This window comes from cf. Phormidesmis sp. LEGE 11477 (assembly GCF_015207105.1).
Lineage (GTDB): Bacteria > Cyanobacteriota > Cyanobacteriia > Phormidesmidales > Phormidesmidaceae > Phormidesmis.
Genome location: NZ_JADEXO010000002.1, coordinates 1 through 57,479 on the forward strand (window position 1 = coordinate 1; position 57,479 = coordinate 57,479).

Consider the following 57,479-nt stretch of genomic DNA (forward strand, 5'->3'; position numbering starts at 1 on the left):
ACATCAGATTTCGCTAGCCTGTCAGCGGCCCTACTAGCGGCATCATGCAATCGGAACCGCCACTTCATTTTTTCTAACCTGCTAAGAAATCTTCAGCGCTAATTTTGAATCACTCAATTTATCTGGTGCTCTGCATCTGGTGCTCTGTCAAAGTTACTTTCTAGGTTAAGACGATTCCCCATTCCCCATCCCCTATTCAGCCGCTCCAACCGCGCCACTACGCCGAGGATCACCAGCCCCCTCTAAACCCAGATCCATCAACCCTACCGTATGGACACCGCCGAAGAACATATTGGCCTGCTGCCACTGCACTAGCTGCTCAGTTCCAGGCACAGCCGACGCGATTAGCTGCGTATCTAGCCCTGGCTCTAGATGAAACACGCCGCCTTCCCAATGGATGCGAGGAGCACAGACAGCTTCCGCCATCGGCATACCGAAGTCCAACGCATTGCAAATCACTTGCAAGATAGCGGAACGAATTCTATTAGAGCCTCCCGAACCTAGCACTAGCTGAGGTCTTCCCTCTTTTAGAATCATAGTGGGTGCCATCATCGATGACATTCGCTGATCCAATGGCCAGCTGTTAAAACCGTGAGGATTGAGATCTTCTTCGCCCAGCATGTTGTTCAACATGATTTGAGTACCAGGCACAACATAAGAAGCCCCTTCACCATTAGAAGTAGTGACGCTGGCCGCATTACCCTCGTCGTCCATAACGCTGATATGAGTAGTGCTGCCCCATCGGTTCAGCCCCTGATTCATCAGGTCTTTTAGCGGTTCGGCATACTTACTAGTCAGACCCGAGGATAGAAACTTATCGGCAATTTCTGGATCGAAAAGGGATCTGTTTAGATGCGATCGCCTCGCCTCATTCGTCCATCGCATCGCTTGAGAAAGCAAAGTCAAATGCTCTATTGATCCAAAGGCGATCGCGCTCAAGTCAAACTGATTTAACAGCTCCAGGCAAAAGGCAATCAGCGCTCCCCCAGCGCTCGGCGGCGGGTTAGTCAGCATTTGCACCCCGCGATAGTTAATTTTGAGCGGGGCGCGTTCGATCACTTGATAATCGCGCAAGTCAGCCAGCGTTAGATAGCCGCCCTGTTCAGCGCAATCTTGGACAATCTGCTGGGCAATCTCACCCTCGTAAAAAGCCCTTCTAGCCTTTCCATCTCCCAAACCAGCCAGGTACTCCAGCGTATCGGCAAACTCAGTCATCTGGAGCTGTTCACCTGCTCGCAACCGCCGACCATTTGGCGCATATATTTGCCTGGACGCTGGCGTTGCCATCAAAATTGAGTCCAATAGCTGGTAGCAGTAGCCCTGAAAATCAGTGACGCTCACGCCTTTTCTAGCCAGTGCGATCGCCGGTTCTGTCACCACCGTCAGCGGCAGTCGTCCCAGCTTCTTATGAACGGCGAGCACGCCTGCTAGCACCCCCGGCACCGCCATTGACGCGAGTCCAACATGAAACTCTTGAACCGAATCACCGAAATTCGCCTCAACCGGATAGAAATCAGGCTCCACCCCAGCCGATCGCACCTTGGGCGTCTGCGTAAAGAAGTCGAACAGGGTATCTGTATGACTCTCTGCCTGATGCGCTAGCAAAAAGCCACCACCGCCCAGCGAAGTTAGCGTCGGCTCCACCACACAGGCCGCCAGCAGCGAGGCGATCGCCCCATCAAAAGCATTGCCACCCGCCGATAAAACGTCCTTCCCAGCCTCTGCCGTCAGCTCGTGCCCCGCCGCGACTACACCTGCCATCTCACGTCCTCATCCACATCAATCGGCCATCCAAACTAGGCAGCCGACTAGACCATCAAACCCGATAAACAGCAGCGAGGAAAGTAGGACAAATGTATTACTTTTACTTGTGAAACCGTTATTCTCGGTGGTAATAATTTAGAGTAAAAGGTAAGCAAAGAAAGGACACTCGCCGTCAATGGCCATTATTGCGCTCAAAGCCTGGTATCTCAGCGACTATGAACCTATTCGCGATCTAGAACAGCGGCCTCACGATCTGCGGCTAGCCAAAAATAGTCTATTAAAATCAGCGCTGCGAGCCGACTTTCTAGAAGACATCGAAGAAGTCAAGCAGGCCGACTGGTTTCAGCGCTATCTAGAAGGCGACCAGGTTGAATTTTATATTGAAGGCAGCGGGATCTACGCGATCGCCAACATCGATCTAATCAGCCACGAAATCTACTTTGCCAAGCAAGACTCCCTCTCCAACCTCGATCCCACCATCTTCTTTAGCTATCAAACCGAATATACCGACTCCAGCGATCTGCTACGAGACGCCCTCGAAGCCTTTCTTAAAAAGTTCAACAACAAATCTCGTCTACCCATCAGCCTGGTTGAATCCAACCGACTCAGTCAAGGCGCAGTCAAAATCAACAGCACTCTGATGCGACAGATAAGGCGATCGCTACTCTTCATCGCCGACGGCACCCCCATCCACAGCATTGACGGCACCCCTCCCCAGCTAGTCCCTAGCCCCAAAGTCTGCGTCGAAATGGGCTACGCCCTCCAGAGCAAACGCCCCGAGCAGATAATCCTGGCCCAAATGGAGCGCAAAGACATGCCTGGGCAGTTTCCCTTTGATACACCCACCCGCAATCGTCTCAGCTTCGAGAAAAAGTCTGAGCTGACCAAAGCACTACCAGAGCTGCTACAAGAAAGGCTACAGCGATTCAATTTAGCTAGCTAGCTACAGGTAATTAAGAGAGATAGCTAAAGATCTCTACCATGATTAAGTAAAAGCAGCTCTTCAAAAAGAAGGTTGGTTGATCACGCATGACCCGTACGAAATTAGGGTCGGTGGCGTGGAGATGTATATCGATTTGGGTGCCGAACAGATGATTGCTGCTCAACGCGGCACTACAAAGATCGCAGTTGAGATTAAAAGCTTTATTAACCCGTCGACTATCTCGGATTTCCACCTAGCTCATGGTCAATTTCTGGACTATCGCTACGCCCTAGAATCAGAAGAACCTGAGCGCGTTCTTTATCTAGCCGTCCCTGTAAGGGTTTACCAAACCTTCTTTACCTTAAAATTTATCCAAGATGTGAGGGAGCGTAGCCAGATCAAGCTTCTAGTCTATGATTCGGCGCAGGCCGCTATAGTGCAGTGGATCGAGTAATCGCAATGGATCGAGCAGAAACTTATCGGACATATATTCAGCAGCTATTGGCAGAGCGGGCAGAGCGCTCTAGGCAGTCACCTAGTCAAGTAGAAGCTCAGACAGTTTTTGACACAGAGCGAGACCATTATCAGCTTGTATACGTTGGATGGAAGCGAAATGGTCTTAGAGACTATGGTTGTCTACTGCATCTAGATATTAAAGATGACAAAATCTGGATTCAATACGATGGTACAGAAGGAGGCATTGCGAACAAGCTAGTCGAGCTAGGCGTCCCAAAGCATGATATCGTCCTTGGCTTCCACCCGCTAGAAGTCAGACCACACACAGAATTTGCCGTCAGCTAAGAGGTATAGCAATGGGCGGATGCATACTCAAAGAGAAGGCTACGCCTACGTGCAATTGTCTTGGTAGGCATTCCCTAGCGCCGCAAGGCGACGCGGGGTCCTACCGCTGCTATGCACGCTGCGTTGTATGACAGGGCTGTAGCCTTTCGTGGTGTAGCAAGCAAAGTGCGGAAAGCTATACGAGAAGCTAAACTTTTATGCGCTCAACCATAGCCTATGGCGTCTGCTGTAGCTCTGGCTTTTCTTCTGGCAAAATCGCGCCTTCTACCGGGCACACCTGCAGGCAAATGCCGCAGTCAATGCAGGTGTCAAAGTCAATCCAGTACCAGTCAGTGCCCTTTTTGTTCTTGCCTGGGCCGTCGTGGATGCAGGCTACCGGACAAGCATCGACGCAATCGGCAACGCCTTCACAAACGTTGGTCACAATAGTGTGGGCCACGATCTTCTCTCAATCAATAAAGGTCACGCGAGCCGATAGCAAAATCACTACCGCCCCGATATTAAGCTTAGTTAACAATCTCAATATCGGGCAAGCCTCGATCTGAAATCCAAGCAATTCGATTAATTTTGCGTTTGCGCGCGATCGCCCGTACCTCATCTGGTGACTGGCTCAAGTCCAAGCTCATCTCCACGCGCACGACGTTGGCCGACTGTCTGGCTTTTTGCGCGTAGCTCAGCGCTGCTGCTGCCGCCGTTTCAGTCTTTGGCACGATCAGCCAGTCACTAGGCGGGGTCTCTTTTGGCATCTGGGTAGACGTCTGACTAGCTGGCAGTAGCGCCCTGTGTAGCTGTTCGATATTGAGCACAAAGCCGATTCCTGGGAAACCCCCACTGTTTGGCATCGGGTCATAGACCGACAGCAAATCGTCGTAGCGTCCGCCCTGACCTACTCGCTGAGCGCTGTTGATGACTTCAAACACAACGCCCGTGTAGTAGTCGAAAGGACGAATCAAGCTGAGATCGAGAATGACGGACGGGACTTTCACACCTTGCTCTCGCTGCTTATTGAGCAAGTCGATTAGTGATTTTAGCTGAGATGCGATCGCCCGCTGCTCTTCGTTGAGATCAAACGCCGCTAGCTTCGCAAACACCTCACTAGGCGCACCGCGTAAATCCATTAGGCGCAGCGATAAGTCCTGCAAATCGGCTGGCAAATCCAGACTGCTCAGCGTCACGCAATCTAGCTTAGCGATTGACTGCCGAACCGCCTCGCGCTGCCCTTCAGGAAAAGGAGAAAGCAAAGAATAGGTCAAAGCAGCCTCGCCTAATACGAGGTAGGTATCAGATAGATCGAGCGCACTCAGACAATCAGCCACCAGCAGCAGTACCTCGACATCGGCCATCATGCTGCTGCTACCCAACAGCTCAATGCCCGCTTGGTGATATTCTTGCTGTCCGCCTTGGGTGCCCGTTGCCGAACGCCGAAAAACGTTGGCATTGTAATAAAGCCGCTGGGGATAGGTCACCGAAGCCAGCCGAGTCACCGCCGCTCTGGCAATCGAAGCCGTCAGCTCGGGGCGCAAACCGAGCCGCTGCCCGCCGAGCTGATTCATTTGCAGCTCGATTACCTCAATCCGCTCAATCGCACCGCCGGCCATCAGCGTATCCATCGTTTCTACCGTGGAGGTAATAATGCGGTGATAGCCCCATCGATGAAAAACTTCCTCTAAGCGATCCTCTATCCAGCGTTTTTGAACAACGTCTAGCGGCAGCAGGTCGCGGCCACCCGTCGGGGGCTGGTATGTTTTTCCTTCTGGGTTCCCTTCGGGCATTTATTTTTTCTTTCCACCAAACAATCCGCTCAAAAGACCGCCTCCCTGCTTTCCCTTCTTTGTACCCTTAGCTGGCGCTTTCTGGGCATTAGCGCCACTTCTAGAAGCGGTCTGCTTGCGACCTGCCGGATTCTCACCAGCGCTGAGTTCGGCCTGCACCGTTTGGGCGGTTTGATTCTCAGGGTCGAGAGCAAGCGCTTGTTTCATGTGTATCTTAGCCATCGTTGTCTGCCCAGACCTGAGATACAGGCTAGATAGATACGCATGGCAAGGGGCGCTTTTAGGATGGGAGTCAATCGCTTCTCGCAGTTCTAAAATACCGCGAGAGTAGTCCCGCTGCGCTTCAAATTCTTTGGCCCGGCGAATGTAGCTATCTAAAATAGAAGAGCTGCGGCGCGGACGCACACTTCCAGATCGAGCGCTGTTCTGTGAGGTCGGTGAGCCAGTGGTTTTAGAGGCTGTATCAGCCGGCTTCGAAGCGGCGGGCACAGACTTTAGCTTCGCCATTTTGATCAAATAGGCGGCATTGAGCTGGCTAAGTTCATTCACCGCAGAATCCACCTGGTTGAGATCCTCAAACTGCTGGCTAGCAATCTGTTGGATGGCGGCTTCATACTCGGCTTCTACCGTATTACTGTTCAATAGCTTTTGGGCGCGATCGCTCGTAAAAGCAACCAAATTGGGCGAGCCTGCTAGCTGCTGCTGCTTCATTTTTAGTAGAATTTCATGTTCTCTGGCCGATTTATCTTGGCTGAGCACCTCATAAGCAGGATTTACCCGTTTGGAAAGGAGCTGACTAGCTAGCTGCCGCTGCTCTTCAGAAGCTCCTCGCAGACTGTCGGGGTGAAGCTGGCGCGCTACCTTTAAATATCGTTTTCTCGCCTGCTTGGCATCTGCTGCTAGAGAAAAACCAAGTACCGCATGATGATCGATCATGTCGAGCTGAAAGAGCCCTGATTGCATAGTCATAGCCTGGTTGTGGATCGAGGATAATGACTTCAGGATGCCCGTGATCTTTGGTTGCTATAGTCTTCTTTAGCTGTAGATTAGCTACAGGATGACGCTGGTTTGCAGACGGTTGTGTTGTTCATAGATTTTTGTCGTGGCCAATCTAGATAATCTAGAGCGTGTGGAGGTAGATATTCGTCAGGACTGGCGCAGTTGGCTCAGCAAAAATCAGTCTCGCCCTGAGAGCATTTGGCTAGTCACCTACAAAAAACATATGGGCGATCGCTACTTATCTTATGACGCCATTGTTGAAGAAGCGCTGTGCTTTGGCTGGATCGATAGTCTGCCTCGCAAGCTAGATGCAGACCGCAGTATGCTGCTGATTTCACCGCGCCAGCCCAAAAGCGTCTGGTCAAAACTGAACAAAGAGCGCGTAGAAAGGCTCATTCGCGAGGGCTTGATGACGCCAGCGGGCATGAAAAAAGTCGAAAGGGCGAAGGCCAACGGATCCTGGACATTTCTAGACGATGTGGAGGCTTTGCTGATTCCAGAGGACTTGTCCGTCGAGCTAGAGGCCAACCCTGTCGCTAAGCAAAACTTTGAGAAGTTTAGTCCCTCCAGCAAAAAAGGAATTTTGCAGTGGATCAAGATGGCAAAGCGATCGCAAACCCGGCGGCAAAGAATCGAAAAGACAGTGGCGCAAGCTGCACTCAATCAGAAAGCAATCTAAAAGCTGGCAGTTCAGGCAAATCAATTTGTTTAATCAATTTGTTTAAGGGGTAAGAGTGACAGAGGTGTTTACGCCAGTCGAGACCAAAGACGGCTCGAATACGTTTTATTCAGACGAATTTGGTGAATGGTTTCACAGCCGCGAGGGTGCTCGTCATGAAGCCCAAAGAACCTACATTGAAGCGGCAAATATCTCTGATAGAGCCCAGCAAGACAAGGTGTCTATCTTAGACGTGTGCTACGGACTGGGCTACAACACAGCCGCCGCGATGGAGACGATTCTGTCGGCAAATCCACAGTGCTTTCTAGATTTGAGAGCATTAGAAATCGATGTGGAAGTAGCTAGGAGTGCGATCGCGCACAACCTAACCCAGCACTATTCCCCCACAGTAGAGCAAGCGCTAAAAGACCTAGCCAATCACTACGAGGCAAAAAGCGAAACGATCCTAGCGCAGCTACTTTTAGGCGACGCCCGCCAGCAAATTCAAATCCTGATTGATCAAGCTTGGCAAGCCGACGTGATCTTTCTCGATCCATTCTCCCCGCCGCATTGCCCCCAGCTATGGACGCTAGAATTTCTAGGTCTAGTTGCCAAATGTCTCAATCCAAACGGCGGTGTCCTTGTTACCTATTCCTGCGCGGCGGCTGTACGCTCAGCGCTAAAGCTCGTTGGCCTATCAATCGGATCTACTGCCGCAGGCGGTCGCCAATGGCCAGGCACCATTGCCGGCTTTTCGCTTGAGACCTTGGCATCCCCATCCCAAAAACTCTCTCAACAAGAACAAGAACACCTAAAGACCAAAGCCGCTGTCCCCTATCGCGATCCCACTTTGAGCTCAACCGCCACTGAAATACTCGAAAGGCGATCTAGAGAGCAATTGGCCTCTGATCTCATACCAACAGGCCCTTGGCGAAAAGAGTGGCAGAAACGTTGGCAAAAACGAGAACAAAGACGGCTGAGCGATCGCGAGCAATAATAAACCTAATAAACTCGCTAGCGGCTAATGGCTATGAAAAAGTCCGCCTATCTCGTTGACGTTCACTGGCTATTTGAACATCTAGAAGACCCTAACTGTGTCATCATCGACACTCGCTTTTCTCTCTCACAGCCGCAACAAGGCTACGAACAGTATCAAACAGGCCATATTCCAGGCGCTTACTATCTAGATCTCAACCAAGACCTTTCTAGCAGCGTAGAAGCCCACGGCGGTCGCCATCCGCTTCCCAACTGGAATGCGTTTGTAGATAAACTCAACCAGCTTGGTATTCATTCAAAAAACCCGCCTGGGCCGACCCAAATCGTCATTTATGATGATTCACGCTTTGCATTTTCAGCTCGCCTGTGGTGGATGCTGAGGTATCTAGGACATGAGCAAGTCGCCATTCTAGACGGCGGCATCCAAGCCTGGAAATCAGCAGGATTCGCCCTGAGTAAAGACATTCCCAAGCCGAAAACGGGGCCAGAAAAGGGAAACTTTGTAGCGCGCCCTCAGCCTGACTGGGTCGTAGATATTGAAACCGTGCGGCAGCAGAAGGACAGACCGGATGCTGTCGTCATCGACTCTAGATCGCCTGAACGCTGGCGTGGAGAAATCGAACCGATCGATCCAATTGCGGGCAGCATTCCTGGCTCAGTTAATTCATTTTGGCAAGACATCAGCACAGAAGAGGGACGGCTTAAGAGTGCAGATAAGTTAGCCACTCACTGGAGCCGTTTTGATCTCCAGCCAGAAACTATTGTCTACTGTGGTTCAGGGGTTACAGCCTGCGTCAATCTTTTCTCATTAGCAGCAGCAGGCCACCAGATGTACAAACTCTATCCTGGTGGTTGGAGTGACTGGTGCTCATATCTTACAGAAAACGCACCCGAGACAAACTGAGGTACCTTCATCCGATCTGTTAGCGATCGCGCTTTTTTCAATCAGCACCACACTGCTGTAATCCGTGCGAGAATGAAGCCTTGATTTCTGCTACGACTCCACCCAATTTCAGAGTCTTATCGTACCGCTCTCAGGTCTCAGGCAAAGGGCTTCTCAAATAACGAAAATAATGCCAGCGAAGACAAAAATAGACTCCGACCAGACAGAAGGCTCACTAGCAGGCCCACTAGAAAACTCAACGGTACAAACTCGTCTGCCCACAGGCGTTCCAGGGCTAGATGATGTTCTCAAAGGCGGATTGATTCCAGGCCAAGCATACCTGCTGCGCGGCGGTACGGGCGCAGGTAAAACGACCCTAGGGCTACACTTTCTGACTCAGGCAAACCAGTCGGAGCCAGCGCTATTTATCACGTTAGGCGAAGTAGAATCTAAAATCCGCCGCAATGCCGCCAACCTAGGTTTTGACTTAGCGCATATTCACTTTCTCGACTTGAGCCCTGCTGCCGACTTTTTTACAGAAGACAAATCATACGATATCTTTTCTTCTGCGGATGTAGAGCGCGAATCCGTGACCCAGCAGATTATCACCAGCGTTCAAGACATCCAGCCAAATCGTATATTTGTGGATTCAATCACTCAATTTCGCTACCTCTCTAGCGACCACTATCAGTTCCACCAGCAGGTTCTCTCTTTTATCCGCTATCTCACTGACGAAGGTGCAACGACGATTTTCACCTCGGAGAGCAGTGACTATATCCGCGATGACGATCTGAAGTTCTTAAGTGATGGCGTCATCTCACTGCAGGCAACTGCCGAGGATAGAACCGTGGAGGTTGAAAAGTTTAGGGGCTCCGACTTCATAGAAGGGAAGCATTCCTTGAAGATCAAGTCTGCTGGCATTCAGGTCTTCCCGCAGCTAAAGCCAGATACGTTTGGCCGTGGTGCGCTCATGAAGCAGGTGTCTTCAGGTGTTCCCGAGATTGATCAGCTTCTGCATGGTGGTATCGAGAGCGGTACGGTAACGATTGTATCAGGGCCAACTGGCGTGGGTAAAACGTCTTTTGGGACTCAGTTTATGAAAGAAGCGGCTGGTAGGGGAGTGCGCTCTGTTCTCTATTCCTTTGAAGAATCGGTCGATATGATTTTGCATCGCTGTGAAGGTATCAACATGCCTGCCAAAGCGATGGTTGATAACGGCACGCTACTGGTTGAGTCAGTTGAGGCCATGTCAATGAGCCCCGATGAATTCGCTCAAAAGGTCCGCCGTGAGGTGGAGATAGCGGGTGCGAAGATTATCATGATCGATGGTCTAGCAGGCTATCGGCTATCGATGTGGGGCACAAACGCCAATTCTCACATCCACGCGCTGTGTCGCTACTTGCGAAACATGAGCGTCACCACACTGCTGATTGACGAAGTAGGCACGGTGACAGGCGAATTCAAAGCAACCGGACAACCGCTAAGCTACCTGGCTGATACGCTCATCTTCTTACGATATCTAGAGGTTGAAGGCGAGCTGCGTAAGGCAATTGGCGTCTTGAAAAAGCGACTGTCCAGCTTTGAAACGACGCTGCGAGAGTTTGAGATTACGCGCTACGGCCTAAAAGTGGGCGATCCGCTCGTCAATCTGCGCGGCATTCTGCGCGGCATTCCTGAAGGGACGACGCCCGAATCAGCCTTTAGAACAGACAGCTAACTATCTCTGCTACGACCGAGGCCGCATATGGCAATGGAAAATTTAATTCTTTGCGTGGGACGCAATTGTCGTAACCAGGAACTGCTAAGTCAGGTTCTAGAAAAGGCGGGCTATTCTGTGAGGACAGCGTTGAACTGCGAAACGCTAACTCAGATGGTTGACCAGAGTTCTATTTCGCTTGTGCTGCTAGACGTTGCTGGCTTTGATCGGCAGATTTGGCAGCATTGTCGAATGCTTAAGTCGCACCGCATTCCCTATTTTCTGATTACGCCGTCTGGTGGCGCTCATCTAAGCGCTTCATACAGACAGCAATACTTCAACGCCCAAGAAGACGATACGCCTTTGCTCGTCAAACCCCTTTCTATTCGACTCTTGTTGGCTCTAATCTCTTATACTCTCTAGTCTCACACCATGGGTCGTGATCGCCTGCTTCTACTGCTCAGCCGCAACGAAAACCGACGCATCCTCATCGAACGCCTTTCTTCCGCCTTCGAGATTGTGTTGCCCAAAGGTGATACGCCGCAGACAACTACGCCAACGCTAGAAGATTTCGATCTAATTATCTGTGATCTAGTGAAGCTAGGCGAATGGAAAACGCCAATTAGAGAATGGCGAGAAATGGCGGAACCCTTGATTTTGCCAGTGCTAACGCTGATGTCTAGAAATATCGTTGGTACGCTGCCTGCGGATGTACGCTATCAGATCGACGAGTTAGTCACCATTCCTATCGACCCAAGCGAGCTAGAAATAAGAATTGCGATTTTGCTGCGATCGCGCCGTCTTTCTGCAGAGCTCAGTCAAAAAAATCAAACGCTGCAAGAACTCGACGCCCTCAGAACTCGCTTCGTTTCAGTTGTTTCGCATGAGCTTCGCAGTCCGCTTTCTGTCATCACAGGCGTTGCTCAAATACTTCAGCTCAAGGAGAAAAAGTACAGCGCCGAGAAAAAGAAAGCGCTGCTTCAGCGAATTTTGAAGGTGATCGATCGACTAACCGTTTTGCTAGATGACTTGCTTCTCCTAACGCGAAACACTTCATCACAAGCGACGCTCAAGCCTCAGGCCATCAATCTAGAACAGCACTGCCAGCGGATTATAGACAACTTCAAGCTCAGCACTTCAGAAACCCGCACCATCCACTTTCAAAGTGAAGGAAATCTTTCTGATATCGGCGTAGATACTAACCTGATAGAGACTATCCTTAGCAATCTACTTTCCAACGCGCTTAAGTACTCGCCAATAGAGGCTAGCGTGAGCCTCCATATTTACAGACAAGGCGAAGAAGTTGTGCTGACAGTCAGCGATCACGGTCAAGGCATTCCCCTAGTAGACCAACCTAATCTATTCGAGCCGTTTTTCCGCGCTCGAAACGTTGGTACTATTCCTGGAACCGGACTGGGCCTCAACATTCTCAAGCAGTGCGTCGATCTCCACAGAGGTCAAATCAGCGTAGAAAGTGAGCTAGATCGAGGGACAACCTTCACCGTTGTTCTTCCTGTGTTTGAGACGACTTCCGGGTCTGAGACGACAGGTATTAGCAGCCATGCTTGAGGTCGTAGAAAAATAGATGTCAGTCCGAATCTATGGCAACCGCGAAATCAAGACGCTAGCGGGCGAGGCAACCAGACCAACTTCCGCGCGAGTTAGAGAAGCAGTATTTAATATCTGGCAGGGGCGAGTCCTGGGCTGTCGCTGGTTAGATCTATGTACGGGTAGCGGCGCGATGGGAGCAGAAGCACTCTGTCGGGGCGCAGCAGCGGTCGTCGGGATTGAGAAATCTGGGGCAGCTTGCCGAGTGGTCGCGCAAAACTGGCAGAAGGTAGCAAAGCCTGAGCAAAAACATCGAATTATTAAAGGGGATGTCGTCCGCCAGCTTAAAGGGTTAAAGGGTAAGTTCGATTTGGTTTACTTTGATCCGCCTTACGCGGCTAGCCTGTATCAGCCAGTGCTTTCGATAGTCTCAGAGCTGTTATTGCCTGCAGGTGAGATGGCAGTAGAGTATGGCATTAGCAAATGGCAGCCGGCGCAGATCCCTGAACATCTAGAGATCGTTAAAGAAAAAGGATACGGCAGCACTCACGTGGTCTTTCTACGCCCTGCGAGCAAACAAGAGACCTGATTTGAATTCATCACTTTTAGTTGGTTCAATAAGTATTTATTACCAGTTAGGGCTGCACAGATTGACATTTTACGGCACAATATGAATTAAGCAACACAGATGTTGCTAAAGTCGCTGAAGAGGAAATCCAAGATGGTTGCTACTGCTGTTGATGTGAAAGGGCCTGCTCAAAAGCGCCTGTCTATGCAGGTTGCAGACATTGCCGAAGAGACGACTACGCTGCGATCGCAAGACTGGGATCGCGACCGGTTCGATATTGAATTCGGCCTGCAAAACGGCACCACTTACAATTCCTTCATCATTCGCGGCGAAAAAACAGCGCTAGTCGACACCTCTCACGCCAAGTTTCGAGAGCAGTACATCGCCGCGCTCAAAGGCGAAATCGATCCGGCCACGATTGACTACATCGTTGTTAGCCATACAGAACCCGACCACAGCGGTCTAATTCGCGATGTCCTAAAGCTTGCGCCAAACGCGGTAGTCGTCGGCGCTAAGGTTGCGATCGCCTTTCTAGAAGATCTCATTCACCAGCCCTTCGAGCGCCAGGTAGTAAAAAGCGGTGAAACCCTAGATCTAGGCAACGGCCACCTACTCGAATTTATCAATGCGCCAAATCTGCATTGGCCCGACACCATTTTCACCTTCGATCACAAAACTGGCATTCTCTACACCTGCGACGCTTTCGGCGCGCACTACTGCGACGAGGATATCTTTGACGAAGACCTAGAGGCACTCTCTCCAGACTTCCGCTTCTATTACGAATGTCTGATGGGGCCAAATGCCCGCTCAGTCGTCTCGGCGATGAAGCGGATGGACAAACTAGACGGTGAAATTGCAACGATTGCAACAGGTCACGGTCCGCTATTGCGTCACCATTTAGATGAGCTAACCGGACGCTATCGAGAATGGAGCCAGCAAAAGAACAACGCCGAGACTCAGATTGCCGTCTTCTATGTATCTGACTATGGGTTTAGCGATCGCATTGCCCAGTCCATCGCCAAAGGCATCGACAAAACCGGCGTCGGCGTCGAGATGATTGATCTGCGCTCAGCCGATGCCCAAGACGTCAACGAGGTCGTCAGCCGCTCTACTGGCATCATCATCGGCATGCCACCCTCAACTGGCAAAGGCTCAGAAGAAACCCGCGCCGCGCTCGGCACCGTCCTAGCCGGCGTCAACGGCAAGAAAACCTTTGGTCTATTTGAGTCTTACGGCGGTGATGACGAACCGATTGACCCTTTGCACACCAAGCTTCAAGACCTAGATCTAAAGGTTGCCTTCGATCCGATCAGGATCAAAGACACGCCTAGCGAGGCACTGTATCAGCTTTGCGAAGAGACTGGCACCGACTTAGGCCAAGATCTAGCACAGTCTAAGAAAATCAAGAAAATTAAGGCGCTAGACGCCGACCTGCAAAAAGCGCTAGGCCGCATCAGCAGTGGATTGTATATTATCACCGCGACCAAAGGGGATGTGCAATCGGCAATGCTCGCTTCTTGGATTACCCAAGCCAGCTTTGAGCCGCTAGGCTTCACAGTCGCGGTCGCCAAAGACAGGGCCATTGAATCTCTGATGCAAGTCGGTGATACTTTCGTACTCAATGTTTTAGAAGAAGGCAACCACCTACCGCTGATGAAGCACTTTCTAAAGCGGTTTCCGCCTGGCGCAGATAGATTTGCTGGCATCCGAACTAGGCCAGCAAACAACAACTCTCCTATTTTGGCAGATGCGCTGGCATATCTAGAATGTGAAGTCTCTAGCCGAATGGAATTAAGCGATCACTGGCTAGTGTATTGCGTCGTAGATGATGGCAAGGTCTCCAAAGAAGAAGCCATCACCGCAGTTCACCATCGCCGAATCGGGAACTACTACTAATCACTACTAGATAGCTGCTGGTAGCTGCTTGTTTCCCCTTACGGTCATTTCTCACATTTGGGTAGGGGTCTAGACAAACAGCCCTCAGGCGCACACCTCGAACCCAAGCTCGAACCCAAGCACAGAAGAGAGATTGTTATGACTGCTCAGACACCGACTGTTGAATCGACAGACAAAAAACCTGTAGAAGCTGGATCTTCTAATTCGAGCTCAACTCGTCGCGATGTGCAAGTGTTGCCAATTGCAGCCGATACTTTTGTCTTGCGATCGCGCTCTTGGGGTCGTCTGCGCTTCGAGATTGAATATGCCCTAGAGAAAGGAACCACTGCCAACACCTATCTTGTAAAAGGTAATCTGGTCGCATTGATCGATCCACCCGGCGAATCTTTCTCTGAAATATTTATAGAAGCGCTAAAAGCAGAAATCGATCCGCATGCAATCGACTACATCGTTCTAGGTCACACCAATCCAAACCGAATAAAGACCCTGCAAACGCTTTTAGAACTCACACCGCAGGCCACGATTGTTTGTTCTTTGCCAGCGGCACTAACGCTCGAATCAGCTGGCATAGATCACAAAATCCAGCCCATAAAAGGCGGAGCAGAAAACGACATAGACCTGGGTCAAGGTCATCACCTGGAATTTATTCCAACCCCAACCCCGCGCTGGCCAGACAGTCTCTGCACCTACGACAGCTACAGTGAAGTCCTTTTTAGCGACAAGTTCTTCGGCGCACACGTCTGCAGCGAAGAAGCCTACGACCTCAACCGCGAGCTGCTGCTAGAAGATCAGCAGTATTACTTTGACTGCCTGATGGCACCAAACGTGCGGCAAGTAGAAACAGCGCTAGAAAGATTGACGGCCTATGCACCCCGGCTATATGCAGTCGATCACGGGCCGCTGATTCGCTACGGCGTTACTGAGCTAACGCAGCGCTATCACCAGTGGGCCGCTGAACAAAAGAAGCGATCGCTCTCTGTAGCACTAATCTACGCATCAGCCTATGGCAACACTGCCACCATCGCTCAGGCGATCGCCCGTGGCATCACCAAAGCAGGCGTTTCCGTCAACTCCATCAACGCGGAACAAGCCACTACCGCCGAAATTCAGGCCGCCGCCGAAAATTCCGCTGGCTTCATTATGGGCTCACCGACCCTGGGCGGACACGCCCCAACTCAAATTCAAACCGCCTTGGGCGTCGTGCTTGCCGCTGCCAGTAAAACCAAGCTAGCGGGCGTTTTTGGATCCTTCGGCTGGAGCGGTGAGGCCATTGATCTACTAGAAGGCAAGTTCAAAGATGCGGGCTACAGCTTTGGCTTCGATCCCATTCGAGTCAAATTCACGCCAGAGGCTAGCACGCTGCAGTACTGCGAAGAAGCTGGCACAGACTTCGCCCAGCAGTTAAAAAAATCTAAGAAAAAAGCTGCTCCGCGAATATCGGCCTCCTCTGTAGAAAGAGCCATTGGCCGCATTGTCGGATCGATGTGTATCGTCACTGCCAAGCACGGCGATATCAGCAGTGCCATGCTCGCGTCCTGGGTTGCCCAGGCCACCTTCACGCCCCCCGGCTTTACAGTAGCGGTCGCCAAAGAACGCGCTATCGAGAACCTGATGCACACAGGCGATAGCTTTGTGCTCAATATTCTGGCAGAAGGCAAGCATCTAGGGCCGATGAAGCATTTTCTAAGGCCGTTTAGTCCAGGCGAAAATCGATTTGAAGGCGTTGAAACTCGTGAGACTGAAGACGGACAGTTGGTTTTAGAAAATGCGATCGCCTATCTAGAATGTCAGGTCGCCAATCGCATGGACTGCGGCGACCACTGGGTAATCTACGCCACCGTCAGCGGCGGCGAAGTCATTGACAGCGACGCCAAAACCGCCGTCCACCACCGCACAACAGGCACACATTACTAACGGAGCTCTCACAACCCGACCACTCGTTACATCAAAAGCGAAATACTGTTGCTGAAGCTATAGCCTCAGAGCTGGACTATAGCGTTTCTCGCTTGGCCGATTTTCCCCAAGCTCGGATAACGCAGATATGATTTGCACCGCTTAAGATAAACGTATCGCTCATGCACTTACCCCTATGGCATCTCCCTTTCCGGGTATGGACCCCTACTTAGAGCAGTCGGCTTTCTGGTCTTCTTTTCACACGCGGTTAATGGTTGCGATCGCCGATGCCCTAGCTGCCGACTTGCGACCCACGTACTACAGAGTTATGACCCTCTAACCTTGCTTAAAGGGTCATAATTCATTTGGCTGTAGCGAAACGACTCGTGAGACAGTGCGCGATAGCAAGATGACGAAGGCATTGTGTATCCTTAGAAATAAGTTGGCTCAGGTATCTGGCTAACAAAACGTATTTACTGAGCTTACTGGGATGAAGACAAAAGAGCTGATTTTGCAGGAAATGGAAGCTGTCCCGGAGCCTATTTTGGCTGTAGTCCTCGATTTCTTACAGTTTTTGAAGGCTAAACGCACGTCATCAAAAAAGCAAGTGACCGTGGTATCAAAAACAAAAGAAGTCTCAATTCCCTTAGCCTTACTAGCCACACAAGAGCCTGAAATTGCTAATCAGCTCATGGTTGAGCCCATGCCCATTAGGCAAATGTGTGATGAGCTAAAGCAGGCATTAACTCAGAGTGGATACACATCGCGAGAGAACATTGTTGAGCTCGTACAAGATGTAAAACGAGAGAGGCTTTCCGAGAAGGAAAATCAGTCAAAGACAACTCATGCTTAACCGCATCTTCTTAGACACAAATGTCTACATTGTGGGTGTTGCTGATACAGAAAGTATTGAGTGGGAAATCCTCACCTGGTTAGGGTTTGACGGTAGCCAGTCGGCTAGAGCTGAGGTGATCGTATCCGCAGAGCTAATTGAACAAATCCTACGCGTTGCCAAACGGTTAAAGAGTAAAGACTGGGCAGGCAGTATTGTCAGTCGAATGTGGCAAAATCTTAAGCTGCGATATGTGCTGGTTGATACCCAGGAATCCTCAAAGCTAGCTTCATTAGGCTGGTTACCTAGAGAAGATATCGGTATCTATCTAGCAGCTAAGCAGGGAAGAGCGGACTGTTTCATCTCCTCTAACCGCGAATTGGTTAGAGCAGTGGTGACCGAGACAAAGGATTTTGAGTGCTTCACCCCCAAGAACTTTGTCAATCGATACCTGAACTGAGCTGTGTAGGAAGTTCAGCCCTCCTCACAGTCAGCTATTCCTACAATCAAGGCGGCACCCAGATTCGAACTGGGGATAAAGGATTTGCAATCCTCTGCCTTACCACTTGGCCATGCCGCCGCTGAAGCACTAATATATCAAACTTTCGAGACCGCTTGAGCAAAGATTGACGAATGCACTATAGCGTTTGTCGCTTGGCTGAGGTACAGTTCACAGGCTGAAAGCCTTAGGTAGCAACGAGCCAAGTGAATAGCTGGTACCGAATGCATCCGGTACCAGCTATAAACGCAGCTCTGGTCTAGAAGATTTAAGAGCCTAGAGAGTCAAGGCAGGAGCTGATTGATCATGCTGTTCGCCTGACTTTCGTAGCTGCCGCCGAAGAGATTGAAGTGGTTGAGAATGTGGTACAGGTTGTAGAGCACTTGGCGCTGACGGTAGCCGTCATCGATAGGCAGGACTGAATCGTACGCCTGATAGAACTCGTTGGGGAAGCGGCCAAAGAGTTCGGTCATCGCTAGATCCGCTTCAGGGTCGCCGTAGTAGGTGGCAGGGTCTAGAATGACGGGCTCGCCCTCTGCGGTGATAGCAGCGTTGCCGGACCAGAGATCGCCATGTAGAAGAGAAGCTGTCGGAGTATGTCCTCTTAGCAATTTAGGAATGGCATTCATCAGTTCATCTCGGCGGGAAAAGTGGCCGCCTTTGGCATGGGCTAGCGAGAATTGGGGGCCGAGTCTGCGATCGCGCCAAAATTCCACCCAGTCCTCACACCACTGGTTCTGCTGCGGCGTTGATCCGATCGTATTATCCCGATGCCAACCGTATCCGTGATCGCTCGTCGCTCTGTGCATGGCAGCGAGCTGCTCGCCCATCTGTCGCCAAGCGCTGCCGCTGCGCCCACCCCCTAGATCGAGCCATTCCATCACAATGTAGCTGAGCGTACCAGCCACCCCGCAGCACAGTGGCTGTGGAACGCGAATCGAGCGGCTATCGTACATTTCTTGCAAACCATCCCGCTCAGCCTCGAACATAGCGAGCTGATCTACGTGGTTAGTCTTGATAAAGAAAGTCCGATTTCGCCCAGAGACTTTAGCGGCCTGGTTGATGCATCCGCCACCGACAGACCGCTGAGCTGCTATTTGAAAAGGCGAGCCTGTGACTTCGCTGATATGCTCTGCAATTCGATCGGCTACAGATCCGCCAAGTGTTGCCATAACTTCTACTCCATGTCCTCCAAGGATCAATATCTCTGTTCTTAGGAGCTGTGTTCTTATGAGCTGTGTTTTTAGGAGCTCTGTGCAGATTCACTCTTTATATAGACTTGGTATACAGAACTTCAGGGATCTAGGCAGGTTTGAAGCTAACTACGCCATAGGCATCAATTGGCAGATAGCGCCGAACGGCAGCTTGAACGGCTTCAGCGCTGACATCGCGGATACACTGCGGATAGCCCAGCGCATGGTTAATATCCCCTGTGATCGAATGGTAATAGCCATAGAGCCCGGCGCGATCGCTCGGCGTCTCATTGCCAAAAATGAAGCGGTTAGCTACCTGGGTTTGCACTCGGCTGAGCTCAGCCACCGTAACCGGCTCGTCGTGAAGCCTTTGCAGGTGCTCAATAATGGCAGCTTCGGCGGCGGCTAGCTGTTCGACTGGCATACGCGCCGAAATTGAAAAGATGCCCTGGTTGCAAAAGGTCATATTGCTCGCTGAAATGCTGTTGACCAACTGGCGCTGTTCTCTCAGGTCGTCGATCAATCTAGCGGTGCGACCCTGTCCCAGAATAGAAGCCACGACATCTAGCGGATAGGTTTCTTCTAGAGCCTGCATTCCCGGTACCCGCCAGTCCATCACCAGCCGCGCCTGCTGCAAAGCCTCATCGATATATTCCGCCCGGCAAATCTGAGGGAAGGGCACCTCAGGATGAGCCGCTGGCACCTGGGATATCATTTCATCGCTGGCGTGGTTGCGATCGCTACGGGCCAACGCCTGATCAAAACTCTCCTCAACCACCCGAATCAGTTCCTCTACTGGCAAATTGCCTACCGCCACCGCCGTCATATTCTGCGGCTGATACCAGGTGTGATGAAACGCTCTCATTTGCTCAGCGCACAGCCCTTCAACCACGCTAGCTGGTCCTAGCACCGGACGACGATACGGCAGCGTATCAAAGCTCATTTGCATAGAGCGATAGAACGCTCGTCTTTGAGGGCTATCTTCTGCCCGGCGAATCTCCTCTAAGATAACCGGACGCTCTTTATCGAAGTAGTCGTCTTGTAAGCTAGCGTTCATCAGCAGCTCTATTTGCAGCGGCGCTAAGGTGGCAAAATCTTGAGGAGCAGTCGTAATGTAATAGTGCGTATAGTCCTGACTAGTGGCAGCGTTCGTGTATGCCCCCCGCTCTTCGATCAGCCGTTCAAACTCACCAAAGCCAAGACGCGGCGTCCCTTTGAAGATCATATGCTCTAGAAAGTGGGCCATGCCGTTGATAGCATCGGATTCTACCTTAGAGCCAATGTTGAGCCAAACGCTGAGATTGACTGCATCGATTGGCATATGCTCGGCAATCACAGTCAATCCATTAGCCAGACGGCGAATAGTTGGAAAGTTGACCTGACCAGAAGCCCCACCTGATGCAGAATCGATCAGCCTAGCGCTCGCTGAGGGGGTGTCTGAAGCAGCAGGAGAAACCATAGAAATCGGGACTTTGCTTAAGATTACTTTGCTCGTATTGTAGTGGAGAAATTGGGTAAAGTTGACCAAAATAAGGTTATATAGGGCTTGATGTCATCACTAGGGAGAGGTCGCTATGGGGACATGGATTAAAGAAACAGACGTTGCATTTTATCTAATGGACGGGGGTCACTATATTTCAAAGATCACGAAATACCCTTCCAAACACAACCCCGCTGAGCAAGTGCTAAATGTAGCTGGCATGAAAGCCTGGTTCAGCCGCCCGGATGCGCCCAGAGGCATGACCGTATCAAGAGGAGGCACTGGCCCAGAGCCCAAGCCTAAGCCCGAACTAGTCGCCGCTGCCCCTATCGAGCAAGACACCGCTGGTGCTAAGTCAGGCTCAGGCCCAAAGCGCACCAACAAGAACGGGCTGCTACTGATTAAATCCTTTGAAGGCTTGCGGTTAAAAGCATACAAAGACGCCGTCGGTATTTGGACGATTGGCTATGGCACCACGCGCGGCGTCCGACCTGGACAGGTTATTTCTGAAGCACAGGCCGTTGAGTTTTTGCGGGCAGATCTCGCGCGCTTTGAGAAAAGCATTAATGAAGTTATCCAAGCCGCCATTAACGATAATCAGTTCTCAGCGCTAGCCTGCTTTACTTACAACGTTGGCCCTGGTGCGTTTCGCAGTTCGACCCTGCTAAGAAGGCTCAATGGCAGCGATGTTCGAGGTGCCGCAGATGAGCTACTGCGCTGGGATAAAGCGGGCGGCAGAACGCTGGCCGGACTGACCCGCAGACGCAAAGCAGAAAGAGCACTGTTCTTGGGCGAGGATTTTCACCAGTTCCTCTAGTTCGCCAGTTCTTTTAGTTCACCCGTTTCTCTAGAGCATCAACTCTCTAGAGCACTTCACAAAAAATCAGTCGATCCATGCGTAACCGGACCGCCCTCACGCCCTATCTATTCTTAGCGCCTGCTTTGGCTGTGCTGGTTTTGATGGTATTTTGGCCCGCGCTGCAGGCCTTTCGCCTTAGTTTCATGGAGTATGGATACGATGTGACGCAGGCACCTGAGTGGGTGGGTCTCAAGAATTTTCAGAGACTGTTTCAAGACAGAGTGTTCTGGCAGACGCTGCAAAATACGGTGCTGTACCTGGTTTGCGTGGTGCCGATATTGGCGATCGCACCACTTCTTCTCGCCATCCTAGTCAACCAAAAGCTCAAGGGCATCCGCTGGTTCAGGGTGGCTTACTACACACCCGTCGTCGTCTCTATGGTGGTAGCAGGCATCGCCTGGAAGTGGCTGTACGCCGAGAATGGTCTGCTCAATCAGGTGATCTCTAGCGTGACCGGACAAGCAATCAGCTTTCCCTGGCTGACCAGTCCTAACTGGGTGCTATTTAGCGTTATGGCCGTCACCGTCTGGAAAGGGCTGGGCTACTACATGGTGATCTATCTAGCGGGACTGCAGGGCCTGCCTGCCGATCTGTACGAGGCGGCTGCCATTGACGGCTCCGATGGCTGGCGCAAGCACTGGGATATCACGCTGCCGCTGATGAGACCGTATATTTTCTTGGTCGCGGTGATCAGTGCGATCGCGGCTACCAAAGTATTCGAAGAAGTCTTCATCATGACCCAGGGCGGCCCTCGCAGCGCCTCTAAAACCGTCGTCTACTACGTCTATGAATCGGCCTTTAGAGATCTAGACATGAGCTATGCCTGCACTATTGGCCTGGTTCTTTTCTTAATTATTCTGGCGCTATCCTTCCTCCGATTAGCCCTATCTAACCCAGCAGCAGCCAGCCCACAGCTCTAAAGACTACAAACTCTGAACTACGGACTCTGAACTACAGAGCTAATCAAAGTTCGCTGAAACATCTGCTTTCGAGCCATTGCCTTGGATACTCATTGCCTGCAGCTAGAAGCTTTCTCAAGAGGGCTCTTTTATCGAACCACTCTCATCAAACCATTCTCATCAAGCCTTGCTGGCCGACTAAGATCTCTCTCAAGAAACTAACAATACCCACCCAGATAATGGGTGAAATATCCACACCGCCAATTGGGGGAACTAGCTTGCGTACCGGAATCAAAAACGGCTCAGTGGGCCAAGCGACCAAAGCCCAGGGCAGCTTGTTTAGCTCAACTTCAGGATACCAAGTCAGAATAATCCGAAAGAGAAACAACAGCGTGTAAAGACCTAGCAGTAGACTGATAGCTAATGTCACAGATCCAGTAGAAAAGACGTTTGACATAAGGAAAAGATGAATTTCTATGTACTAGCTTAGTGCTTTGTCACCGGTTCGTACGCTTTTCAAGGGTGGCAGAAGCCGATATTATTAAGACTAATAAGCAAATATTTCTGCTGCCCCTTGTGCTCAAGCCAAGGCATGTTCCTATGACTCCCTCTTTGACCAATTTCATGCTCAGCTTGTTGGCAGGTCTGCTGATTATTGTAGTGCCTGCTACCATTGCCTTAATTTTTATCAGCCAGCGTGACCAAATTAATCGCGGCTAAACCGAATAACCAGCTCAAATTGACCGCACCAACTGCTAGGCACATCAAGCCCAGTAGTTAAAGCCCAGTGATTAAAGCATCGAGCTGCTAATTTAGACGTTTAGCAGCTCAACGTGCGTTAGGATTAGCGAAGAAAGATTAGCGAAAGAAAAGATCATAGCTGGGGGGACACGACTTAGGTTCTCCCAGTTTTTGCGTATTTTTATTATGATCGAGTAGCAGATAGGAGCCAAGGCGCTGCTAGCGCAACCTTAATGTCAGTTAAAAATATAGGCTAAAAAGGTCTGACGAAGACAGCGTTAGAATAGAGGACTGACATCAATAGAGGACTAGCATTGACCATCTTCATGCTATCTGTAGGAGGCCATGCAAGGGGCAATGCGGGCTTGAACGAGTAGACTTTGACAGAGTAGATAAGGGGATTAAGCTGTGAACTTTGGAACACCCGTTCCGCTATTAATAGGCATCATTCTGATTCTGGGTGCGCTAGCGCTATTTTTCCTAGAGAAGTTCAGGCCCGGCTATGAGCGCGATTCGGATAAGGTATACGCCGTTCTGCTCCTAATTTCTGGTCTCTTTCTGCTAGCCCATTTGGATATGGAATTGCTGGCCTCTTTTCAGCAATTGCTGATGGCCGGTATGCTGACCACGCTTTTAATCGAAAGTATTCGTAGCCGATTGCCAAAGTCAGACCCGCTGCGGCCACCGACTGAGCCCATGGTAGATCGGCGGCCCCCTAGGCCCCGCTACGACGATAGGCCACCTGTACGTCGAGGCTACCGGGCTGAGCTAGACGATCGCCCAGCATTTCGCGATCGCCCACCTGCCGACCTTCCCCCGGTTCGAGCAGGCGCACCTAGAATGAACCCGGCTCAAGCAGCCTATTGGCCAGGCGAATACCCTAGCAACTACTCTGGTAACTACCCTGACAACCGTACCCCCCGCCAGCCCTACGAAGAATACAGAGGCCCAGCGGGTCGCTTGCAACCCAGCTCACCTATTGATAGCGCCAGATCTGACAGCAGATCCGACGATAGACCTAGCGAAAGGCCCAGCGACCGATTCGATGGTCCGCCAGACAACCGATACACCGACAACGCCCAATACGGTCAGAGACCACCAGCCCCTCGACCACCGGCTCGCCCCGTCTCCTCGCAGCCCACCTCTTCGCAATCGGCCTCCTCACAACCACCTGAGCGAGCACCCGAGCGTTCCTCTGACTATCCCTCAAACAGACGCTCTGACAGCTATCAACAGCGCCCTGAGAATAGGACAGATCGCTCAGCAGATAAAGCCGATCAGCCTAACAGGTCGCCTAATGGTGCGCCTCAGCCATCTTCTAGCCAAAACGGTAATAACGAGCGAACGCTCAACATTCGCCCCTACAGCGAAGCTCCAAAATTAGACGATGACTATCGTTCTGGAAACCGGCCAGAGGGAACACCATCAGAATATTAGGCAGTAGCGCATTGCTACCTGTATGAGGTCAGACTAGCGGACGCGAGACTAGCGAGCGTAAGTACGAATATTCTTAGGAAGCTGTTGGGTTGCCAAAAGGCGTGGATCTGGAATGGGTGCATCTGGAACAAGCGCCAATGGTAATACGCCAGCCCAAACAGGCAGCGCGTAGTCTGCTTCAGCGTCAATAGGTGGCCCGGTGCGAACTTTGGCCGAAGCTTCAGCAATCGGTAGACTCAAGACGCAAGTCTCGGCTAGCTCTTTTGGATTCGGCGATCGCACCTGATCCCATCGCCCTTTGATAACGTGCTCTGTAAACGCTTTGAGTGCCGTCATTTTCTCGGCCTCGTCAGTCACCGTTTCTGCTTTGCCAAACAGCACGACAGAGCGGTAGTTCATCGAATGATGGTAGGCAGAACGCGCCAGCACCAAACCGTCTAGCAGCGTCACCGTAAAGCAGACGTCAATCCCTGTCTGTAGCGTCTTGATCAGTCGGCTAGCACCAGCTCCGTGAATATAGACGCGCTGTTCAACGCGGCCATAGGCGGTCGGAATCACAAAAGGCTGATTGTCTACAACGAATCCAACCTGACAGACTAGCCCCTCATCTAAAATTTTTGAGATAGTCTCAAAGTCGTAATGTCCGCGTTTGGGCACCCGCTTGATTCGCGTTTTGGATGTTTTGATTGTTTGTGATGTCATGGCGATTCACCAAAATTATGGACTACTGCTAAGTTACTCATTAGATTGGATACTTCCAAGAGCCAATTTTCACCTGGTTAACCAGTCCAATTTGCAGCAATCTACTCATGCATTAGCAGATTGCTATTAGATGAAGTGTAGATAGTGTCTGAAGCATGAGAAGCACCTATGGGAAAGCGCCTACGAATAGTCTCGTGGGCTGGGATTTGACCATAGATCTCAGATCGGATAGCGATGTAGCGCTACATCGGCAAATCTATGACCAGATTCGGACAGCGATCTTGACTGGCAGAGTGCGATCGCATCAAAAACTGCCCGCCAGCCGCCAGCTTGCGATTTATCTGGGCGTTTCTCGAACGACAGTCACCTTGAGCTACGATCAACTGATCAGCGAAGGGTATCTGCACACTAAGCCCGGCGCAGGAACATTTGTCTGCGCTCAGATACCCGATTCAATGCTCAGCGCTAGCTCAGCCAGCGCGAATCCAACCGCCAATGACTCAGTCGTAAAACCGTTACTAAAGCCAGCATTCAGGTCAGTACTGCAGTCAGAATCGGCCATAGCAGAATCGGTCACAGCAGATCAGCCATCACTTACCGAGCTGCTATCAGCCTATGGCAATCGCCTCCACCAACTGCCAAAGCCCCCTGCCGAGACACATAGAGCGCTTAGCTTTCGCTACTGGCAGCCCGATGTTTCGCTATTTCCAACGGCGCAGTGGCAGCGATGTATTAACCGGTGCCGCAGCGCGAATGCAGATTGGATGGACTACAGCGCCGACGCGCTAGGCTACAAACCGCTACGCACAGAAATTGCCAACTACATTGCTCAGACCCGAGCCGTCCACTGCAGTCCCGATCAGATCTTGATCACACAGGGCACTCAGCAGGCATTGAGCTTGATTGTTAGGGTCGTACTAGATCCTGGCGAGGCGATCGCGCTAGAAAATCCTGGCTACCTTAGCGCCAGAAAAGTCTTCAGCAGCCACGGTGCCACCCTGATTCCGATTCCTGCAGACAGTAACGGGCTGCAAGTCAACGAACAAAACGGGCTGGCCGCGCAGTCAAGCAGCTCACGCATCAAGCTGGTCTACGTTACCCCGTCGCACCAGTTTCCCACTGGCGTTTTGATGGCCCTACCCCGGCGATTAGCACTACTGCAGTGGGCACAGCAGACCAACGCCCTCATTATTGAAGACGACTACGATAGCGAATATCGCTACGGCGGCAGGCCCATTCCGGCCTTGCAAGGACTCGATACTCACCAAAGAGTCCTCTATGTCGGCACCTTTTCAAAGGTGATGTTTCCAGGAATACAGCTTGGCTATATCGTGCTGCCGCCAGCGCTAGTTGCAGTATTTGCCCAAGCCAAATGGATGTGCGATCGCCAAACTTCTCTCATTCACCAAGCAGCCCTTACCGACTTCATTGCTCAAGGACACCTGGCTAGACACATTCGCCGCATGAGAACCGTCTATGCCCAGCGCCGCGAAGTCCTCATCACTGCGCTAGAAAAAGCGACGCGATCGCCCAGGTCTTTCATACCAGATGTCTCCACACCGGACTTCCCCACATCCAGTTCTTCCATATCTAGAGTCGCTAGAACACCCGGCACGCTCGAGATAGTCGGAGATCCTGCCGGACTCCATGTCATGGTCAAACTGCCTACCGCTCGTCAACCCAATCAGCAGCATTCCGATCAGCAGCTAGTTTTACAGGCAAGCAGGCAAGGGGTAGCCCTCTTCAGCACCCAGCCGTATTATCTGCCATCGTCATCCTTACCGACGACAGCGGCAAACAGAGAATTTATCTTTGGTTTCGGTGGGCTCAAACCACCAGAAATTACGGAGGCGATCGCGAGAATTCAACCCTATCTCTAACGCTATCCCTGACGCTATACATGAATCCGCCAATGCACCTAATTAATTACTGTGCCTGCTGTAACAGCACCTGCGCTCGCTCAGCTTCTATTGCCCTAGAAAAATAGTTGCCCTGAGCATAGCAGCAGCAGGTGTTCTGTAGAAACTGCCACTGGTCTAAGCGCTCTACGCCTTCGACGACCACGCGGATATCTAACGCAGATGCCAACGATAAAATAGAAGTCACAATCAGCTCATCTTGCCGACTAGAGGCAGCGACTAGGTGGTCATAGTTGCGTGAGCAGTTCTTAGCCGACTGGCCCAAGCGCCAAACAAAAGAACGATCTATTTTCAGTACGTCTACCGGAAACTGCTGTAGGTAAGTTAAAGAAGAATAGCCCGTACCAAAATCGTCTAAGCTAACGCCTATCCCCATACTTCTTAACTGTTGCAGCGTCTTGACAGCCTGATCGACGTTAGCGATGATCACGCCCTCAGTGACTTCTACACTTAACTGCCCCGGATCGACTGGATAGCAAGCTAGCAAATCTTGAACATACTCTACCAAATCGGCTCGGCATAGATGACTACCTGATAAGTTGACGCTGATAGAAGGTAGCAGGCCCTCTGCCTGCCAGGTCATGAGCTGTTGACAGACCGTTTTCAACATCCAGCGGTCAATTTTAAAAGTCAGACCCAGCTCTTCTGCTATTGGCAAGAAATCATCTGGTCGCATCAGCCCACGTTCAGGATGCTGCCATCGCACTAGCGCTTCAAATCCAACGGTTTTTCCTGTTTTGGTATCAACGATTGGCTGATAGTGCGCTCGTAGCTGCTGCTGTTCGATCGCGACTGATATGAGCTGCTGCAAACTGACTTTGGTCGCGATCGCGCTCTTCATCTTCGGACAAAATACCGCATACCGATAGCCGCTACTGGGCGCAGCTTCATGTACCTGCGCCATTGCAATATTCGACTGCAATAGCAAATCACTAAATTCGGTTTTTTTCTGGTCGAACGAGCCTACCTGATATTGACTCGCCCACGCCGCCTGAGCAAACGCGATTCCTAACTGGCCATGCACATGCACTGTCTGCGATTGAGTCCGAAAAGGCTGATGGACAGAAGCCAGGACCCGCTCGGCCATTTGGTAGCTACGCGCCTTATCGCCAGGACTAAGTAAAAGGGAAAATTGATTGTCTCCGGTTCTCGCTAGTACATCTTGCGACCCTAGACACCTCTGTAGCCGATCAGCGGCTTGTCTGATCAATTCATCGGCGACCTGGTGGCCGAAAGCATCGTTGATAGACTTAAAGCGACTAAGTTTGAGAGAAAGTAAAGCCACCTCGGCCTGCGGCTGGGCATCTAATAGGCGAGCACCGATGGTGAACAAGGTCGTACGATTGATCAGCCCAGTCAGCGAGTCAATTGACGAAATAGTGTGGATACGCTGATCCTTTCTTTTCAATAGAGAAGTCAGAGCGTGAATACGCAGACACAACAGGGCTAGCATCACGCTAAAAGATCCCGTTACCACACCTATGCTCACTGCGGGATAACTAAGTACCCAAGTATTCACTTGCCACACCTGAGTAAAGAGATTGTAGACAGGTGTAGCATCGCCTTGAACAGTCTCAAACACAGTCTGGGTTTGGCAAGCATAGGAGAAAAGCAGATCGCATTTAAAAGAGAACCGATGGCTAGCTACCCGATGAATGCTAGAGGAAAGCGGCCCAGCCATTACGATAGATACTGCAAAAGTGATCGAAGAAAATGTTCGCAAAGAAAACAGCAGATCCCTCATTGGAAGCAGATTACAGCAAACACATCGTTGCTATGAACACGCCTGCTATCGACATGCTCGCTGTAAAGACTCTATTGAAATCAATTGAAACCGGGATATCTGTGAAATCAGAAGTCTTGCGCCCTGGAGCACCTGGCGCTTGACAAGCATCCCTAGTAGGAAAAAACAGACCAATTGCCGGTAAACCGACTGCGATCAAACCTATTTCTTGTGAATGACCAGAGAGAACAGCCGCCAGGAGCGTAATGGCTATGAGGTCTTAAATCTCAGGAGTAGGAGCTAGACTTCATATAACTGGAAAAACTTGCGGCTTTCAGCCACCTACAGACATAGATTCGTCTATCAGAAATATATTATCACGTAGGTAATTACAACAGACTGTGAAGCACTGTTAAAGATCACAAAACAAGTTGTTGAAGATCACAAAAGTAAACTGGCTTCAAAAAATTCACTGAAGAACATAGATACTATTTGCTACGCCTGATCGATCCATTTCGATTGACAGAAATTGGGTTCGCACCTAACCCCACCGTCCAATCACAGAGCACGATATCCTGATAGAGAAGTCGATTTTCTGCGCTAAGTTTTCTGCGCCGCTCTACATTCCTAAATTATGCAGATATACCTGGATTACAGTGCGACTACGCCGCCTAGACCAGAGGCGATCACAGCAATGCAAACTGCCATAGCCCAGCACTGGGGCAATGCTTCTAGCCTGCACCATTGGGGTAATCGGGCTGCGACTCCTATAGAAGGCGCTAGGCTCCAGGTTGCCAGTTTAATCAATGCGCCTAGCGTAGATAGCTTGGTATTTACAGCGGGTGGCACTGAAGCCGACAATCTAGCCATCTTCGGCACTACCCGCCAGTATGCCGAACCGCAGCACATCATCGTTTCTGCGGTTGAGCACTCAGCGATCACAGCGCCCGCGCGTCAGCTCGAAGCCGACGGCTGGCAGGTTACCTGGCTGGCGGTTGACCCGCAAGGCGCGGTAGATCCCAATGATCTAAAAGCGGCAATTAGAGAAAATACTGCCCTAGTCTCGATCATCTACGGTCAGAGCGAAATTGGCACCCTTCAGCCGATCGCCGAACTCGGCGCGATCGCCCAAGCCAGCGGCGTTCCTTTTCATACAGATGCAGTTCAAGTAGCCGGACGTTTGCCGATCGATGTCCAGCAGCTACCTGTCGATTTGCTCTCCCTTTCTAGTCACAAGATCTACGGCCCCCAGGGAGCCGGTGCGCTCTATATCAAACCTGGCACAGCGCTCTTACCCATCTTGCTAGGGGGTGGGCAAGAAAACCAACTGCGCTCGGGCACTCAGGCTGTGCCTAATATTGCTGGATTTGGCGTCGCTGCCGAGATAGCGGCGACTGAAATGCCAGCAGAGACCCTGCGATTAATCTATCTACGCGATCGCTTCTTTGCCCATATGAACGAGGTGCCAGCGCTAGTCCCTACCGGCGATCCGCGTCATCGTCTGCCACATCACATCAGCTTTTGCCTACCCCACAGCGATATTACTGGCAAAGCTCTCGTCCGTCAGATGAACTTAGCTGGCATCGGCATTAGCGCTGGCTCGGCCTGCCATAGTGGTCAGCTCAGCCCCAGCCCGATCTTAAAAGCGATTGGGTATAGCGATCAGGTAGCTAAAACCGGCATCCGCATCACGCTAGGACGTCAGACCACAGAAGCCGACGTAGACTGGAGCGCTATGGTGCTTAAACAGGTACTAGAGAGAGTCTTGGACAGAGCTTCAGACAAAACCTCAGAAAAAGCCTCAGAGAAAGCCTCAGAGAAAGCCTCAGAGAAAGCTTTAGAAAAGGAAGCAGCACCGACAATGCTTTTTTCTGCCTCCAACCCCTGATTTCCTTCGACGCCCCTCATAATTCCTATGTCCATTCCTACCACTATTCCCGATGCCACCGAACAGGCCAAAGCCGCGACCAAAGCTGCCTTAGACGCAGGCATATCTCGGCTTCAGATCGAAATGGCCATTCCTGAGCTCAAGCACCAGCCGATTGCTCAGCAGTTTCTAGAACTTTTTAGCGACAAGCAGTTCAAAGTACTTTTTCCCGATGCGGGTGCAGCTGCCCTAGCAAGAAGAGACTGGGACAATCCAGAGTTTGTCGTTAGGGGGCTAGGTGAGTTAACTCAGACTATAGATGTAGAAGACGAGCTCTATTTGATCGTCAATCCCTCTGCTGTTGAGGTCGACAAAGTAGAAGCGCTATGCAATGAAGCGTTAGATCAGCCAGTTGTGCTACTCAATCCACAGCTAGAGGATGTGGCCGTTGTCGGTATCGGCTATGCAGCCAGACAGCTACGCGATCGCTTTCTTAGCCAGATCGAAACCTGCTACTACGTTCGCCCGATCGACCAAGGCGTCGTCTACCGAGCATATCCAGGCCCGTGGCAAATCTGGAGAGAGACCGGCCCCGATGAATACGAGCACGTACAAGATTTGTCTAGTCGGCCCTCTGGTGAAGATATCGATCGCATCCTGTACGGTGATGCAGAAATCGGCTCAGGAGAAACGGATGCTGAAGGGGCTAGAGCTCAGAACAGCAGAGGCAAGAAAAAAGGACTCTTTGCAGAACTTCAACAGTTTCTTAGAGCGCTCAGTCAGTAAGTGCTCAGTCAGTAGGCGCTCAGTCAGTAGCTTCTAAACAGTAGTAGCTAAAAACGAACAGCGGCGCTAAGGTCTCTCTCTCTATTGCTTTCTTTATCTATGACGCACCTATGCCCCTATCTTCACTGAGTTTTCTCTACTGGTTTTTGGTAGCGCTGATGGGGGTTGGCATTGTCGGTGCCTTCGTTCCTGTACTGCCAGGTACAGGGCTGATTGTAGGCGCTGTTTTAGTGTGGACTGTAGTCAGCCCAACGGCGAGTAGTTTGCCTTTGATTGTTGCGATCGCAGCCTTCCTCCTCAGCCTGGGCATCGGCTACTTGGCCACATACATCGGCACCAAAAAAGCAGGCGCAAGCACTTGGGGACAAACCGGCGCAATCATCGGCTTAGTTGTTGGCTTTCTGGGGCTGTTACCGGCACTACCGATTGGCGGACCGCTACTAGGAATTCTATTTGGCTCTATGCTAGGAGCCTTCTTAGGCGAATTCCTTTTCCGCAAAGAGCTAGACATGGCAGAGCGAATCAAGCTTTCAAGTAAAGTCAGTCTCGCAGTCGTCGTTAGCTCTGTAGTCGGTACGCTGCTCGAAGGTCTGCTAGCCTTTACAGCCGTTATTGTGTTTTTGTGGAAGACCTGGCCAGGTATCACTACAACATAAAATCAACAGATCAACAGTTAGTCTGATCTCTCACACCGGCCACCACGAAACAGTCATTACAAGATAGGTGCCATAAAAGAGCACCTATTCTCAAACAACAGAGTTTCTCAAGCAGAAAGGCCCTCGACGAATTCAGTCGAAGGCCCTGCTTAGATTCAGTCTGCAAAGCAAGCAGACATCCTTATCTTGCTGCCAACTTTTGAACATGCCGACCATATCAATGCGATCGATATCCGTGATTGGCATACGGTCAAAGCGTGAGTCTAGATAATGCCGCCCATGTCACTAGTATCCTTGAGGAAACCGCTGTAAGCTTCCATACCGTGCTCGCCGATATCCAAACCCTTGAGTTCTTCTTCAGAGCTGACCCGTAAGCCAATCAAGGACTTAATAATCACCCACAAGATGCCAGTAACGACTACTGTGAACAAACCAACTGCAACAATACCGACGATTTGAGCAATCAGCTGAGTAATGCCGCCACCGAAGAATAGACCAGCTTCACCATCGAATAGGCCGACTGCTAGCGTACCCCAGATACCACAGACAAGGTGAACAGAAGTTGCACCTACAGGATCGTCAATCTTGATGCTGTCAAAGAAACCGACTGAGAAAACAACAATGATGCCAGCAATCAGGCCCACAATCACTGCGCCCCAGTAGCCGATGCCACCACAGCCAGCAGTAATCCCGACCAGACCAGCCAAAATACCGTTGATCACCATTGATAGGTCAGGCTTACCGCTCAAAGACCAAGCCGTAAAGGTTGCACCGATACCCCCCGCAGCCGCTGCTAGGTTAGTGACTAATGCAATTTGAGGAACATTTAGACTTGCAGCCAATTCAGAGCCAGGGTTGAAGCCAAACCAGCCAATCCACAAAATCAAGCATCCCAAAGTAGCGATACTCATGTTGTGGCCAGGAATCGCATTAACGGCACCGTCTTGGTACTTACCAATCCGAGGACCGAGGAAGATAGCACCCATCAGCGCGGCCCAGCCGCCCACAGAGTGAACCACCGTGGAGCCAGCAAAATCGCTGAAGGCAACGCCTTCGCCCAAGAAGCTCATATCAGAAAGCCAGCCGCCACCCCAAACCCAGTGAGCTGTGATGGGATAAGAAACAGCCGTTAGCAGGACACTAAAAACAATAAAGCTGGAGAACTTCACACGCTCTGCAACCGCGCCCGATACGATCGTAGCCGCAGTCCCCGCGAACGCAGCTTGGAACAGGAAGAACACAGGCGTCGTTAGCGTGCCATAGACAGGTTCAGTCGGATCGCTGCCTGCCAAGAAAAACCCACTTAGGCCAAAGAAGCCGTTACCTTCTCCAAACGCTAGTGCAAAACCTAGAGCCCAGAAAGATAGCGTTGCTAGAGCAAAGACAATTAGATTCTTCGCTAAGATATTGACCGCATTTTTCTGGCGGCAAAAGCCCGTCTCTAACATGCCGAAGCCAGCATTCATGAAGATGACTAAGATAGCCGCAACAACAATCCAGATATTGTCTAAAACTATTTGAACATCAGTAGCGGTCGCCTCTTGGGCATGGGCTGCAAATCCCCAAGTGGCGACGATTGTAAAGGCTAAGGGAATACAGGCTAGCCAGCCCCAGGCAAATCGACGGCCAAATGCGCGGCTCAATGCACGGCTGGCCATCTCTGTAAACGGCGGTACATTCGCATCCCAAGGTGACGCGCTGCGCCCCAGATGCTTTCTTTTTCTCATTGTAAAATTAGACATTTTCGTCGGGCATTCCTAACGCAATTTCGACAGCAATTTATGGTCGCAGACAATTGCCAAAGCAAGAGCGATCGCCTGCTTGTGCACCGGTCAAACTGATGGGTCTCATTCCACCAAGTCTGAGTCAGCCATTCTGTATCGGCTGATACCTTTAACAGGAGAACCAGAGCTGTCTTGCTGATTTATGATGCAGACTTTAGTGAAAGTTTACAAAACGGCTCTCAAAGCCGAGATCTTTGCGTATTTTCCAGGTTGATATTGAGCAGTTCGTAGCATTTCTCAACATCAATTAAATCTGGTTTGTGCCTGATTTCTCAGCATTACTACCTATGTGTTGATTATATGTTTGAGATATTGCCGCGCGCCATGTGTAGAAAGTTGATTTTGCTTATCGCTCACCATCGTCTCTAGCTGTTGACGATAGTCCAAGATCTTTGCTTGCAGCGTTTGATCATAGGCTGCTAGCATTTGCACAGCCAGTAGGCCCGCATTCTTGGCGTTGCCAATCGCCACCGTCGCCACTGGAATGCCCCCTGGCATCTGGACAATGGAATAAAGTGAATCTACGCCTGAGAGCGTGCTGGTTTTGACAGGAACGCCAATGACGGGCAAAGGGCTAAGGGCAGCAACCATACCCGGTAGGTGAGCCGCTCCGCCCGCGCCTGCAATGATCACCTTTAGACCTCTAGTATGAGCTGATTCAGCATAGGCAACCATGCGTTGGGGAGTGCGATGAGCTGAGACAATGGCAACTTCGTGGGTGACACCAAAATCTTCGCAGATGGCGATCGCAGCCATCATCGTTGGCAGATCCGAATCGCTGCCCATGATAATGCCAACATCGACCGATCCGTCACCTGATTTCGACTGTGATGATTTCGATGGTGATGATTTTGACGGTGGCGCGCTCATCGGAGTGGTCATAGCTCTAGCTGTCTTCCTACTTTTATAGTGAACTTTTATAGTGGGTAGTGTTCAAGTTTAGTCAGCGCTTTTGTTTATGGCGGATAGTCGTGTCATTGTCAACGCTCGCCTGCCCCAACGTTCAGGACTGTATCAGATCAGGGTAGAAGCTGGGCGGATTAGCGCGATCGCACCACAAGCCCCGCTGGCCCAAAAACTTCACCCCACCACAGACTCTACAGACACTGAAATAGACGTACAAGGTGATTGGATCTCACTAGGCGCAGTCGATCTACAAATCAACGGTGCCCTAGGACTTGCCTTCCCCGATCTGCGCGTCGAACAACTCGATCGATTGCAGGACATTTGTAACCTTTTGTGGCAGCAGGGCATCAGCGGATTTTGTCCAACGCTAGTCACCACTTCTCTCGAAAATTTTCACAGCAGCCTAAAAGCAATCCAAACCTTTCAACAGCATCAACAGCGCTTATCATCGAGCTTGTCCTCACAGAAGCTCCCCATACAGAGCGCCACTATACAGAGCGCCACCGTGCTAGGGGCGCATCTAGAAGGGCCATTTCTAAACCCCGCGAAAAAAGGTGCTCACCCCGCCAAATATCTACAGCCGCTTACATTAGAGACACTTAAGCGCGTGGCTGGTGAGTTCACAAAAGCTATTCGTATTGTTACGCTAGCGCCTGAGCTGGCCAGCGAACCAGGCATCATCTCCTGGCTGACAGAACAAAATATTACCGTCAGTCTAGGCCATTCGCTAGCCACCGAAACGCAAGCTAGCAGCGCCTTTTCTGCAGGGGCGCACATGGTCACTCATGCCTTTAATGCTATGCCAGGGCTTCACCATAGAGAACCAGGTCTATTAGGCGCTGCATTGGCCAACCCAAACGTCTTTTGCGGCTTTATCGCCGACGGTGAACACATCAGTAAAACGATGCTCGATTTGTTGCTTCGCATAGATCGAGCTAACGGTTGCCTAGAGATCAACGATTCAAACCAACAGACCCAAAGCCAACAGAATCAGCCTCGACAGGTTCAGCGCCAACAGACTCACAATCTAGACCCATTTAAACAGCGCCAGGGACTAGATAGATTATTCCTAGTTAGCGACGCGCTTTCTCCGCTGGGCTTGCCGGACGGCGTTTATCCGTGGGATAGCCGCCAGATCAACGTGGCTAACGGCACAGCGCGGCTGCTAGATGGAACGCTCTCAGGAACAACGCTGCCGCTGATAGCAGGCGCTCAGAATTTGGTGCGATGGGGACTGTGCAGCGTAGAAGAAGCGATCGCATTAGTTACCACCAACCCCCGCTGCGCCATCCGTCAGCCTGGAATCGAAAGACACCAGCCGGCTCAATTTCTCCGCTGGTCATATCAAAACGATCGACTTCACTGGCAGTGGCTATGGCCATAGGCAATAACGATCATAGCCAATAGCGGCTGTCAAACCAGTAGACACCCAGGGGCTAACAGCGGACGCCGACTAGCGGCAAACGCTGTAGTGCAAAAACACCTCATCCGCTTCTACTTGGCACGATCTCAGCGTCAGTTGCGGCGTACGAGGCAGCGTAAATCCTAACCCGCTCACTGGTGTCGGCGCTGTCTTACCACCGATCAGCAAAGGACAAACCGTTAGATACAAATCGTCTACTAGCCCATCGCTGAGCAAAGACGCAACCAGTTCACCCCCACCCATGACTACCAGATTCTGAATAGCTGGGCGATTGGCGGCTGACGACAGGGCCGATTTTCCATTGAGCAAATCTTGCATGACATTGTGCCAATTGAAGGGACGCTCGGTAATTAGAACATGCTCAAACGGCTGCTCGCCCGCTTCTGCGGCTCTGCCTTCGCGCCAAGATCGCATCCCTTCTAGCGTGGTGATCAGCCAGCGGGGAACAGGCTGCCGAAAAAAAGGCCACTGGGGATCAAAGTTACCCATCGCAGAACAAACAATTTGAACGGGCTGATCCGGCTGATGACGCGATCGCCGAGCTTCAATCAAGTCAGTGTTCGTCACTGGCAAAGTTGTGCCATAGGCTCGCAGCGTTCCGGCCCCAAACAGCGTGGCATCAGCCTTAGCAATTTGCCTCTCTAAATGGGCCTTGTCTGTAGCAGAAGGAAAGCGAGCCGCTGCCCGGCTAGCATCAGCGATTTTACCATCTGCACTCATCGCAAGAACGACAGTGATCCAAGGGCGATTGAGGCTACAGATAAGTGGGGACTGCACAGCAAAAACCGTATAGTAAAAATTGATAGACACCAAGGATGTGATCTATGCGATCGCTCTAGCCGTAGCTAGCACGGCTACGAAAGTGTATGCCGAGGAAAGCAACGAAGAGCGCAACTTAAATACGTCAACTCAGATACATCAAATGCAGTTGACATTCATAGTTGAATCCTTATCATCTTTGTAGAAGCAGACCACAACTTTAAATCTCTACTAGTTGATCATACGGAATTGATAGATAGACTGGTGAGGACACATTCTTTTGGCTATGGCTACTCGTCGGCGATCTTTTCGGCACAATCTACTAGTCAAGATTTTAAGCTTTAGCTTACCTATTCTGTTTATAGGTCAAGCAGTTGCCCTTAGCAAAGCGCGCAGCAGCCTACTTGTGAGCGCGCAGCAGAACCTGACTAGCAGTGCCATTCGCAAAGCAGAAGCGCTAGAAACAGGCATTCAAGCCATAGATGCCAATATCGATCTGTTAGCCCAGACAGAAGCCTTTCGCTCAAACGATCTAGAAGCGATTCAAGCAATCTTGAATAGGGTGATTAGAGATACAACACCGTACGACATTAGCTGCGTAGAACTCAAGCCGCCTCAAGCCACAGCGGTCATCAACACATGCGATCACACCATCATTCCCGATGCCAAACAGGTTCCGTGGCTACAGAGCGGCAGCGTTGAGATCTCCGACTTTTATGTATTCTCCCCTGGGGTGGAAGCTGCCATCGATTCCAATCCAAATCCTAATCAGGTAAAGCTGATAAAATCTCCAGAAGAAATAGCTAGAGAAGATACAGGAGAAACAGATCTAGAAAGCGCAGATTTAGAAAACATAGTTTCAAGCAACGCACCTTTAGAGAACACAGTAGAAAGTACAGTCCTCGAAAATGAAGCCACTATAGAGGCACAAAAGAGCCAAACAACTTCTGAAGAGATCGTTTCAGGCAGGACAGTCTCTGAAAAAACAATTCCTGAAGAGACAGTTCCGAAAGACAGAGCGCTGATCAAGTTCATTGTTGCGAGCCCCATCTATGGCAAAGACAACAGTTTGCGCTATACCCTGGCGATGGAAGTGGGATTATTGCAACTGCAAGATACCTCACCTCAGTCGCTGGTCGGTGAAACAGTAGTCATCGATCAAAATCAAATCATGGTGACTCACCCTGACCCCGCACAGGTGGGCAAAAGCATCTCAGAATTGCCAGAAGCCGACAGGTTTAGCGGCATCATTGAAGATGTCAAAGCAGGCAACAGCAACTTTATCGAATCCTCTTCTCTCTCTAGCGAAAACGAAGCCTGGTTAGTCGCCTACAGTGGATTTGACGTACCCGTTAGCCCCAAACAAGACAGCGTGTGGACGGTCTTAGCCGTCACTCCTTCAGACCAGGCTCTACATGGGCTTAGCGAAATTCGTCAGGTGCTTGTCGTGCTGAGTATAGGGCTTTTTATTGCCAGCGTATTACTAGCACTCTATGTTTCTCGTAGTTTGTCCTTACCGATAGAAAAGCTGACTCGCTATACTCAAAACGTCAAAGATCTATCACAGCTAAAAGCCGCACCGCGTAGTTCAAAAATTTGGGAATTAGACTATTTAGGCACTGTTATCGAGCGGATGTTACGCGGCCTAGAAGAGAATTCAAATGACCTGAGAAAAGCTTGGCAGGACGCACAGACCGCTAATCAGCTCAAGAATGAATTTCTAGCAAACACTTCGCATGAGCTTAGAACGCCCCTAAATGGCATCATTGGCTCTATCAGCGTTATTCGAGACGGGCTGTGCGATTCAAAAGAAGAAGAAAGAGAGTTCTTGGGCCAAGCCGACAAGGCGGCCATGCATTTGCTATCGGTGATTGAAGACATCTTGAGTATTGCTAAGATCGAAGCAGGAACATTAGAGATACGAATCGCGCCAGTTGATCTGCGATTCGTATTGCGAGAGGTGTTAGAGATGCAGGCACTACAGGCAAAGCGAAAAGGGCTATCGCTAGTAGGGCCAGAGCTACTAGCACCGCTGATGATCGAAGTTGATCACTTTCGGTTCAAGCAAGTGCTGCTAAACGTGCTCTCCAACGCAATCAAATTTACGGATGAAGGACAAATTATCATCCAAGTCACAACAGACGAGAGCCCTGCGCCACCATCCCAGCAAACGCCTGATAGCATTCCAGCTAGTAACGCTGAACTATTTATACCAGCAGGCCCTTGGGTCAAAATCACGATCAAAGATCCGGGACTGGGCATCGATCCAGCGCATCTGCCCAAACTTTTCAAGCCCTTTGTCATGGTGGATGGCTCACATACTCGCGCTCACGAAGGGACGGGGCTAGGGCTAGCCATTTCTCAGAACTTTGTGCGACTGATGAGAGGGGACATCACGCTATCTAGTGAGGGCACTGGCAAAGGAACCACCGTCACGATTGTGATGCCACGTCTGGTTCGAGACGTGAATTTAGAAGGGATAGACGAGGTAACGCGAACAATTGTCAGCGATAGAGACGTAGCAGAAGTAGCCACAGGCTGATCGCTAGGGCAGCTGCAGCGTTTCTTGTGACAGTAGGGGAAACGAGTGGGAACGAGTGTTGTAAAAACAAGAATCACTGAACCACTGAAGCTAGGAGCGAGTAGAGATAATCTCTTCTAGCTTTTCAATCTGGACATCATAGGTGTTCGTATCAATCGCAGGATGGTCAGTACTGACTTCAATAGGCCGCTCTAATGACACCCACGAGCGACAGCCGCCATACCGCTCCGAATTCCAAGAGATCTCTACAGGCACCGATAGCTGGTAGGCCCGCAGTGCTAGGACATATAGGGGCTGCTTAGGTTTCCATTTCAAACGTTCTGTTGCTAGCTGAGGCTGCCAGATATGAAAGTCACTAAGCGCAGAGACCTGATCGGCGGCGGTGGTCAAAAAGATATGAGTGATCTGAGCCCAAACCTTGAGCGTAATTTTCTCTGGGTGCCAGCCAGCAGCAACAGGGACGACTGAGCTTTGATAGTTGGAGCCTTTGTAATCGGACTTGAGCAGTTCCGGCTTTTGATGCTCAAAGGTGGGAAAGAGAACCACTTGGTCAGCCTGGGTGCGAAAACGGCCCTGATTCTCTTTGATGCCGCCTTTGCGTAGCAAGATAATCTGACTGCCCTGAGCGATCGCATCTACCGCCACCGACCATTCCTTCAAAGCTGTATTAACCAACATGCGAGCTTCCTATTGATATAACTATGGGCATGCGCTTCTTTGTAAAAGTCTTGTAGCAGAAAACTTTGACCACTGCAGTGGAAAAAAGCTATTCCTGATTCATCAGAAGCCATTACAAATCCCAGCTCACAGTAAAAGGCTTTGGAGAGCTCATAATCTTGAGCGGGCACAAATGCCTTGATTTCTATAGCCTCTAATCTTTCTGTGCGATCGCTCATACTTCAACCGGTTCAGGAATGAGAGAATTACTCCAATAACGCTCGTGCATGCGATCGCAATAAGCCGTCAAATTCTCAAACGTCAGCGCATAGGTCTTCAGCCGTGAATCGAGCGATGCTCGCATAATGTTTGATAGCATGCCGTAGCCAATCGCATCGAGGCTAGTGGGCCGATCGCCCATCAGATAAGCCTGGTCGCCCAAAAAATCACTAATCGCTCGAATATTTTCACAGCCCAGCGCAAAAATCTCATCAGCTGAGTGCCGACCTATACCTTGACCATACAAATCTCGCATCGCGCTGCGCCTGACCAGCGTCGGCACAAACAGCCGCATAGGCATAGGAATATCTTCGAAGAAAACCGCTTTAATTACCTGCCAATTGTCCTCATCGGCCCAGCGAAAGTAAAACGCCACCCAGTAAAGGTGTTCTTCCATCAGTCGTCGCATACCCAGCATAGCGCCCCGCTGTTTTGAGCTGAGGTGGGCGTCGAGAGGATTGCCGTAGGTATCCATCAGATAGTTGATGATGAACCCCGAATCAGCAACTACCCGTCCATCGTCTGTAATATATGGCAGCTTCTTTTTAGGTGCTTTCAAGACATTCGCATTGGCGGCGACCTGGTAGGGTAGCCCTGTCATGCGAAGGTAGGTTTCTAGCTTTAGGCATAGCGGGCTCGGACAGCGAAGGCCCAGTGCTGGCGAAAATTGATAAAGCGTAATCACAATAGAAGCACCCGCAGTGGGCGTGCGAACAGCAGATGAGTCTAAGAACGGCTGAGCACCGTACGCCTTTGAGAATCTAGAAGGGTCTAGCTGTGAGAATTTAGCTGTAAGGGTTTAGCTGTGAGGATTTAGTTACCACAACAGCGCTCTATCCCCAAACTATCTAACAGCAAATCGCCAACTGCATTTGCTACGGCAAACTCGCTGTAAAAACTCTTAGAAAAATCATAGCCCTGCATTTCAGTCAAAATAGCTAGCACCAGCGCATTCAGATTGTTCTCACCTTCCATACGCTGCCGCACAAACACCTGAGAGGCACGCGCGGCGATATGCTCATTGACAATTTCTGGCAAAAATTCTTCATCTAGCCACTTGTGCAAAGTTGCCTTCAGCCACTGCCCCTCTTTAGCTGCATCTTCAGCCGGGGGTAGCTCAATAGACTCAATGGGTTCAGCAAAGTCAGAATCAGACATATCCGGCATACTCAAAAATCAATTCTGCTATTTACAGCGTGGGCCACTCGGCAAAGGGACAGCAATACAGGAGAAAAGCCCGCGCACAGCTGTAGTCCAAGTAGATTACGATCAAGCACTTACGGTCAAGTAGCTTACGGATCAAATGCGATCGCACGCTGCTGTATTAGCAAGCTATCCATGTTTAAAGGCTAGAGGCTCAAGGCAAGTAGTAGCGTAAAAGCAGAGCATTACGTTACGTACCGTTACTGTCTTCTAAATCTAGCCACTTTTTAAGGTTAAACGAGATAACAGTAGCGGGAACTGCAAGAGTATACGTCTGCATAGAGAATAGAGAGGAGCGTACGTCCCTATAGAATAGAGAGAGTTATGGTCTATTCCGTTCCTCAAATTCTGCAGTGCTACGCCCAAGGCTATTTTTTAATGGCCGAAGGACAGACGCTCAACTGGTATTCCAGCAATCGGCGGGCCATTATTCCGCTCGACAACCGCTTTCGCTACCCCAAGTCTTTGCAAAGGGTGCTGAACCAAAAACGCTTTACCCCCGCGATTAATCGCAGCTTTGAGGCGGTAGTCGATGGCTGCGCCGACCGAGAGACAACCTGGATTTCGCCTCAGCTAAAAGAGATCTACATGCGTCTGTATAGGGCGGGCTATGCCTACAGCTTTGAGACCTGGCAAGGAGATCATCTGGCGGGCGGCTTTCTGGGCATCTGCCTAGGTGGCGCGTTCATCGGTGAATCAATGTTCTACCGAATTCCCGAAGGATCAAAAGCAGCGATGGTGATGCTGGTTGATCATCTGCGATCGCGCCACTTCACCCTTTTTGACGTCCAGATTCTCAATCCGCACCTAGCTAGGTTCGGCGCTTTTGAAATTGACCAAGCTGTCTACGAAGCCACCTTATACGACGCTATTCGACAGCCCTGCCAATTTGACTAAAAACTGTTCGATTCATTGCGGTTGAGTGACTCGGTGAGTAACTTGGTGAGTGATTCGAAGATAGCCCCGTTTCTAGCAGCTCGCGCCTCAACCAAACGTTAGCTTTCTATTCGAGTTAGCAGCACCGGACAATTGGCATATACCCGAATGTAATCAGATAGCGATCCGCCCAGTAGCCGATCTAAATCAGGCAGCCCTTTGGCAATGGTAGGGCGGCGATCGGGCGAGCCTAAAACCAGCAGGTTGACGTTGAGCTGATCGACCAGTTCACAAATGCGAGCGCCAGGTTTGCCAGCCGGGGCTAGACAGCGATACTTAATTCCCATCCGCCGAACTTTGGAAACAGCCTCTGCTAGAACCGGGTCAGTTTCAGGGCGATCTTGAAGGACTTCTTCGAGCTTGCCACTGAGCTTAGAGATCGTATGAACCAAAATAATTTCGCTGCCTTCGATATCGCGCGCAAAATCGATTGCCGCATCCAAACTGGCCTTAGCCGAATCAGACTTATCGAGGGCAACCAGAATGCGCCTAATTGACTTGATCGCGTATAGATCGTCTTTGACTAACAGCATCGGCCTAGAAGAGAGCTGAAAAACATACTGGCTCACAGAATTACCGATGATCGCCTGCAGACCCTGTAGGCCCCTAGAGCCCATCACAATCAAATCGGCATCAACTTCACCAGCGACCTTACGCACCACGTCTTTGGGCTCACCCTCACGCAAAATAGCGTTCACATCAGCCGGGTTAAGGCCAAGACTGTTCACGGCTTCTGCTAGGATTCTGCCCCCTTCTTCCCACCGCTGGGTCATCGCCGAGGAGGTGGACTGGGAGGGAACGACATGGAGAATGGTAAGGCGCGATCGCTCGATCCTCGGAATCTGCAGCAGCACCTTCATCATCTCTCTGGTGTTGCCAGTGCCTGAGTCGGCTAGCAAGATATTTTCAATCATAGGGTTAGCCTGGTTACTTCTATAGCTCCGATTATCTCTGCTCTCAGGAGATACTGACTCAGGTAGTAAACATCTATTGACGATTGGAATGTGATGGCGAAGATAGAGAGTTATAAATGGTTCGAGTATCCAATCAGAGTCCAGCCGCACCACACCGACTATGGCGGCGTCGTTTGGCACGGTACCTATATCACCTGGCTAGAATCAGCGCGCGTAGAATGCCTGCGCGCAGCAGGTGTCCCCTTTGATCAGGTAGTGAGCCTAGGCTATGACCTACCAGTCGTCGCGCTAGAGGTTCGCTACCGACAGCCGCTGACACTGGGCATGCAGGCGATCGTCAAAACGCGCCTAGCCCCAGTAAAAGGAGTGCGGCTGAACTGGCTATACGAGGTGGTGTCTATCGACGCCGATGAAGATGCCCATGAAGACGCTAATGAAGAGATGCGGCTGTGTCTGAGCGCTCAGGCGACATTGGTTGCCGTCAATCTGCGCGATCGCAAGATCACTCGCCCTCTACCGGCACCCGTCAATCAAATCATTCGCCAGCTCTCTGACTACTTCAATCAATCAGATTGACCTACTTCAATCAATTCAATCAATCAGGTTAACCAGTCAGTTCAGCTAATCGGCAGTTCCACCAGCTAGCTTGATCAGCTAGTTCGATCAGCTAGTTCAAGCCGGCTAGCCGAAAGAAAGAGCAAAACGAATCACACATTTCAAGCCGCTGTATCGTCGCTGTGATGATAGCTACAGAATTTAGGGAACTGTTGCTAAAAGTGGCAAAAATGCTACTAGCCTCATAAATTTACAACTCTTAGTATCATAGAGACTTTCTCCACAAGCTTTCCACAGGTTTTCCACAATCAATCGGAGATTTTCCACAGGTCAGAACGAAACTAAGCGATTTTACTCACAATTGTGGAATACGTTAGCGAAGGCATTTCTGTCTGTCGTTACGAAAGCGATGTAAATTTGTGTGACAAAAATCGGGCTGAAAGCTACTTGTTTGAAATCTTTAAGAAATTGTAAAACTCATAGTGATAAGTCTATCCATTGCTATTTCTAGATCGATGCTCCACAATTGACAGACACATTAATCGATCGCTTCGCAGCACCTAATGTCTTGTTCTACGACAGGCGTTAAGAGGCAGCAAGGCGTGACATTTTCTAGTCCAAACAATTCAGTGAAAGGAGATTATTAGTGCAACAAACAGTCAGCTTGTCAGTAGAAATTCCAGAAGAGCTACACACTTCAATTCAACAGTATTTAGATGTGCGCTCAAGCTGGAGCCAGGACCGTCTATTCTGTGCGGCGCTATCGTTATTTTTGATGCAAAACGGCGTCACCCATCGTCAGGTTAGCCGCATCTACTTAGATAGTCTCTTCGGTCAACAGCCAGGAAGCAACAAAAAAATGATTCAGTCAAATGCTTAGCACGTCTAGTTTCCTTCTGTAGCTGTAGCTCAAATGACGTACAGTCATCTATATTCCCTAATGCCAATCAAGCGGGCCAGCCAGAGAAGCCAGCCAGAGAAGCCAGCCAGAGAAGCCACCACAGTAAAACAGTCCAATAAACCAAACTAGTTAGTCTTACTTGGCATCTACCACAAAGTTCTCTACTTATCTACTTAACTTAGTTCAAGCCAGTCTCACCCAGTAATAGAACGCCGGGCGACTATTATCGTAGTTAGTTGAGAATCTAACGGGCTAGATAGCCAGTTTCCATTAATCATCTAGTTAGTCGACCTATTGTTCTAAACAGCTTTCTTCATCACCTGTAGTTTCGCTATCCACTAAAAGAACAGAAGCTAAAGAACAGAAGCAAAGCGATTAGAGCATTCTTACTAAAGCTCATCAATAACCATAGTCAAATAGCCGTTGACCTTAGCTGCTTTCTCGCAGTTGTTCAACGGCTACAAAGCTATAGCTTTCCGCGCTTTGTTTGTATAAAATCTCGTTAGTTACTCATTGAATGTATGCGAGTGCGATCGCCGTATCCTGAGCGTAAGTTAGGGAACGCCTACTTACCGATCGCCTTCACCATCCCAATCCCACCAAAGTAAAGAAACAACACCGCACCGCCGAGCAAACTCTGGGTCACTGGGTCCGTCGAAGGAGTCAGCACCGCCCCTAAGATAGCCGCACCTAACAGCACATAGCGCCAGCCAGCTAGCATTTGCTTCGAGCCGACAATGCCCAGCAAGCCCAGTAAAAGCTGAATCACCGGAATCTGAAAAGCCAGCCCCGTGCTAAATAGCAGCAGCAGCACAAACTCAAAGTATCGGTCAATTGACCACATTTGCTCAACCACATCCGCGCCGTAGTTGATAAAAAAGTTTAGCGCCGCTGGCACCAGCGCAACGTAGGCAAATCCCAAACCGGCAAAAAACAAGACGCTAGAACCAAGTACCACCGGGCCGATCAAGCGACGCTCTCGGCGCGTCAGCCCTGGCAAAACAAACTGAATAATCTGGTAGAGAATAAACGGACTCGCAATTAAAATGCCGCTGTAGCCAGCGACCTTAATCGAGACAAAGAAGTACTCACCCGGTGATAGCTGTAGAAACTTTGCGCCTTGAGCGGGCACCTCTAGCAGCTCGACAATCTGTCGAACGCCGGCAAAGCAACCAACAACGCCTACTAGAACCGCAGCCAGTGCATAGATGATTCGCGTCCTCAGCTCGTCAAGATGGTCGAATAAAGACATCTCAACGTCGTCTGGGACTTCGTCTAGGAAGGCTTCGCCCGTAGGTTTGGTCTCTGGCTCATCTAGCACTGAAAGGTTAGCAGCAGGCGCTGTCTCAAGGTCAGAAGGAGGCGTCATGAGAAGTACGAAGCTAACGAGATAACTGCTGTCTATTGTATCGGTTGTGCTGCGGCGTTGTAGCTAGCAGCACGAACTGCTAAGCGCAAATCACTGTTGGACGAAATAATCTTTGCCAGCAGGAATGCCGTCTGCGCCTAGGGGCTCTGCCGGCTGACCATTTTGCGAAATCATCAGTCCGCCCGGATTGCCAGAATAGACGCTGATATTATCTTGGGCCTCCCAAATCACGCGATCACCCGGATTAAGCGTTCCTTCAAACAGTTGCTCGCCGCCGTCTGCGATCGCAGAAGTCCAAGCCGGATCGCTCACCTCTACTTCTAAAAATAGGGGCGCATCGCTAACGGGCGGCTCTGGCAGCGCGGTAGGCTCCGGCAGCTCTGGCAGGGCGGATTCTGTCGGCGTCGGCGCTACGGACTCGACTGGCGTAGCGGAATCGGCCACCCTCGGCGTGCGGTTCTCGCCTAGAACATTGGCCAAAATCGCAATGCCAGCCGTCAGCAGCACCACAACTGCCGCCCCAATTGCCAAAGGCTTTAGGTTAGGAGTATCACGGCGGCTAGCGTCCGAGTTCGGTGACTGATTGAGCGACTGACTGCTGGTGTAGCCGATCGGTGATGTGGTGAGCTGACGGGCAGCAGGCTTTTCCTTAGCTAAGGGGAGGTCGCTGATAATAACAGGAGAATCGGGTAAAGCGGTCTGGTCAGGGGGCTCGTCAGAGAGCTGGTCAGAGAGCTGGTCAGAGAGCTGGTCAGGCCGATCAGAGAGCTGTGCTGCAAATGCTTCGGTGTCGTCGTCGTCAGTTTCAAACATAGACAGGCTGTCTGAACCGTTTTCAGGTGACCCGCTTTCAACAGAGCCGTTTTCAGCCGAGGCGCGATCGCTCGGTTCAAAAGCAATATCTAAATCGCTGTCTAAATCGCTATCTAAATCGCCGTCTGAATCGCTATCCAAATCGCCAGTGAAGTCAAAGACATTTAGATCATCGGCTAGATCATCAGCTGACTTTGAACTCGTCGAAGCAGCGGTATCAGAATCGGCAGCAACGACCTGTTGATCGGGCAAGTCCGTTTCTATATCAGCATCAGGTCCAAGAAAAATAGGCACTTCGTCTGCGGCGAATGGAGCAGAATTAGGTGTAGTGGCCTGAAAATCTGTCTCATCGGCTATCTGCTCAGAAGGCAGCCCAGAAGCTGGCCGCTCAGAAGCTGGCTTAGACGCAAAACGAGTCAGCCGAGTAGTCGGACTATCTTCAGACTTCGAGCTTTCGGACTTTGGGCTATTGGTTAGTCTAGGGGTCGAAGGAATGGAGTTGACCGTAAATTGCCTTGAGATTTCAAGACCTTTTAGCCCGAGCGTCTCGGCATAGCGACGGATAAAACCTTGGACAAAGATAGGTTCTGGGAGCAATTCAGGATCGCCCGTTTCAATTCCACTCAAGAGCTGCGGCCTGATGTAGGTGCTGACGGCAATATCATGCAGAGATTTTCCCTGCTGCTCACGATGTTCGCGCAGGAAAGCACCGATTTGCACTAGCTGACTTTGCTGTGAGCCACTAAATTTAGTCACAATACTCCATGAAACCGACGACTATGAAGAACCTGCCTAAACATATACAGCTTTGACCACTCTGATTCAGACAATCTTTTGGACAACTTCAACGGATGAGGCTTCGGCCCAAAAGAAAGGCTGACTCAAAAATGGCAAATTAGCGAGTGAATGTATCCACTCATAATAGCTATCTACGTAATATTGCTTGACTGGCCTCTGCCAAATTTTATCGTATCAACGCTCAACCCAATGGATGTTCAAGCAAATGGATATTCAACCAAACGAGTTCGACCGCGTGCAAGCAAGCCATCAAAGACATCGCTTCCGATAACGCCGTGCTGATGGCGCTACAGAGCGGCAATCTGCGCTGCAATTTCGGGGCTGTAGATTCTTAGATAGTTCCAGTAGCCACCGAAAACTGATTCCACGTAGCCTTTAGTTTCGGGGTAGGGAATGATTTCGACAAATTCATCGGCGTTGGCAAAATCCTTTTCAGCCACCCAGCCAGAAACCGCGCCAGGACCAGCATTGTAGCTAGCAACCGCAAAGAGAGAATTATCGCCAAACTGACGATGCGTATAGTCGAGATACCAGGTCCCGAATTTGACGTTGTCTTGGGGTTCAGCCAGGCGATAGTCGGCCTGGTCAATCTGCTGGCTAATCCACTCACCCGTAGCGGGCATCACCTGCATCAGGCCAACCGCGCCGACAACCGACCTAATATCGGGTTCAAATCTTGATTCCTGTCGCACCAGGGCAGTCACCAGTAGCGGATTGAGATTGTTGTCTTCGGCGCGGCCTAAGATCAGATCGGGAAACGGGAAAGGATAGATGGTCTGACTGTAGGTGGGGGTTTGCTTAAGGCGCTGGTATTCGGCGATTTCTGCGGGGCGATCGCGCCACCCCAAACTAGACACCATAAAAATGCCGTCCAAATTATCGCCGATGCCCAGTCGCAACACACCATCAGCAAACTGCTCAGCGACCGTTGGCGTCTGCCTATTCTCAAACTCGGTTTGCCACTGGCTCCAGGCCGTTTGGTTGTGCCCCAGCAGATACAGCTCTTGCAGCGTATCAGACCCCGTGGGCAACGGCTGCCTATGACTGGGTAACGCAATCTCTGGGCGAAAAGTTCGCACCGTATCAAAATCACCGACATTCCAATCTAGATGTACGGCTGAGCGCCAGGCATAGTAAGACTCTGGGTGGTTGACGATGACATTTTCAAACGCCTCTCTAGCCTGGTCAGATTGATTCTGCTGATAGTGCCACTTGCCCAGCCGAAATCCCGCTTCGGCGGCTCGCTCATCTCTAGGGGCGGCATCGACTAGCTGCTGCGCCCAGCTAATTGCGGCACTAAGGTTGTTAGCCTTGGCGTTTTCCTCAGCCTGCTTCAGGCGCATCTTAGCCGCCGCTTCAGAGCCAGAGTACTGAGACAAGATAGATGCCTTGGCCTGTTTGGCAGACTCAGCGCTGCCTAGGCTTTCTAACAGACTGGCGCGATCGGCGATCGCCTCAGCCGCTTGATCAGGCAGGCTATCAGAAAAACGCGCCACCACTTGATCCAAAGTAGCCAAAGCAGACTGACCCTTCTGCAACCCAGCTAGATTGAGCAAGCCGTCAGCGGTTTCAGGCTCATCTGGAAAAGCTTTGTCCAGCATCTGATAGATGACGATAGCTTCTTTGTCTTTATCGCCACGTTCTTTGCCACGAGCGGCTCGATATAAATTGAGCGGCGTCCGTGGCGCTTGGGCGTAGGCATCTCCGGCCTCAGCGTAGTTTTGAGTTTCCCAGTAGCCAAAGCCGATAGCGGCCCAGTCTTCAGCAGTCAGCTCGCTACTGTATTCGCTAGTCAGCCTGGCTAGTACCGCCGTATAGTCAGGGTGCTGATGACCATGGTAGGCAACCAGCTTGAGCAAGGAAAAGGTATCGCTTAGGGGTGAAGCGGCATTAGCCCTATTGCCAGAGGAGATCGCAGAAGGCGTAGCCGAGGGAGTAGCCTGCTGCGCGTTGAGCTGGTAGAAGGCGACAGCAGTGCTCAGCGGATGAGCGGGAAACTGAGTCAGCAATGTGTTCCAGTGTGTCGAAGATAAGCTGTCAGCGCTAGATTGATTGGTGCTAGATTGGCCGGCGCTAGATTGGCCCAACAGATAAAGCGCTTCGGCTGTAGCGGTGCTCTCGGGGTGCTTTTCGATCAGCCGGGCCCAAGTGGCGATCGCACTCTCCTGATCTCCCAACGCCGCCTGCGCCTGACCTCGCCTCAGCAACACGTACGGCGCTAAAACCTCATAGCTTCTTTCCAGGTTCTCCAAAAGTGGGAGCGCTTGATCGGCCTGCTGCTGGTTGATCAAATCGGTGGCCAGCATATAGCGGGCGCGATCGCGGTCTATACCCGCTGCGCCGTTCGCCATCACGGATAGATCAACCGCCCTTTCTGCTGGCTTTCGCAATGCCAGATTCAAAGCCGAGGATGTTTCTAGCGAATCGACTACCTGCGAACTACCCGCCTGGTCAGTCCCACGAGGATTAAAAGCGTCCGTGGTCTTTAGCAGGGCCACTACCAGGCCAATAGATAGGGTGCCAGTACCAATCAAAGCCACCAGCGGCCATTTATTCTTTAGCATTTTCAGCATATTCTTTAGTCAGATAGCCGGCAGACAGGCCAATAAGAAGGGCAGTAAAGAGGGCATCGGAATAAGCAGGAGAAATATGAGCGAAAAGAATAAGGACAGCCAGAGGGCTTAGCTGAAAAGTTCTTTTGCGGAATATCCTTGTGAAGTTCTACCAAAAAAACCTGATAAATGAGAAGTGGGTACGCGACTTCTACATAGCTGATCTGATCTGATCTATTGATGTGTCGAACGTAACTCCTCATGTGTCGAACGTAGAGGAGGCGCAACTGGATTCTTTATTTTTGAGACTTTTGGATAAAAAATTCGATTAAAAGGTTGCTTGCGGTATCGACGGTAAATATCGAAATCTTTGTCTAGCGTGGCGATTTCTGCGATATTCAATCGTTCAGAAAAAATCTACGACAGTCTCATGATAGCGATCTACCGGGTTGTAAAATGCGACGATAACGCCAGTATCTATTAAAGCCTTAGCGTATCTACTCATGGCGAGCTTTATGTCGCGCCTGAACATGTTCAGTAATTATCGCTTTGCGAGTGTCCCTGTCAGAGAGATCGTCAGGCAACCCGCTGGCAGAAAGTACTGCCTCTGGAACGCCCCCCATTCGCTCTAGCACAGTTTGTTTAGAACGATGATTATTTAGACGATTCTCCTTCGGAGAGGCTTCGCCAACGCGCAATACCTGCTTCAGTAACTCACTAACTGTAATTTTCTCCGCCTGCAATATTTCCGCTAGGTATCCTTCAGTTTCGTCATCTAAGTTTATGCTCAGCATCAGTCAACCTTCCCTAGGGTTAAAATCAGCTCTACAATTCTAAACCGTGTTCATTAGATAAGCTTAGGTCGCCGAACTTAAAAAACTCCATCTTCTACAGCAATTTATCTACGACCGTAGCTGCTAGGGGCCGTCCAAAATACTCTATAGTCACTGCCGTACCTGGCGTTGCAAAGCCCAGAGGCAAATAGGCATAGGCAATGCACCTGCCTAAGCTGTAACCATAGCCAGCGCTCGTTGCATAGCCCAGCACCTTACCATCCTCAGCCAGCACGGGCTCTTTTCCCATCACAACAGCAGTCGAATCATCCAGCGTCAGGAAACATAGCTTGCGACTGGCATAGTCCTGACGCCGTAGCAAAGCCTCTTTTCCAATAAAGTCTCCTTTATTAGGCTTCACCGCAAAGCCCAAGCCCGCTTCATAAGGATCATACTCGGTATGAATATCTTGGCCCCAATACAAAAATCCCTTCTCCAAACGCAATGTCTCAAAAGCGCCCATACCAGCCGCGATCGCACCATACGCCTGCCCAGCCGCCCACAGCACATCCCACAGCTTTAGTCCTGATTCTGTCGGCGCATAGATTTCCCAGCCTTCCTCACCTACATAAGAAACTCTAGAAGCCATCACTGGCACATTACCAACGTAAAACTGCTGGCTCGTAAAGAACTCGAAGGCTGGTTTTGAGACATCTATTGACGTAACGCTCTGTAAAACCTCTGGTGCCTTTGGCCCCCACAGACCGATACAGCAGTAGCTAGCAGACACATCCACAATTTGAACAGAACCGTCATCAGGCAAATGCTTCTGCATCCAGGCCAAGTCGTGACCATGCACAGAACCGCCCGTAATCACCCAGTACTTTTCAGCGGCCACACGATTCACAGTCAGATCGCACATAATGCCGCCGTTGGGATCTAGCATGGTGGTGTAGATAACTTTGCCGATGGGCTTGTCGATGTCGTTGGGGCAGAGGTTTTGCAGATAAGAGACCACGCCTGGGCCAGTCACTTCAAATTTGGCAAAGGGGGTAAGGTCGTATAGGGCAACGCGATCGCGAGTCGCCAAATGCTCGACCGCTTGAATCGGCGACCAGTTTCGCGCTTCCCAGCCGTCTCGCTGAGGGAAAGCAGACAGATCGTAGTTGTTGTCGTAGTCACTGAGCAATTCACCGTTCGCCTCAAACCACTGAGGCCGCTCCCACCCAGCGCTAAAGACAAACTGCGCCCCTAGCGCTTGCAACCGCGAATAAAACGGGCTCACTCGCAGCTCGCGAGAATGCGTTTGCTGATCTAGCGGATGAATAATGTCATACACCTCGTCATACTGCTGCGCCCCTGCCTTGAGAATATAGTCAGCGCTCTTACACACCGCTGGGAACCGATGAATGTCCATCTCATGGAGATCGAAGCTAGGCACGCCCGTCGTCATCAGCTCTGCGACCACTTTGCCGACGCCCCCACCGTGAGTCACCCAAACCGCCTCAGCCACCCAAAAGCCCTTTACCCTAGCAGACTCACCGACCACCGAACCGCTGTCCGGCGTAAAAGAAAACAGACCGTTCATTTTAGACGTGAGCTCAGCAGTTGCTAAAGCTGGAAACAGCTCTGTTGTAGATTGCCAAGCCGCTGCAAAGTGCTCTTCAGTAAAGGAGCGCACCGAGGGCATCACAGGCGCTTTGGCAAACGGCAAAATGTGGTCAGGATCTAGCAGCATTGGCTCATGCTGGTAGGAGCCAATGCCCCAACAGTCTCCATGCTGCCGAAAATACATCGAGTGATCCTGGTGGCGAACCATCGGCTGCGTCACTTCTTCGGTCTGATCCGCTAATTCTGGGATTGGGCCTGTTTGTACATACTGATGCTGCACGGGCGTCAGCGGAATCACTTCGCCGACCATCTGGCCAAGGCGCGGCCCCCAAATGCCCGCACAAACCAACACTTTCCCGGTGGCGATCTTGCCTTTATCTGTCACCACCGCTTTAATCTGCCCGTCTGCCACTTCGATATCGGTCACAGTTGTATGACCATAAAACTCAGCCGCGCCCGCCTCTATTGCTATCGTTGCCATCGCCTCGGCTGCCCGCAGCGCCTTTGCGATCCCATCACTGGGCACATAGTAGCCACCTAAAACTTTCGTTTCATCGAGCAAAGAGACTTTTTCTTTCACTTCTGCTGGCGTTAGCAAACAGGCATCTTCTATTCCCCAAGACTTTGCCCAGCCCAGCTTTCTGCTCAGCTCGGCCATCCGCGCTGCGGTATAGGCAACCTCGATACCGCCCACCGGATAAAAAGCGGGGCCAGCCGCCGTACTGAGCTGGCTGTATAGCTCGACAGTATATTTTGCCAACTGCGTCATCGTTTTGGAGGCATTGGTCTGAAACACCAAACCAGGCGCATGAGAGGTAGAGCCACCCGTAGCAAACAAAGGGCCTTGCTCTACAACAACAATATTTTGCCAGCCTAGCTGAGCCAGGTGATATACAGTGCTACAGCCGACAATCCCTGCACCAATTACCACAACCGCCGCATCGTTTTTCATAGTGTGTCTTCTTCTTTTTTATAGCTTTACTGCTCTACCGACACTGCTCTACCGATATTCTGCTGAAAGCGATAGACTGTTCTTTCTAGCTCTGGCGAGAAACAGCCACCATCGAAGCTAGGAGATCTTCGGCCCGTTTGCATCCGCTCGATCATGTCGATATCTTCGTCATTGGTCAGCTTCCACAAGTCGATAGGCAGATGGCGCAGCGCTTGGTTTTCTGAGGTCATCGCTTCGTCGCCGACAAAGTAAAACACCATCCGCTCCACCGACCTGTCAGGACTGAGCGGATCTACAATAAATACAAGAAAGTAGTCAGGATGAACGCCTAGCATCAGATTAGGGAAAATCGTGATGTATTCGGCGACGGTCTGTTTTTTCATATCAGCTAGACCCGGAAAAACTGGCAAAGATTTTCCGTTAACGACGCCGCTGTTGTATTTCAAGCTGCCTTGGCCCACATGAATATCGCCGACGTCAAAGCCGAAATGATCTTCCATGCGTGACAGCGTATTTAGAGCTGGATGCACCCAGGTGAGGTGATAGCTTTCTGAAAAGTTCTCTACCGCTAGCTTCCAGTTAGCATTGCATTCTAGGCGCACTTCTCGGGCTTCGCGGCGCAGCAGGCCAAAATCGTAGCCTGACCAGCGCTCGATCATCGGCTGCAAATAAGCGGCTAAAGGGGGCGCTTCGCCTGAGAGATCGACAAAGATCATATCTAGCCACTGCTCGCAGCGAATAGGCATCAAGCCTTTCTCGGTGCGGTTAAAGCCTTCGCAGGTGTCTTTGTAATAGCCACCAAAGTGAGGGGTGCTCTTGAGCGTACCGTCTAGTTTGTAGGTCCATGAATGATAAGGACAGCGAAGGCCACCCTTAACCGTGCAGGCTCCTTTGACCAATTGCAGCCCGCGATGGCGACAGATGTTGTGAAACGCGCGGATAGTTTGCTGGCGATCGCGCACTAGCACAATCGGCATACCAGCCACCTCCGTCGGATACACATCGCCCGCATCCGGCAGATCTGACGCTAGCCCCGCGCACACCCAGTACCGAGAAAAGATGCGTTGGCGCTCTTGCTCTAGATAGCTAGAACAGGTATAAGCCTTTGCCGATAAACTTTCTTGGCCCATGCGTCACCTCGCTCATTAATCGGTAGCTTAATCGGTAGCGATAAGTCATCTAGCAGACGTTGCTCAGCTAGCGTTCAGCTAACTGTTCATCCGACGATATCAACTTGTTATTACAAGTTTTGGATTCAGATATTATGGTGCATAAATTCTTCGTTCAAACCTTTTGTTTGGCGAATTTTTGAAATTCTATAGCGAATTCATTTCTATCGACTTATCTTGGCAAACAAGATGTCAAATCGCCTATTCTCAAGACTTCTCAGGAAAGAGAGCACGATAGGCCACAGTCTTTCGCAAAAGTTATCCAAGCATCTAAACGCTATTATTAACAAGGGTTTCCGGCACCTGCAGCCAAATTTGACTTGTCTAATTAAAAGTCAGCAATTTATCACGAAACGATGAAATTTAAGACTTGTAATAACAACTGCATATACGAAGAAGAAATACTATTCTATTTAGGCTATTTATAAAAGTAGCTTGTGTTACTTATGTGAGCTCTACAGTCGGTTGGTAGAGCAAAAAATAGTAGAGCAAAAGATCTAGAGCATACATCGAGCAAGGGATTCTAACTATGGCTCAGCATTTCGATGCCATTGTCGTTGGCGCGGGCGGAGTAGGTAGCGCAGCGGCTTATTACTTGGCAAAATTAGGCCAGCGCGTTTTACTGATCGAACAGTTCGAGCTCAATCATCAGCAGGGCAGCTCTTACGGCTATTCGCGGGTGATTCGCTATACCTATGACAATCCGATCTATGTTGAGCTGATGCGTGCAGCCTATCCACTCTGGTTCGCATTGCAGGCAGAGGCCAAAGAGCAGCTATACATTAAAACAGGCGGACTCGACTTTGGCTTTCCTGACGTCGATACGTTCCAAGCACTCAAAGCCAGTATGGATACTGCCAAGCTGGACTACGAGTACCTCAGTCAATCAGAAATTGCCGAGCGCTACCCTCAGTTCACCTTAAAAGAAGGCATGGCTGGGCTATTTCATGCCGATTCTGGGCTGCTGCGCGCCTCCAGGTGCGTCTTGGCTCATCTGCGGCTGGCGCAAGAACGCGGAGCAACGGTAATAGATCGCACGCCAGTGATGAAGATCATCCCTAGTGAAAATGGCGCGGTGGTGAAAACAGAAAAAGAGACCTTTAGCTGCGATCGCATCATCCTCACCGCCGGTAGCTGGGCCAAAGCGCTACTGGCCGAACAGGGCATCGATCTACCGCTGAAAATCATGCCTTGCCAGCTAGGTTTCTATCAGCCTCGGCAGGCCGCTGACTTTGCGCCTAGCCGCTTTCCCGTCTTCTTTGCCCATATGAACGGCAGCTACGGCGAAATGCCTTATGGCATTCCCCACGAAGACGAGAGCATCGGCGTCAAGATTACCACCTTCTACGGCTGGAATACGGTAGATACGCCCGCAGAAGTCGATTACGCGCCTAGTCAAACCTGGACAGAAAACATTCGCGAGTTTGCCCGTGAGTACATTCCCGGCGCGGCTGGCCCCCTGATAGGCACCCGCCGCTGCCTATACACCCTGACTCCAGACAAAGACTTTATTGTCGATCGCCATCCCACCTATCCACAGGTTGTGATTGGCGCAGGCTTTTCGGGGCACGGTTTCAAATTCACGACGCTGCTGGGTAAAATGCTGGCGGATTTGGCAGTTGAAGGCAGTACAGTACATGACACTAGTCTGTTCAAAGTCGATCGATTTCAACCTGCCTATGCCTATGCCTCTCCCTAGCGCGATCAAACGCCCCCTACACGTTGTGATCTCAGAGAAGCTGAAGCAACAGATTGACGCTGGGCGGTATGTACCTGGGGATCGACTGCCTAGCGAGTTCGATTTGGGCTCACTTTTTGAGGTGAGTCGCACCACGGTAAGACATGCGATCGCCAATCTAATCCAGCAAGGAATTGTCACTACCCAGCAAGGAAAAGGAATTTTTGTGTGCGATCGCCAAAAGATCAGCTTCTCCATGTCCAATCCGCTCATGCACTTTGACATCGCCTTGCAGCAGCAGGGCTACGCCGCTAGCATCAAATCTTTGCAGTATCAGCTAGTGCCAGCACCGCCTGAAATCGCGCTACAGCTACAGCTAAACAAGGCCAATCCACGGGTCTATCGGCAGGAAAAAATCATCTATGCCAACGAGTCTGCGATCGCCCTAGAAATCGACTACTTTCCACAAAAGCTGGGCCAGCAGCTCGCCGAGCCCTTACAGCAAGGCTTTACTTACAGCACCCTCACCAATCACGGCATTCTTTTACAGGCAGCCAAAGTCAGCCTAGAAAGCATTCCAACCACCTACGAACTGAGCGAGTATCTAGAAGCCCCCTTGGGTATGCCTATTCTCGTATTTAACTATCTTGCTTATACAGACAAGCGCCAGCCAGCTATCTGCGGTAAAACCCTCTCTCGATCGGACTGGACCTGCTACACATCCGAATTTGAGATGAGTTGAACAAAACTAACGAGTCAAAAAGAACAGCGCTAAACCAACCCTTCCCGAGCAAATTTCTTTCCTAGCAAAAAGCACCCTCTATCTTCCGCTAGAAGGTGCTTTTGTTGAACTCGCTGAATTTTCAATATGTCGATTCTATGGTAATTCTCAAATACATACTCACAGAAGGGTACG

The 57,479-nt window shown here is 50.7% G+C and carries 52 protein-coding genes, 1 tRNA gene and 1 pseudogene; 30 read left to right on the forward strand and 24 right to left on the reverse strand.

Annotated elements, in window-relative coordinates:
• Positions 1-192 precede the first annotated feature (192 nt).
• A complete protein-coding gene (ggt, locus tag IQ256_RS00875; protein ID WP_193853331.1) occupies positions 193-1,761 on the reverse strand; it encodes a gamma-glutamyltransferase in 1,569 nt (522 codons plus the stop codon).
• Between the two features lie 178 nt (positions 1,762-1,939).
• Here ggt and IQ256_RS00880 point away from each other — a divergent pair, with 178 nt between their 5' ends.
• From IQ256_RS00880 to IQ256_RS00890, 3 genes and pseudogenes are all read left to right on the forward strand, one after another.
• On the forward strand, positions 1,940-2,707 hold the full coding sequence (locus IQ256_RS00880; RefSeq protein WP_193853333.1) for a hypothetical protein: 768 nt from the start codon (positions 1,940-1,942) through the stop codon (positions 2,705-2,707).
• A gap of 58 nt (positions 2,708-2,765) precedes the next feature.
• Positions 2,766-3,140: pseudogene (locus IQ256_RS00885) on the forward strand (element excision factor XisH family protein); the annotation flags it as partial.
• A 5-nt stretch (positions 3,141-3,145) separates the two neighbouring features.
• Positions 3,146-3,487 carry a XisI protein gene (locus IQ256_RS00890; RefSeq protein ID WP_193853335.1) on the forward strand — a complete coding sequence of 114 codons (342 nt, stop codon included), beginning with the start codon at positions 3,146-3,148 and terminating at the stop codon, positions 3,485-3,487.
• A gap of 214 nt (positions 3,488-3,701) precedes the next feature.
• Here the strand turns inward: IQ256_RS00890 and IQ256_RS00895 are convergent, their stop codons facing one another.
• The 3 genes from IQ256_RS00895 to IQ256_RS00905 all read right to left on the reverse strand — a co-directional run bounded on the left by IQ256_RS00895 (position 3,702) and on the right by IQ256_RS00905 (position 6,222).
• Entirely contained in the window at positions 3,702-3,926 is a 225-nt protein-coding gene (locus tag IQ256_RS00895) for a ferredoxin family protein (protein ID WP_193853337.1), read from the reverse strand.
• A gap of 67 nt (positions 3,927-3,993) precedes the next feature.
• Positions 3,994-5,259, reverse strand: a complete 1,266-nt coding sequence (locus IQ256_RS00900; RefSeq protein WP_193853339.1) for an ATP phosphoribosyltransferase regulatory subunit — start codon at positions 5,257-5,259, stop codon at positions 3,994-3,996.
• Positions 5,260-6,222 carry a J domain-containing protein gene (locus tag IQ256_RS00905; protein ID WP_228024447.1) on the reverse strand — a complete coding sequence of 321 codons (963 nt, stop codon included), beginning with the start codon at positions 6,220-6,222 and terminating at the stop codon, positions 5,260-5,262. It abuts the gene before it with no gap.
• A gap of 139 nt (positions 6,223-6,361) precedes the next feature.
• Here IQ256_RS00905 and IQ256_RS30250 point away from each other — a divergent pair, with 139 nt between their 5' ends.
• From IQ256_RS30250 to IQ256_RS00965, 12 genes are all read left to right on the forward strand, one after another.
• Positions 6,362-6,937, forward strand: coding sequence for a YdeI/OmpD-associated family protein (locus IQ256_RS30250; protein WP_193853343.1), 576 nt, complete (start codon positions 6,362-6,364; stop codon positions 6,935-6,937).
• Between the two features lie 55 nt (positions 6,938-6,992).
• On the forward strand, positions 6,993-7,913 hold the full coding sequence (locus tag IQ256_RS00915) for a tRNA (5-methylaminomethyl-2-thiouridine)(34)-methyltransferase MnmD (protein WP_370623321.1): 921 nt from the start codon (positions 6,993-6,995) through the stop codon (positions 7,911-7,913).
• A 33-nt stretch (positions 7,914-7,946) separates the two neighbouring features.
• Positions 7,947-8,816 (forward strand): sulfurtransferase, encoded by an 870-nt coding sequence (locus IQ256_RS00920; protein WP_193853345.1) that lies wholly within the window; start codon positions 7,947-7,949, stop codon positions 8,814-8,816.
• Between the two features lie 169 nt (positions 8,817-8,985).
• Positions 8,986-10,512, forward strand: a complete 1,527-nt coding sequence (locus IQ256_RS00925; protein ID WP_193853347.1) for an ATPase domain-containing protein — start codon at positions 8,986-8,988, stop codon at positions 10,510-10,512.
• 33 nt (positions 10,513-10,545) lie between these two features.
• Positions 10,546-10,914: a two-component system response regulator gene (locus IQ256_RS00930; protein WP_193853348.1), complete on the forward strand. Its 369-nt coding sequence runs from the start codon at positions 10,546-10,548 to the stop codon at positions 10,912-10,914.
• Positions 10,915-10,923: 9 nt separating this feature from the next.
• Positions 10,924-12,060, forward strand: a complete 1,137-nt coding sequence (locus IQ256_RS00935) for a HAMP domain-containing sensor histidine kinase (RefSeq protein ID WP_193853350.1) — start codon at positions 10,924-10,926, stop codon at positions 12,058-12,060.
• A 16-nt stretch (positions 12,061-12,076) separates the two neighbouring features.
• Positions 12,077-12,628, forward strand: a complete 552-nt coding sequence (gene rsmD / locus IQ256_RS00940; RefSeq protein WP_193853352.1) for a 16S rRNA (guanine(966)-N(2))-methyltransferase RsmD — start codon at positions 12,077-12,079, stop codon at positions 12,626-12,628.
• A 132-nt stretch (positions 12,629-12,760) separates the two neighbouring features.
• Entirely contained in the window at positions 12,761-14,503 is a 1,743-nt protein-coding gene (locus tag IQ256_RS00945) for a diflavin flavoprotein (protein WP_193853354.1), read from the forward strand.
• Positions 14,504-14,641: 138 nt separating this feature from the next.
• Entirely contained in the window at positions 14,642-16,417 is a 1,776-nt protein-coding gene (locus IQ256_RS00950) for a diflavin flavoprotein (RefSeq protein WP_228024448.1), read from the forward strand.
• A 175-nt stretch (positions 16,418-16,592) separates the two neighbouring features.
• Positions 16,593-16,736: a DUF4058 family protein gene (locus tag IQ256_RS00955; protein WP_255516176.1), complete on the forward strand. Its 144-nt coding sequence runs from the start codon at positions 16,593-16,595 to the stop codon at positions 16,734-16,736.
• A 150-nt stretch (positions 16,737-16,886) separates the two neighbouring features.
• Positions 16,887-17,249: a hypothetical protein gene (locus tag IQ256_RS00960; RefSeq protein WP_193853558.1), complete on the forward strand. Its 363-nt coding sequence runs from the start codon at positions 16,887-16,889 to the stop codon at positions 17,247-17,249.
• Positions 17,242-17,688 carry a hypothetical protein gene (locus IQ256_RS00965; RefSeq protein WP_193853356.1) on the forward strand — a complete coding sequence of 149 codons (447 nt, stop codon included), beginning with the start codon at positions 17,242-17,244 and terminating at the stop codon, positions 17,686-17,688. The genes IQ256_RS00960 and IQ256_RS00965 overlap by 8 nt, the downstream gene beginning before the upstream one ends.
• A 49-nt stretch (positions 17,689-17,737) precedes the next feature.
• On the opposite strand, the gene IQ256_RS00970 is transcribed toward IQ256_RS00965, so the two are convergent.
• From IQ256_RS00970 to IQ256_RS00980, 3 genes are all read right to left on the reverse strand, one after another.
• Positions 17,738-17,808, reverse strand: a tRNA-Cys gene (locus IQ256_RS00970).
• A 203-nt stretch (positions 17,809-18,011) separates the two neighbouring features.
• A complete protein-coding gene (locus IQ256_RS00975) occupies positions 18,012-18,899 on the reverse strand; it encodes a fructosamine kinase family protein (RefSeq protein WP_193853358.1) in 888 nt (295 codons plus the stop codon).
• Positions 18,900-19,029: 130 nt separating this feature from the next.
• Positions 19,030-20,379, reverse strand: coding sequence for a pitrilysin family protein (locus IQ256_RS00980; protein WP_228024449.1), 1,350 nt, complete (start codon positions 20,377-20,379; stop codon positions 19,030-19,032).
• Positions 20,380-20,494: 115 nt separating this feature from the next.
• Here IQ256_RS00980 and IQ256_RS00985 point away from each other — a divergent pair, with 115 nt between their 5' ends.
• Both IQ256_RS00985 and IQ256_RS00990 read left to right on the forward strand, forming a co-directional pair.
• Positions 20,495-21,217, forward strand: a complete 723-nt coding sequence (locus tag IQ256_RS00985) for a lysozyme (protein ID WP_193853360.1) — start codon at positions 20,495-20,497, stop codon at positions 21,215-21,217.
• A gap of 77 nt (positions 21,218-21,294) precedes the next feature.
• The gene (locus tag IQ256_RS00990) at positions 21,295-22,179 is read left to right on the forward strand and encodes a carbohydrate ABC transporter permease (RefSeq protein WP_193853362.1); all 885 of its coding nucleotides are present in this window, start codon (positions 21,295-21,297) and stop codon (positions 22,177-22,179) included.
• A gap of 145 nt (positions 22,180-22,324) precedes the next feature.
• Here the strand turns inward: IQ256_RS00990 and IQ256_RS00995 are convergent, their stop codons facing one another.
• The gene (locus IQ256_RS00995) at positions 22,325-22,615 is read right to left on the reverse strand and encodes a YggT family protein (protein WP_193853364.1); all 291 of its coding nucleotides are present in this window, start codon (positions 22,613-22,615) and stop codon (positions 22,325-22,327) included.
• Between the two features lie 143 nt (positions 22,616-22,758).
• Between IQ256_RS00995 and psbX the strand changes: the two genes are divergently transcribed.
• Together psbX and IQ256_RS01005 are read left to right on the forward strand one after the other, a co-directional pair.
• The gene (gene psbX, locus IQ256_RS01000) at positions 22,759-22,878 is read left to right on the forward strand and encodes a photosystem II reaction center X protein (RefSeq protein WP_193853366.1); all 120 of its coding nucleotides are present in this window, start codon (positions 22,759-22,761) and stop codon (positions 22,876-22,878) included.
• A gap of 429 nt (positions 22,879-23,307) precedes the next feature.
• The gene (locus IQ256_RS01005; protein WP_193853368.1) at positions 23,308-24,336 is read left to right on the forward strand and encodes a Ycf66 family protein; all 1,029 of its coding nucleotides are present in this window, start codon (positions 23,308-23,310) and stop codon (positions 24,334-24,336) included.
• A 48-nt stretch (positions 24,337-24,384) separates the two neighbouring features.
• On the opposite strand, the gene IQ256_RS01010 is transcribed toward IQ256_RS01005, so the two are convergent.
• On the reverse strand, positions 24,385-25,038 hold the full coding sequence (locus IQ256_RS01010; RefSeq protein ID WP_193853370.1) for a pyridoxamine 5'-phosphate oxidase family protein: 654 nt from the start codon (positions 25,036-25,038) through the stop codon (positions 24,385-24,387).
• 155 nt (positions 25,039-25,193) lie between these two features.
• Between IQ256_RS01010 and IQ256_RS01015 the strand changes: the two genes are divergently transcribed.
• On the forward strand, positions 25,194-26,918 hold the full coding sequence (locus IQ256_RS01015; RefSeq protein WP_193853372.1) for a PLP-dependent aminotransferase family protein: 1,725 nt from the start codon (positions 25,194-25,196) through the stop codon (positions 26,916-26,918).
• A gap of 46 nt (positions 26,919-26,964) precedes the next feature.
• Here IQ256_RS01015 and IQ256_RS01020 read toward each other — a convergent pair whose 3' ends face one another.
• A complete protein-coding gene (locus tag IQ256_RS01020; protein ID WP_193853374.1) occupies positions 26,965-28,638 on the reverse strand; it encodes a bifunctional diguanylate cyclase/phosphodiesterase in 1,674 nt (557 codons plus the stop codon).
• 676 nt (positions 28,639-29,314) lie between these two features.
• Here IQ256_RS01020 and IQ256_RS01025 point away from each other — a divergent pair.
• The 3 genes from IQ256_RS01025 to IQ256_RS01035 all read left to right on the forward strand — a co-directional run bounded on the left by IQ256_RS01025 (position 29,315) and on the right by IQ256_RS01035 (position 31,989).
• Entirely contained in the window at positions 29,315-30,568 is a 1,254-nt protein-coding gene (locus tag IQ256_RS01025; protein WP_193853376.1) for a cysteine desulfurase family protein, read from the forward strand.
• Between the two features lie 27 nt (positions 30,569-30,595).
• Positions 30,596-31,333: a DUF1995 family protein gene (locus IQ256_RS01030; RefSeq protein ID WP_193853378.1), complete on the forward strand. Its 738-nt coding sequence runs from the start codon at positions 30,596-30,598 to the stop codon at positions 31,331-31,333.
• A gap of 110 nt (positions 31,334-31,443) precedes the next feature.
• Positions 31,444-31,989: a DUF456 domain-containing protein gene (locus tag IQ256_RS01035; RefSeq protein ID WP_193853380.1), complete on the forward strand. Its 546-nt coding sequence runs from the start codon at positions 31,444-31,446 to the stop codon at positions 31,987-31,989.
• A gap of 263 nt (positions 31,990-32,252) precedes the next feature.
• Here the strand turns inward: IQ256_RS01035 and IQ256_RS01040 are convergent, their stop codons facing one another.
• Both IQ256_RS01040 and purE read right to left on the reverse strand, forming a co-directional pair.
• Entirely contained in the window at positions 32,253-33,731 is a 1,479-nt protein-coding gene (locus tag IQ256_RS01040; protein WP_228024450.1) for an ammonium transporter, read from the reverse strand.
• A gap of 327 nt (positions 33,732-34,058) precedes the next feature.
• Positions 34,059-34,559, reverse strand: coding sequence for a 5-(carboxyamino)imidazole ribonucleotide mutase (gene purE, locus IQ256_RS01045; RefSeq protein WP_228024459.1), 501 nt, complete (start codon positions 34,557-34,559; stop codon positions 34,059-34,061).
• Between the two features lie 172 nt (positions 34,560-34,731).
• On the opposite strand from purE, the gene IQ256_RS01050 reads away from it, so the two are divergent.
• A complete protein-coding gene (locus IQ256_RS01050; protein ID WP_193853384.1) occupies positions 34,732-36,063 on the forward strand; it encodes an N-acetylglucosamine-6-phosphate deacetylase in 1,332 nt (443 codons plus the stop codon).
• Positions 36,064-36,132: 69 nt separating this feature from the next.
• On the opposite strand, the gene IQ256_RS01055 is transcribed toward IQ256_RS01050, so the two are convergent.
• Positions 36,133-36,879, reverse strand: a complete 747-nt coding sequence (locus IQ256_RS01055; RefSeq protein WP_193853386.1) for a RibD family protein — start codon at positions 36,877-36,879, stop codon at positions 36,133-36,135.
• A gap of 268 nt (positions 36,880-37,147) precedes the next feature.
• Here IQ256_RS01055 and IQ256_RS01060 point away from each other — a divergent pair, with 268 nt between their 5' ends.
• Complete coding sequence (locus IQ256_RS01060) at positions 37,148-39,403, forward strand: ATP-binding protein (RefSeq protein ID WP_193853388.1); 2,256 nt, start codon at positions 37,148-37,150, stop codon at positions 39,401-39,403.
• Between the two features lie 90 nt (positions 39,404-39,493).
• Here the strand turns inward: IQ256_RS01060 and IQ256_RS01065 are convergent, their stop codons facing one another.
• The 4 genes from IQ256_RS01065 to IQ256_RS01080 all read right to left on the reverse strand — a co-directional run bounded on the left by IQ256_RS01065 (position 39,494) and on the right by IQ256_RS01080 (position 41,497).
• On the reverse strand, positions 39,494-40,081 hold the full coding sequence (locus IQ256_RS01065) for a DUF1802 family protein (protein WP_193853390.1): 588 nt from the start codon (positions 40,079-40,081) through the stop codon (positions 39,494-39,496).
• Positions 40,060-40,299 (reverse strand): VOC family protein, encoded by a 240-nt coding sequence (locus IQ256_RS01070; RefSeq protein ID WP_193853392.1) that lies wholly within the window; start codon positions 40,297-40,299, stop codon positions 40,060-40,062. The genes IQ256_RS01065 and IQ256_RS01070 overlap by 22 nt, the downstream gene beginning before the upstream one ends.
• Entirely contained in the window at positions 40,296-41,024 is a 729-nt protein-coding gene (locus tag IQ256_RS01075; RefSeq protein ID WP_193853394.1) for a glutathione S-transferase family protein, read from the reverse strand. Before IQ256_RS01075 ends, IQ256_RS01070 begins: the two co-directional genes overlap by 4 nt.
• 128 nt (positions 41,025-41,152) lie before the next feature.
• The gene (locus IQ256_RS01080; protein ID WP_228024451.1) at positions 41,153-41,497 is read right to left on the reverse strand and encodes a hypothetical protein; all 345 of its coding nucleotides are present in this window, start codon (positions 41,495-41,497) and stop codon (positions 41,153-41,155) included.
• 369 nt (positions 41,498-41,866) lie between these two features.
• Here IQ256_RS01080 and aat point away from each other — a divergent pair, with 369 nt between their 5' ends.
• Positions 41,867-42,439 (forward strand): leucyl/phenylalanyl-tRNA--protein transferase, encoded by a 573-nt coding sequence (aat, locus tag IQ256_RS01085; RefSeq protein WP_193853398.1) that lies wholly within the window; start codon positions 41,867-41,869, stop codon positions 42,437-42,439.
• Between the two features lie 98 nt (positions 42,440-42,537).
• Here the strand turns inward: aat and IQ256_RS01090 are convergent, their stop codons facing one another.
• Positions 42,538-43,392, reverse strand: coding sequence for a universal stress protein (locus IQ256_RS01090; protein WP_193853401.1), 855 nt, complete (start codon positions 43,390-43,392; stop codon positions 42,538-42,540).
• A gap of 93 nt (positions 43,393-43,485) precedes the next feature.
• Here IQ256_RS01090 and IQ256_RS01095 point away from each other — a divergent pair, with 93 nt between their 5' ends.
• Both IQ256_RS01095 and IQ256_RS01100 read left to right on the forward strand, forming a co-directional pair.
• On the forward strand, positions 43,486-43,968 hold the full coding sequence (locus IQ256_RS01095; RefSeq protein ID WP_193853403.1) for a thioesterase family protein: 483 nt from the start codon (positions 43,486-43,488) through the stop codon (positions 43,966-43,968).
• Positions 43,969-44,593: 625 nt separating this feature from the next.
• On the forward strand, positions 44,594-44,827 hold the full coding sequence (locus tag IQ256_RS01100) for a DUF2811 domain-containing protein (protein ID WP_193853405.1): 234 nt from the start codon (positions 44,594-44,596) through the stop codon (positions 44,825-44,827).
• 586 nt (positions 44,828-45,413) lie between these two features.
• On the opposite strand, the gene tatC is transcribed toward IQ256_RS01100, so the two are convergent.
• From tatC to IQ256_RS01130, 6 genes are all read right to left on the reverse strand, one after another.
• Entirely contained in the window at positions 45,414-46,217 is an 804-nt protein-coding gene (tatC, locus tag IQ256_RS01105) for a twin-arginine translocase subunit TatC (RefSeq protein ID WP_193853407.1), read from the reverse strand.
• Positions 46,218-46,307: 90 nt separating this feature from the next.
• Positions 46,308-47,786, reverse strand: coding sequence for a helix-turn-helix domain-containing protein (locus tag IQ256_RS01110; protein WP_193853409.1), 1,479 nt, complete (start codon positions 47,784-47,786; stop codon positions 46,308-46,310).
• A 329-nt stretch (positions 47,787-48,115) separates the two neighbouring features.
• Positions 48,116-50,392 (reverse strand): transglycosylase SLT domain-containing protein, encoded by a 2,277-nt coding sequence (locus tag IQ256_RS01115; RefSeq protein ID WP_228024452.1) that lies wholly within the window; start codon positions 50,390-50,392, stop codon positions 48,116-48,118.
• A 485-nt stretch (positions 50,393-50,877) separates the two neighbouring features.
• A complete protein-coding gene (locus IQ256_RS01120) occupies positions 50,878-51,174 on the reverse strand; it encodes a hypothetical protein (protein WP_193853413.1) in 297 nt (98 codons plus the stop codon).
• Between the two features lie 94 nt (positions 51,175-51,268).
• On the reverse strand, positions 51,269-53,716 hold the full coding sequence (locus tag IQ256_RS01125; RefSeq protein WP_193853415.1) for an FAD-dependent oxidoreductase: 2,448 nt from the start codon (positions 53,714-53,716) through the stop codon (positions 51,269-51,271).
• Positions 53,717-53,742: 26 nt separating this feature from the next.
• Positions 53,743-54,846 carry an aromatic ring-hydroxylating dioxygenase subunit alpha gene (locus IQ256_RS01130; RefSeq protein ID WP_193853417.1) on the reverse strand — a complete coding sequence of 368 codons (1,104 nt, stop codon included), beginning with the start codon at positions 54,844-54,846 and terminating at the stop codon, positions 53,743-53,745.
• Positions 54,847-55,414: 568 nt separating this feature from the next.
• Here IQ256_RS01130 and solA point away from each other — a divergent pair.
• Together solA and IQ256_RS01140 are read left to right on the forward strand one after the other, a co-directional pair.
• Positions 55,415-56,584, forward strand: coding sequence for an N-methyl-L-tryptophan oxidase (gene solA, locus IQ256_RS01135; RefSeq protein ID WP_193853419.1), 1,170 nt, complete (start codon positions 55,415-55,417; stop codon positions 56,582-56,584).
• On the forward strand, positions 56,571-57,305 hold the full coding sequence (locus tag IQ256_RS01140) for a GntR family transcriptional regulator (RefSeq protein WP_193853421.1): 735 nt from the start codon (positions 56,571-56,573) through the stop codon (positions 57,303-57,305). Before solA ends, IQ256_RS01140 begins: the two co-directional genes overlap by 14 nt.
• The last annotated feature ends 174 nt before the right edge of the window (positions 57,306-57,479 follow it).

What these genes read in the sequence shown, in the direction of transcription:
- ggt (WP_193853331.1), bottom strand. Translation starts at nt 1,761, where the DNA reads ATGGCAGGTGTAGTCGCGGCGGGGCACGAGCTGACGGCAGAGGCTGGG.
- IQ256_RS00880 (WP_193853333.1), top strand. Translation starts at nt 1,940, where the DNA reads ATGGCCATTATTGCGCTCAAAGCCTGGTATCTCAGCGACTATGAACCT.
- IQ256_RS00890 (WP_193853335.1), top strand. Translation starts at nt 3,146, where the DNA reads ATGGATCGAGCAGAAACTTATCGGACATATATTCAGCAGCTATTGGCA.
- IQ256_RS00900 (WP_193853339.1), bottom strand. Translation starts at nt 5,259, where the DNA reads ATGCCCGAAGGGAACCCAGAAGGAAAAACATACCAGCCCCCGACGGGT.
- IQ256_RS00905 (WP_228024447.1), bottom strand. Translation starts at nt 6,222, where the DNA reads ATGCAATCAGGGCTCTTTCAGCTCGACATGATCGATCATCATGCGGTA.
- IQ256_RS00920 (WP_193853345.1), top strand. Translation starts at nt 7,947, where the DNA reads ATGAAAAAGTCCGCCTATCTCGTTGACGTTCACTGGCTATTTGAACAT.
- IQ256_RS00925 (WP_193853347.1), top strand. Translation starts at nt 8,986, where the DNA reads ATGCCAGCGAAGACAAAAATAGACTCCGACCAGACAGAAGGCTCACTA.
- IQ256_RS00930 (WP_193853348.1), top strand. Translation starts at nt 10,546, where the DNA reads ATGGAAAATTTAATTCTTTGCGTGGGACGCAATTGTCGTAACCAGGAA.
- IQ256_RS00935 (WP_193853350.1), top strand. Translation starts at nt 10,924, where the DNA reads ATGGGTCGTGATCGCCTGCTTCTACTGCTCAGCCGCAACGAAAACCGA.
- rsmD (WP_193853352.1), top strand. Translation starts at nt 12,077, where the DNA reads ATGTCAGTCCGAATCTATGGCAACCGCGAAATCAAGACGCTAGCGGGC.
- IQ256_RS00945 (WP_193853354.1), top strand. Translation starts at nt 12,761, where the DNA reads ATGGTTGCTACTGCTGTTGATGTGAAAGGGCCTGCTCAAAAGCGCCTG.
- IQ256_RS00950 (WP_228024448.1), top strand. Translation starts at nt 14,642, where the DNA reads ATGACTGCTCAGACACCGACTGTTGAATCGACAGACAAAAAACCTGTA.
- IQ256_RS00955 (WP_255516176.1), top strand. Translation starts at nt 16,593, where the DNA reads ATGGCATCTCCCTTTCCGGGTATGGACCCCTACTTAGAGCAGTCGGCT.
- IQ256_RS00960 (WP_193853558.1), top strand. Translation starts at nt 16,887, where the DNA reads ATGAAGACAAAAGAGCTGATTTTGCAGGAAATGGAAGCTGTCCCGGAG.
- IQ256_RS00965 (WP_193853356.1), top strand. Translation starts at nt 17,242, where the DNA reads ATGCTTAACCGCATCTTCTTAGACACAAATGTCTACATTGTGGGTGTT.
- IQ256_RS00975 (WP_193853358.1), bottom strand. Translation starts at nt 18,899, where the DNA reads ATGGCAACACTTGGCGGATCTGTAGCCGATCGAATTGCAGAGCATATC.
- IQ256_RS00980 (WP_228024449.1), bottom strand. Translation starts at nt 20,379, where the DNA reads ATGGTTTCTCCTGCTGCTTCAGACACCCCCTCAGCGAGCGCTAGGCTG.
- IQ256_RS00985 (WP_193853360.1), top strand. Translation starts at nt 20,495, where the DNA reads ATGGGGACATGGATTAAAGAAACAGACGTTGCATTTTATCTAATGGAC.
- IQ256_RS00990 (WP_193853362.1), top strand. Translation starts at nt 21,295, where the DNA reads ATGCGTAACCGGACCGCCCTCACGCCCTATCTATTCTTAGCGCCTGCT.
- IQ256_RS00995 (WP_193853364.1), bottom strand. Translation starts at nt 22,615, where the DNA reads ATGTCAAACGTCTTTTCTACTGGATCTGTGACATTAGCTATCAGTCTA.
- psbX (WP_193853366.1), top strand. Translation starts at nt 22,759, where the DNA reads ATGACTCCCTCTTTGACCAATTTCATGCTCAGCTTGTTGGCAGGTCTG.
- IQ256_RS01010 (WP_193853370.1), bottom strand. Translation starts at nt 25,038, where the DNA reads ATGACATCACAAACAATCAAAACATCCAAAACGCGAATCAAGCGGGTG.
- IQ256_RS01015 (WP_193853372.1), top strand. Translation starts at nt 25,194, where the DNA reads ATGAGAAGCACCTATGGGAAAGCGCCTACGAATAGTCTCGTGGGCTGG.
- IQ256_RS01020 (WP_193853374.1), bottom strand. Translation starts at nt 28,638, where the DNA reads ATGGCTGGGCCGCTTTCCTCTAGCATTCATCGGGTAGCTAGCCATCGG.
- IQ256_RS01025 (WP_193853376.1), top strand. Translation starts at nt 29,315, where the DNA reads ATGCAGATATACCTGGATTACAGTGCGACTACGCCGCCTAGACCAGAG.
- IQ256_RS01030 (WP_193853378.1), top strand. Translation starts at nt 30,596, where the DNA reads ATGTCCATTCCTACCACTATTCCCGATGCCACCGAACAGGCCAAAGCC.
- IQ256_RS01035 (WP_193853380.1), top strand. Translation starts at nt 31,444, where the DNA reads ATGCCCCTATCTTCACTGAGTTTTCTCTACTGGTTTTTGGTAGCGCTG.
- IQ256_RS01040 (WP_228024450.1), bottom strand. Translation starts at nt 33,731, where the DNA reads ATGTCTAATTTTACAATGAGAAAAAGAAAGCATCTGGGGCGCAGCGCG.
- purE (WP_228024459.1), bottom strand. Translation starts at nt 34,559, where the DNA reads ATGGGCAGCGATTCGGATCTGCCAACGATGATGGCTGCGATCGCCATC.
- IQ256_RS01050 (WP_193853384.1), top strand. Translation starts at nt 34,732, where the DNA reads ATGGCGGATAGTCGTGTCATTGTCAACGCTCGCCTGCCCCAACGTTCA.
- IQ256_RS01060 (WP_193853388.1), top strand. Translation starts at nt 37,148, where the DNA reads ATGGCTACTCGTCGGCGATCTTTTCGGCACAATCTACTAGTCAAGATT.
- IQ256_RS01065 (WP_193853390.1), bottom strand. Translation starts at nt 40,081, where the DNA reads ATGTTGGTTAATACAGCTTTGAAGGAATGGTCGGTGGCGGTAGATGCG.
- IQ256_RS01070 (WP_193853392.1), bottom strand. Translation starts at nt 40,299, where the DNA reads ATGAGCGATCGCACAGAAAGATTAGAGGCTATAGAAATCAAGGCATTT.
- IQ256_RS01080 (WP_228024451.1), bottom strand. Translation starts at nt 41,497, where the DNA reads ATGTCTGATTCTGACTTTGCTGAACCCATTGAGTCTATTGAGCTACCC.
- aat (WP_193853398.1), top strand. Translation starts at nt 41,867, where the DNA reads ATGGTCTATTCCGTTCCTCAAATTCTGCAGTGCTACGCCCAAGGCTAT.
- IQ256_RS01090 (WP_193853401.1), bottom strand. Translation starts at nt 43,392, where the DNA reads ATGATTGAAAATATCTTGCTAGCCGACTCAGGCACTGGCAACACCAGA.
- IQ256_RS01095 (WP_193853403.1), top strand. Translation starts at nt 43,486, where the DNA reads ATGGCGAAGATAGAGAGTTATAAATGGTTCGAGTATCCAATCAGAGTC.
- tatC (WP_193853407.1), bottom strand. Translation starts at nt 46,217, where the DNA reads ATGACGCCTCCTTCTGACCTTGAGACAGCGCCTGCTGCTAACCTTTCA.
- IQ256_RS01115 (WP_228024452.1), bottom strand. Translation starts at nt 50,392, where the DNA reads ATGCTAAAGAATAAATGGCCGCTGGTGGCTTTGATTGGTACTGGCACC.
- IQ256_RS01120 (WP_193853413.1), bottom strand. Translation starts at nt 51,174, where the DNA reads ATGCTGAGCATAAACTTAGATGACGAAACTGAAGGATACCTAGCGGAA.
- IQ256_RS01125 (WP_193853415.1), bottom strand. Translation starts at nt 53,716, where the DNA reads ATGAAAAACGATGCGGCGGTTGTGGTAATTGGTGCAGGGATTGTCGGC.
- IQ256_RS01130 (WP_193853417.1), bottom strand. Translation starts at nt 54,846, where the DNA reads ATGGGCCAAGAAAGTTTATCGGCAAAGGCTTATACCTGTTCTAGCTAT.
- solA (WP_193853419.1), top strand. Translation starts at nt 55,415, where the DNA reads ATGGCTCAGCATTTCGATGCCATTGTCGTTGGCGCGGGCGGAGTAGGT.
- IQ256_RS01140 (WP_193853421.1), top strand. Translation starts at nt 56,571, where the DNA reads ATGCCTCTCCCTAGCGCGATCAAACGCCCCCTACACGTTGTGATCTCA.